Below are 57,671 nucleotides of genomic sequence, written 5' to 3' on the forward strand. Positions count from 1 at the left end.
CAAATTCTTTCTGCTTCTATCAGGCATACCATGCACGTGGTTAATTGTGCAAAAGTTGGATCAGATGTAATGACAGGACCTTTATCATCTATCAAAGGCTTATTAAAACATCCTTTGACTGATATTGGATTGAAACAATTTGTAGAAGACGCAAAAAAAATGAATTTGTAATATGACAATTCATTAAGTTTATTTACCCACAATCTAAATTTAAAAATTATTTAAACTCCTTTCTAATCATTTTGAAAGGAGTTTTTGTTTTTAATAACAACCGATTGTATTCTATTTTTATATAATATTAATATTAAATAAGCAATCAGTTGTTTTTTTATGTCAAATATCTATTTTAACAATCTTTTTACTTTAAAAAAATTACTTACAGGGTCAATAAAAATACTGTTTACCATAGATTTTATCTTATTGTCATTTTTATAATGAATTATCTGGAATTGCATAAAATCAATAAGATTGAAGCTAAAACGAATTAACAAAATGTATATTATTTATTTATTTTGTATTTAAATTATATAGAATGTTTTTTATTATTCATTTTCTATTGATTATTTAAAAAAAAATACAAACAACCGATTGTGTATTAATTGTTTTTTTTTACATTTGTTAAATACTATTAACTAAACCAAAATCAAATTTTAATTATTTAAATCAATTTTTATGACTAACTATTTTGTTACAAGTAAATCGAAGCATTTAAAATGCTTTTGTTTTTTGATCATAATGTTTGCTTTATCACTCCATGCGGGTGCGCAAACGAAAGTCAAAGGAACAGTATCTGATGCAAATGGTCCTATTCCTGGAGCTAATGTAAACTTAAAAGGTACAAAGAATGGTGTAAGTACCGGTTTTGATGGTACCTATACTATTGATGTCCCTTCAAACGGAGTACTTGTTTTTAGCTTTATAGGCTTAAAAAGCAAAGAAGTAGCGGTGAATGGACAAAGCCAAATCAATGTGAACCTTGAAGAAGATTCAGCAGTTTTAAAAGAAGTTGTTGTTATTGGATACGGAACGCAAAGGAAAGAAGCGGTAACGGGATCTGTAGCTTCTATAGGAGGAAAAGAACTAAATGAAGTGCAGTCTGCCAACATAACACAAGCATTGCAGGGTAGATTGGCCGGGGTCGAACTGACGCAGACTTCGTCAAAACCAGGAGCGGCTATGCAGATTCGTATACGTGGAACCAGATCACTTACGGGGGATAATGAGCCTTTAGTAGTGCTTGACGGGGTTCCGTTTGCGGGTCAGATAGGCGATATTAACCCGGTTGATATTAAATCTGTTGATATTTTGAAAGATGCTTCTGCAACTGCCATTTATGGTTCACGTGGAGCTAATGGAGTAATATTGATCACTAGTAATAAAGGACGTAAAAACCAAAAAGCTACATTTACTTATAACGGTTTTACTGGGATCAAGCAAGTTTTTGGCAAATATGACATGATGGATGGTGCTAAATTTGCAGCTCTTCGTGATCGGGCAAATTTGTACCCGGATGGACCTGATGAATCAAGGGATACTAATACAGACTGGCAGGATTCGCTTTATGGAGCTGGTGAAATGATTAGTCATGATGTGAGCGTTTCCGGAGGTACAGAGCGTGGTGCCTATAATGCAGGTTTAGGATATTATAAAGAAGAGTCAGTCCTGCCTGGTCAAAAATATGAACGCTTCACTCTCAGAGCTGGTTTAGATCAGCAGATCGGAAATATTTTTCGTATGGGATTCAATACTAATAGTAATTATGCTGTTACTAATGGCGATAATATTGGTACAGGAACTATATTAGGAACTTCTCCATTGGCCAATCCATATAATCCAGACGGATCTTTAAAAAGAACAGTTAGAATGGGAGCTGATGAAAATTGGGTATATACAAGAAATACGATTAAAGGATTAGGAGATTCGTATGTTAATCAAACCAGAGCTTTTAGTTCTTATAACAATATTTTTGCAGAGGTAAAAATACCAGGAGTAGAGGGGCTAAAATATCGTATGAATACCGGATTGAACCTGCGTACATCCAATAGCGGGTATTATGAAGGATTTGGAGTATTTGATGTAAATCCAACAACGACTTCAAATGCAGCTATCAGTAACACATTGTCTACACAATGGCTTATTGAGAACCTGTTGACTTATGATAAAACTTTTGCAGACAAACACACTATCAATTTTGTAGGGTTGTATTCTAATGAGCAGTTTACAGGAAATACTTCCCGTATAACAAGAAACGGAATCACTTCTGATGCATTTCAGTTTTACAACTTAGGGCAGAGTGAAGAAGAAGCAGTTATTAGGCCTAATGAGCAGGATTATACACAATGGGGACTAAGTTCTTATATGGCAAGGGCTATGTATTCTTATGATAATAAATATTTTATTTCAGCAACTGTCCGTTCAGATGGTTCATCAAGACTGGCTGAAGGAAATAAATGGTTTACTTATCCGGCTGTCTCTGCAGGATGGACAGTTTCAAATGAATCTTTTATGAAAAAACTTTCATGGGTTAATTTATTGAAACTTCGCGCAGGATACGGTAAAACTTCTAATCAGGCAATAACCCCGTATTCTACTTTAGGGGCTTTAAGTACAAGACCATACAATTTTGGAGACACAAACTCAACAGGAGTATATGTTACAGAATTGCCTAATCCGAATTTAGGATGGGAGTTTTCTACAACCTGGAATTATGGACTGGATTTTGGATTCTTTAATAATCGTTTATCAGGTACAATCGAATATTACACAACACATACAAACGATGTCCTGCAAAGAGTAGGCTTGCCAGCAACATCTGGTGTGAGCAGTTATGTTGCCAACATTGGGGAAACTGAAAATAAAGGTTACGAAATATCATTAAACGGAGTTATTCTGGATAATCCAAACGGATTGAGCTGGTCAGTTGGTTTTAACCTGTATGCTAACAAAAATAAGTTAGTAGCACTTGCTTCAGGAGCTCAAAGGGATGAAGGGAACTCTTGGTTTGTAGGTCGTAATATCAATTCTATTTATGATTATGAAAAAGTAGGAATCTGGCAGGAAGGTGATCCTTATATGTCAATATATGAACCTGGACCAACCGGAATCAATGATCCAGGGACAGTTGTTGGTTCTATTAAGGTTAAATACACTGGAGATTATAATCCAGATGGTTCACCAACACGTGCAATCAATGCAAGTGACAGACAAATCATAGAGACTGATCCGGATTTCCAGGGAGGTTTCAATACAAATTTGACCTATAAAGGTTTTGATTTTTCTGCAGTTGGAGCATTTAAAAGTGGAGGTGTATTAATCAGTACACTTTATGGAGGAGCAAGTTACCTTAATTTACTTAACGGCCGAAGAAGTAATGTTGACGTAGATTACTGGACACCGGATAACAGAGATGCCGAGTTCCCTAATCCAGCAGGTATCAGAAGTGGTGATAACCCGAAATATATGTCAACAATGGGATATTTTGATGCCTCTTATGTAAAAATCAGGGCATTAACATTAGGATATACATTAGATCAGCAGTTTATGAGAGATTTAGGAATTGAAAAATTAAGACTTTATTTTACAGCTCAAAATCCTTTTGTGCTTTTCTCTCCTTACCACAAAAAGTCTGGAATGGATCCGGAAACAAATTCATTTGGAGATGAAAATCAGGCAGTAAATTCATACCAACGCAGGTTTTTGGTTATTGGAACAAATACACCTTCAACCAGAAATTATTTATTCGGACTTAATTTAACATTTTAATCAGGAACAACCATGAAACGATATATTTTTAAAAAATTAATTATAGGATCAGTAGTTTTGTTCTCCTTTGCAGGCTGCTCTGACATTTTAGAAGAAAAGCCACATGACTTTTATGAACCGGGCTATTTTAAAACAGAACAGGGAGTAATACAGGGACTAACTTCACATTATGCTCATTTACGCTGGATATACGGGCAGGCCTATTATTACAATTCTGTTCAAACCGGTACAGATGAAAATACCTATGCACAAAGTGCTGACGGAAATTTCAAAGATCATGACTTATCCGGGGTGGGAATTATTAATCCTAACTCTAGCAGAGCTGACGTAGTTTGGAATAATTCATATAATGATATAAACACTGCCAGCGGAATTATTGAAAATGGAGCAGCAGTTGGTGTTGCAAACAGCTTAATTGCTGAGTCCAGGTTTTTTAGGGCTTTTGATTATTTTTTATTAGTTCAGAATTTTGGCGGTGTACCTTTGGATTTGGGTGCAGGCGAACTGAAATTCAACAATAGACCGTCGAGATCTTCTAAGCGAAATACAGTTACAGAGGTTTATACCAGAGCGATTTTTCCGGATTTGGTAATAGCTGTAAATGAATTACCTGATGTGCCTAGATTAACAGGTACGGCAACTAAAACGTTAGCCCGTTTGTATTTAGCAAAAGCATATTTGACATATGCCTGGTGGTTAGAAAATCCAAATAATATTCCAACCTATCCTGATACGCCAAGAACAGATCCTGATGGACATAATGCACAATGGTATTTTCAACAAGCTTACGATATTGCTTTAGAAGGAATTAACAACGCGGGAACAACATATGGATTGTTGGATTATTATTATGATGTTAACTTAGGTTCTAATGACCGCAACAAAGAAGTAATGCTTTATGCAGACCATACTGAAAAAAGTGAATATTACAATGGCGCAAGTCTTACTTTTGGCAGCGGAGGTTCACCTGATAATTTTGCAGGATGGATGGGTACATGGAATTATACAGCAATAAGAAGTAAAAATGCAGCAGGTGGATCAGTTTCTACTGTACAACGTGAAGCTGATCAGTTTTTAGGGCGTCCGTGGACAAGGATGGCACCACCTATCGAAGTTTTCACCAATACTTTTGCAGATAAAACAAATGATTCAAGATATGATGGAACATTTACTGCTGTTTACCGGGGAAACTGGAACTTAAAAGGTACCGGACTAACTGATGTGGCTACACTTTACAATGCGAATTCATTACCGGTAAGTCCGGGTGATGCAATTTTAAGTTTTCTTAATAACGAGCCTGCTACACCAATTACATATCCTGCCGGAGCAGGTGACAGCGGTGTAGGTGCCGGAACTTTACAAGGAAGAGCTGATTATGTAATTTCTCCACAAGGAATAAGCAGAATTGTATATCCGGGCTTATGGAAATTGGGGCCATACCGTACTGATAATGCCGGAGGATTAGGACAGCCGAATGCTGGTAGCACAAGGCCATACACGGTTGCTAAATTTTCAGAATTTTATTTTGTGGCTGCAGAGGCTGCAGTAAAAGGAGCAACTGGTTCTATGACTGCCAGAAGCCTTATAAATGTAATTCGTGGCCGTGCCGGAAAATGGCGTTGGGATAATAACGGTAAAGTAGCAAAGAATGTAGACAATAGTGCTTTGTTGACAAGTACAACACCTGCAGTAATTGACATTAATTATATTCTTGCTGAGCGTTCAAGAGAATATTATGGTGAAGGGTACCGTTGGTATGACTTAGTAAGAACTCAAAAATGGAATGAGCTTGCGGGTAAATATTCAATTGGCGGATCAAATTACGGTGATCATACACCACAAGTTGTTACCAGAACTATTCAACCTTATCACTATCTGCGTCCAATACCTCAGGGGCAGATAGATTTAATGGAAATGAGTGCTGCTGAAAAAGCAGAATATCAGAATCCGGGATATAACTAATTGATGGATTATGAGCAAATTTAACCGTAATTATAAGTGTTAATTTTACAGAATAGCTTATAAGTTGGTTGTGTAAGTTTGCTTAAGTTTGAAGCCGGGGGATGATTCCCTCGGCTTTTAAATTCTGAATTAACCTAAGAAAATTTGAATTCATTTATAGTTTAAATTTTGAAAACATTTTATGATAAATATGGATGCTAATGTATAATTATCATAAAATTTTAGAAAGTACTTCGGGATTGAAAATCAATTTTTAAAACTAATGACATTTTTTAAATAGATGTTATAAAAACAATTACAATGAAGAAGCAACAACTATTTTTCTTGTTATCAATAATTTTTCTTTTTTCTTTTAAAGGGATAGAAGTTAGGGATAGCATTCCAGGAAAACCAAATAAAAAGCCTCCTTTTTTTTCTAATGTTATTTATCAGGGGGATGATAACATCTATAAAAATAATCCATTAAAACCAGATGAGTTTTATTCTCCCGTTTTACAGGGATGTTATCCGGATCCGGCAATTACCAGAAAGGGAGATGATTATTATATGGTTTGTTCGTCATTTGCCATGTTTCCGGGAGTACCAATTTTTCATTCTAAAGATTTAGTAAATTGGACAGACCTTGGAGGTGTATTGAATAAAGTTTCAGAATTTAACCCCCATGATACAGGTATCAGTCAGGGTGTATATGCTCCGGGAATAACCTATAATCCTCATAATGATACTTTCTATATGATTGTGACTGCATTTTCAGGAGGTCTGGGCAATATTATAGTCAAAACAAAAGATCCTATGAAAGGCTGGGGCAGTCCGATAAAATTAGCTTTTGACGGAATAGATCCTTGTATATTTTTTGATGATAACGGAAAAGGCTATGTAGTTCACAACGACGCTCCCGATAAGGGAAAGGAATTATATGAAGGCCATCGTGTCATTAAAGTCTGGGAATACGATCTGGAAAAAGATCAGGTAATTCCGGGAACGGATAAAATTATTGTAGATGGCGGTGTAGATCTTTCTAAAAAGCCAATCTGGATTGAAGCGCCTCATTTATATAAAAAAGACGGTCATTATTATTTAATGTGTGCCGAAGGTGGCACGGGAGGAAATCACAGTGAAGTTATTTTTATTAGTGACAGTCCAAAAGGACCTTTTAAACCAGCATCAAATAACCCGATTCTTACCCAAAGATATTTTCCGCAAAACAGAAAAGATAAAGTAGACTGGGCGGGACATGCCGATTTAGTCCTTGGACCTGATAATAAATATTACGGTGTGTTTCTAGGCGTTCGCCCAAATGATAAAGACAGGGTAAATACAGGGCGTGAAACTTTTATGCTTCCGGTAGACTGGTCAGGAACTTTTCCGGTTTTTGAAAACGGGTTAGTGCCTTTAGAACCAAAAATTAAAATGCCAAAAGGCGTTACTGAAAACAAAACAGGTAAAGACGGATTTTTCCCAAATGGCAATTTTACGTTTACCGAAAATTTTACTTCGGATAGATTAGATTACAGATGGATAGGACTGAGAGGTCCGCGTGAAAAATTTATTTCGGTAACTAAAAAAGGACTCCAGATTAATCCGTTTGAAGTGAATATTAAAGAATTAAAACCTACTTCGACACTTTTTTACAGACAAATGCACAATACCTTTTCTTTTGCCACAACAATAGATTATAAACCCGAATCTGAAAAGGATCTTGCAGGAATTGTGTGTTTACAAAACGAGCGTTTTAATTATGTTTTTGGAGTGACAAAGAAGGGAAAGGATACCTATATATTGTTAGAAAGAACAGAAAAAGGACAATCGAAAATAATCGCAAGCACTAAAATTGAAATCAAAAAGCCAATTCGTCTGCAGGTAAAAGCAACTGGAGACAGTTATGAATTTAGTTATGCTCTAAATGGTACTGATTTTAAAAACTTAGGAGGTAGCGTTTCAGGAGATATACTTTCAACAAATTTGGCTGGAGGTTTTACAGGTGCATTGGTAGGTCTATATGCTACAGCTGCAAATGATGCTCGAACAGAATAAAAATATTTTTTAGGATTATGAAATGTAATTTTAGTGCAGAAGCAACTGGCTTTAATTCTTACTAATCAATAAATAATTTCCCAATGATTCGATTTAAATTGAAAATTTATACACTGCAGGTACTGCTTTTTGTAGCAGGAAATGTGTTTGGTCAGTCAATTAAAACGCCTGAACAGCAGACACCACCCCAGTATGTTGTAAATAAAATGGAGACCGGGGCTTTTAATATAGCTGCTAATGGTATCCGTGCCTCCATTTACATTGATCCAAATGACTGGAAAGGTGTTATTCGTGCAGGAAAAGATTTAGGTGAAGATATTCGGAAAGTAACAGGTATAGCTTCACCAGTTTTTGAAAATACTAAGCCTTCAAAAAATGCTATCGTAATCGGAACTATAGGTAAAAGCCGTATCATTGATAAATTAATTGCAGCAAAAAAAATAGATGTTTCAACAATAAAAGGACATTGGGAATCCTTTTTAATCCAGACAGTTGATGGGCAGTTAATAGTAGCAGGAAGTGACAAACGAGGAACCATTTACGGAATATATGACATTTCAGAAAAAATAGGCGTTTCTCCCTGGTACTTTTGGGCTGATGTTCCCATTAAAAAAGCAAGAGAGGTTTATGTAAAACAAGGCAGATATATTCAGGATTCGCCAAAAGTAAAATACCGCGGCATATTTATCAACGATGAAGAACCTTCATTCGGGCAATGGGCAAGAGCTGCTTATGGTGGAATCAATTCGAAAATGTACGCGAATATTTTCGAATTGCTATTACGCTTAAAAGCCAACTATTTATGGCCTGCAATGTGGGGAAAATCGTTTAATGAAGACGACCCTCTTAACCCTGTAATTGCCGATGAATATGGAATAGTGATGGGAACTTCTCATCATGAGCCCATGATGCGTTCACAAAAGGAATATACGGAAAGAAAAAAGGAAATTGGGGAATGGAATTATGCAACCAATAAAGAAAATATTAATCAATTTTTTTTAGAAGGACTGCAGCGCAATAAAAATTTTGACAATCTCATTTCAATCGGCATGCGGGGAGAAGGAGATGTGGCAATGGGGGAAGGTAATGATTTAGAAAACATCAAAACATTGCAGGATGTTATTAAAGGACAGCGTGAAATTATTCAAAAAGTATATAAAGATAGTCCTGAAAACCACCCTCAGGTCTGGGCAATCTTTACAGAAGTACAGCGCTATTATGATGCAGGATTAACAGTGCCTGATGATGTAACGCTTTTGTTTTGTGATAATAATTGGGGATATATCCGCCGTACCCTGCCGGAAAAAGAAAAGAATAGAAAAGGAGGAGCTGGAATGTATTATCATATCGATATGAACGGAGGTCCCTGGAATGACCGTTGGATCAACACTACCACCATACCAAAATTACACCAACAGTTTAATTTAGCCTATAAGTCGGGTATAGATAAAATATGGATTGTTAATGTAGGGGATCTTAAACCTAAAGAGCTTCCTATAGATTTTATTATGCGTTTTGCATGGAATCCCGATGCAATTCATGCTGATAAAGTATGGAATTATACGGTGGATTGGGCCGAAAGAATATTCGGAAAAGAACATGCTGATGAAATAGCTGATATAGTTTCAAAATATTCAAAATACAATCTTTGGCGCAAACCCGAAGCACAGGTTTCCAATATTTTTAGTATTGTAAATCACCACGAATCTGATCGGGTATTGCTGTTATGGAAAGAGGTTGTTGAAAAAGCTCAACAACTGCAATCTAAAATACCGCCAGAATATCAGGATGCTTATTACCAATTAGTATTATACCCTGTAAAAGCGTCTGCTGGTGTAGCTGAAATTTATCTTGCAGCCGATAAAAATAATCTATATGCAAAACAAGGCAGAGTAAGTGCAAATGATTATTATAAACGTGCTCATGAGCTCTTTGAAGAAGATAAGAAATGGAGTGCATATTATAATGATGTAATGGCAGAAGGAAAGTGGAAAAATATGATGAGTGATGTTCATATAGGTTATAAAATGTGGTCAATGCCCAAAGAAAACACACTGCCTGAGATGAAAGAAATCAAACCATTCCCAAAAGCTACTATGGGAGTGGCAATTGAAGGCAGTGAATTGTCCTGGCCTGACTCAGCAGAAAAAGCAACATTGCCATTGTTTGATGGATTGGCTAAATCAAGTTATTACATTGATGTGTTTAACCGCGGTATCGGAACTTTTGAATTTGAAGCTAAAGCAGATAAGCCATGGGTTAAATTGAGCAAGTATAAAGATGTTGTTAAAAAAGAAAGTCGTATTGATGTAAGCATAGATTGGGACGCTTTGACAGAGGGGACCTTTGAGGCAAAAATTGAAATAAGGCAAGGAAAAAAAACAGTGCCGGTACATATTACTGCTGTGAAAACAGCATTACCAAAAATTAATGAGCCATATTTTGGAAGTTTAACAGGAGAGTTTTCCATACCTTCAGATAAATACAATGCAAATATACCGGGAGATTCTGCCAAGTGGGTTGCTTTGCCAGATCTAGGCAGGTCAGATGCCGGCATGGGAATTGATCCGGTAAACGCCCCAAGTGCGGGTATCGAATCAGCTCCTCAATTAGAATATAAAATTTTTCTTTCCAAAAAAGGGAAGGTAAAATTTTGTTTGGGTATTCTCCCTGTTCAGGATATTAACCCTCAGAGAGGACTGAGAATTGCAGTGGCACTGGATAATCAGACACCAAAAATTATTGATGCGCGCAAAGGGCTGGTAGATACCTTTGGTGAATACACCGCTGTAAATCTTGCACATTCAAAAGTATTAAAACCACTACCTGAATTAAGTAAGGACATTGATTTTATCGGTAATGGTAAGTTACGCCGAAATGAGGTTTTTGATAATTTGCGATGGCTGGATGTTGATCTGGAAACAAACGAATCTGGAATACATACCTTAAAGGTTTTTATGATTGATCCGGAAATCGTACTTGAAAAAATTGTGGTCAATCCCAATAATAAATACCCGAGTTATTTTGGAGCTGTTCCAATTCAGTTTAATGGAAAATAATTGATTAAACTAGTTTTCAATCTTAAAAAAATAAATATGCAAAAGCAAGATTTCAAATGGTTATTGTTCTTCATACCTCTCATCTTATTGGTTGTGGGCTGTAAGTCCAATCAGACATCTATAAAAGAAGCAGACAGATCAAATACAGAGAGCTGGGCAGGAACCTGGGCTACGGCACAAATGTTAGTAGAACCTCATAATATGCCTCCGGATCCAGGCCTTACAGATAATACGCTTAGGCAAATTATCAGGGTTTCAATAGGAGGTAAGCAACTAAGACTGCGTTTTTCTAATATATTCAGTGACCAGCCAACAGTTTTGAAATCGGTAAGTGTAGCAAATGTAGTTGCTGCTCCGGGTATTGATGCAGGAACTCAAAAAACAGTAAGTTTTAATGGAAACCCGGGAATAACTATGAATCCGGAGCAGGAAGTATTTTCAGATGCCTTTGATTTTGATTTAAAGCCAGGCCAGCTTGTAGCCATTACAATTCATTATGGTGCTACTTCTCAAAAAACATCAGGACATCCCGGTTCACGAACCACTTCTTATATTCTTCAGGGTGATCAGCTTCAAAATGCAGACTTTGATGGTGCCATAAAAACAGATCACTGGTATTCGATTATGGGATTGGATGTAGTTGCTGATAAAACTTCTGCGAATATAGTTTGTTTGGGAAATTCCATTACAGACGGCCGAGGATCAGGAACTAACAAGCAAAATCGATGGACAGATATTTTATCGGCACGATTATTAGCCAATAAAAAAACCGAAAAAATAGGTGTTTTAAATTTAGGAATTGGAGGGAACTGTGTCATTAAAGGCGGATTAGGGCCAACGGCATTGGATCGTTTTGACAGGGATGTGTTATCTCAAAAAGGTACAAAATGGCTCGTAATCCTGGAAGGCATCAACGATATTGGCGGAATTAAAAATCCTGAAGATGCGCCTATCAGGGCACAAGAACTTATTGAAGCGTATAAAATTATGATAGATAAAGCACATGCAAAAGGAATTAAAGTGTACGGCTGTACCATTTTGCCTTTTCAAAAATCATTTTACGATGCTCCTCACAAACAAGAAGCCCGGGATATTGTAAATGCGTGGATTAGAAATAGTAAAGCTTTTGATGCTGTAATTGATTTTGACAAAGCCATGGTTGCAGAAGAAGGTTCAAAAACAATTTTATCCAACCTGCATGACGGTGATTTTTTGCATCCAAACGAAGCGGGTTATCTTAAAATGGGAGAAATAATAGATCTTAATTTATTTGAATAATTGCTTTTCTTTCAATTGCTTACCAATTTAAATTCCAGATTTAAATGATTTTTTGATAATAAAAATATAGCTACAATGAAATCAATACTTAGGTTTTTCGCATTTACGGTTCTTTTTTCAATAGCACAAAAAGGGTATTCCCAAGATCCCAATTTTCATGTTTATCTGAGTTTTGGACAGTCAAATATGGAAGGATATGCCAAAATAGAACCGCAGGACAAAGAGGGGGTTGATGATCGGTTTCAGGTTTTACAGGCAGTCAATTGTCCTGACCTCAAACGTGAAAAGGGAAATTGGTATACCGCCATTCCGCCATTGTGCCGTTGTAATACCGGACTAACACCGGTTGATTATTTTGGAAGAAACCTTGTAGCCAATCTGCCTAAAAATGTAAAAGTAGGCGTAATCAATATAGCCGTTGGAGGATGCAAAATTGAACTTTTTGACAAAGACAAAACAGCAGAATATGTCGCCACAGCGCCAGACTGGATGAAAGGCATGCTAAAGGAATACGACGGAAATCCGTATGCGAGATTGGTAGAACTAGCAAAAATAGCACAGAAAAAAGGTGTCATTAAAGGTATTTTACTACATCAGGGCGAATCGAATACCGGAGATACACTTTGGCCAAAAAAAGTAAAAATCGTTTATGATAATTTAATAAAAGATTTAAATCTGGATCCGAAAAAAGTACCGTTGCTTTCGGGAGAAACCGTAAACGAAGACCAGAACGGTAAATGTGGCAGCATGAATAAAATTATTGCAACATTACCTAAAACGATTCCGAATTCCTATGTTATTTCATCTAAAGGATGTACAGCAGAACCTGACTTTTTACATTTTAACGCTGCAGGCTACAGAGACTTAGGAAGACGGTATGCCGATAAAATGCTTTCGTTACTGGGGTATAAATTTTCTGACGGAAAATCACCTTTTATAGTGCAGGCGCCTCTTGGTTTTGATGTATTAAATACCAGTATTTCGACAGGAAAAATAGAAACGATTCCTTATGAATCTAAAACGGTTGGTGCTGTAAGAAAAGCAACCATTTATACGCCTCCGGGATTCAATAAAAAGAAAAAATATCCTGTACTGTATCTTTTACACGGAATAGGCGGTGATGAAAAAGAATGGCTCAACGGAGCAAATCCGCAAATTATATTAGACAATTTATATGCCGAAGGAAAATTAGAACCAATGATTGTGGTAATGCCAAACGGCAGAGCAATGAAAGACGATAGTGCGACCGGCAATATAATGGCTCCTGATAAAGTTCAGGCCTTTGCTACTTTCGAAAAAGACTTATTAAACGATCTGATTCCGTTTATCGAAAAAAAATATCCAACTTTTAAGGACAGAGAACACCGTGCAATCGCCGGATTATCGATGGGTGGCGGACAATCGTTGAATTTCGGATTAGGGAATTTAGATAAATTTGCCTGGGTTGGTGCTTTTTCAGCAGCTCCCAATACTAAAGCACCGGAAGAATTGCTTCCGAATCCGGAAACAGCAAAAAAGAAATTAAAACTACTCTGGATTTCCTGCGGAGATAATGACTGGCTTATCGAAAACAGTAAGCGAACGCACGATTATTTATATAAAAATGATGTGGCTCATATCTATTATATCGAGCCGGGAGTCCATGATTTTAAAGTTTGGAAAAACGGATTATATATGTTTTCTCAGTTTTTATTTAAACCTGTCGATCAGTCCAATTTTGCGGCTTATACGATTTTAGGCAATCCTGCACCAACCAATATTCGTAATGCAAAATACCCTCAAATATTACCTGATAACAAGGTGATTTTTAAAGTCAACGCTCCCGAAGCTTCAAAAGTACAAATCGACTTAGGCAAAAAATACGATATGACAAGAGATGCAGAAGGATTATGGACAGTAACTACTGATGTTGTCAATAAAGGGTTTAATTATTATTCCCTGCTTATTGATGGCGTTGCAGTTGCAGATCCGTCAAGTCAGACATTTTACGGTATGGGACGAATGGCAAGCGGTATTGAAATTCCGAATAAAGAAGGCGATTTCTATGATTTAAAAGACGTTCCGCATGGCGATATCAGAATCAAAAAATACTTATCAAAAGCAACCAATTCATGGCGTGAAATGTACGTGTATACGCCATCAGGTTATGAAAATTCAACAGAGAAATATCCGGTTTTATATCTCCTGCATGGCGGAGGTGAAGACCAGACCGGCTGGACAACTCAGGGAAAAGCAAATCTAATTTTAGACAATTTAATAGCCGAAAACAAAGCAAAACCAATGGTAATCGCAATGCTTGACGGCAATATGGGCAATACAGGCGGAGTGGCAGGTTTTAATGAAAATGCATTAAAAGCTTTTGAAAATGAATTAAAAACCGGGGTAATACCATTTGTAGAAAGCAATTTTAAAGTTTCAAAAGATGCGAAAAACAAAGCTTTGGCCGGATTATCAATGGGAGGTTTGCAAACCCTTTATGCAGGTGTTAAAAATTCTGATTTGTTTTCTTATATCGGCGTATTCAGTTCGGGCTGGTGGGCTAATAATACCACTTTGTCAGAGCCGCAATACGAGTTTATGAAAAATAATGCCGAGACGATTAATGCGAACATCAAGGAATTTTGGATTTCAATGGGAGGCAAAGAAGATATCGCTTATGAAAATTGCAAAATAATGATGAAAAAGTTCGACCAGCTCGGAATCAAATATAAATACAGCGAATACCCAGGCGGACATACATGGCCAGTCTGGAGACACGATTTATATAAGTTTGCGCCATTATTGTTTCAGCATAAATAAAGATTTAAAATAGTAATTGAATTGCATAATAATAAAGCTCATGAATAGATTCTCAAAATATATCCTAACACTTATTATTGTTTTTAGTTGTACTTTTTTAAAAGCGCAGTCGTTTATTGCAACTCAAAAAGGAGAAAATGTTATTGTACTGAAAGAGAAATCTACACACTTATCCTTTCTTGTAAGTAACGGAACTGATGCCGGTGTTTTGCGTGCTATTAGTAATTTACAGACTGACTTTGAAAAAGTTACGGGAGAGAAACCTGCCATTTTTAATCAAAAACCAAATGCTTCATCGCCACTGATTATCATTGGAACAATCGGAACCAATTCTGTAATTGATGATTTAGTAAAAGCAAATAAAATCGACGGTAAACAGCTCAAAGGCAAAAATGAAAAGTTTATTATTCAAAACATTAAAAATCCATTTAGCGGAGTAGGAGAAGCCATCGTAATTGCCGGAAGTGACAAACGCGGAACTATTTACGGAATTTACGAAGTATCGAAACAAATTGGAGTTTCTCCTTGGTATTACTGGGCTGATGTGCCTGTAGAGAAAAAAGAGAATTTGTATTTTGTGAAAGGAAATTATACAGATGGAGAACCTGCCGTGAAATACAGAGGAATTTTTATCAATGACGAAGCCCCGGCATTAAGCGGCTGGTCGAAAGCCACATTTGGCGGATTTAACAGTAAGTTTTACGAAAAAGTTTTTGAATTACTGCTTCGGCTAAAAGCCAATTACATCTGGCCGGCCATGTGGGGAAATGCTTTTTATGACGACGATTCCGCCAGCGGGCCACTTGCCAACGAAATGGGAATTGTCATCGGGACATCGCACCACGAACCAATGGCTTTGGCGCAAACCGACTGGCATCGGTATATTAAAAAAAACAATCTCCCGAATGTTTGGGATTATGCTAAAAATAAAACCGTTCTCGATGAATTCTGGAAAAGCGGATTAGAACGCAGCAAAAATTGGGAAAAGCTCGTTACTGTTGGAATGCGCGGAGACGGTGATGAGGCAATGAGCGAAGGAACCAATATAAGTCTGCTGGAAAATATCGTAAAAGAACAGCGCAAAATTATTGCAGATGTAACGCAAAAAAAACTTGAAAAAACACCTCAGGTTTGGGCGTTGTATAAAGAAGTTCAGGATTATTATGATCAGGGAATGCGTGTTCCGGATGATGTTATTTTGCTTTTCTGCGATGACAACTGGGGAAATGTGCGCAAACTTCCAGACCTTACAAAACCTTTGCACAAAGGCGGATATGGAATGTATTATCATTTTGATTACGTAGGAGGGCCAAGAAATTCAAAATGGATCAATATAAGTCCGATACAAAGAGTTTGGGAACAAATGAATTTGAGTTACGAACATGGCGTTGATAAAGTCTGGATTGTAAATGTTGGAGATTTAAAACCAATGGAATTTCCGATCAGTTTCTTTTTAGATATGGCATGGAATCCTAAAAAGTTCAATTCTCAAAACCTTTTTGAATTTACCGAAAAATGGGCAGCCGATCAATTCGGAACAAAACATGCCAAAGAAATCGCAAGATTATTAAATACCTATCCAAAATTTAATAGACGTGTCACTCCCGAAATGCTCGACAGCAAAACCTACAGCCTGGAGAATTACAATGAATTTGAAACCGTCGTGAATGACTATAAAAATCTGGCATTGGACGCGTATCGAATTTACAATGAGATTCCAAAAGAATATCAGGATGCTTATTTTCAATTGGTTTTATATCCAATAGATGCCTGCAGCAATCTTTACGAAATGTATTTTGCACAAGCCAATAACAGAAAACTGGCAGCAGAGAAAAACATTCTGGCTAATGCTTTTGCAGATCAGGTGAAAAGCAATTTCGCAAGGGATTCTGTTCTTCAACATAAGTACAATAATGAAATTTCTGGAGGAAAATGGACGCACATCATGGATCAGATGAGAATTGGATATAAAGCCTGGCACGATACTCCGAAAAATATCCTTCCTGAAGTTACTTATGTGTCAGAAAAAGATATGATAGTTTCGAATGTATTTGTAGAAAAGGATGGGTACGTTTCTATTGAGGCAGAACATTTTTCTAAAGTAAACAATTCAGACAATATTCACTGGGAAGTAATTCCTGATTTTGGAAAAACAAAAAGCGGTATCACCACTTTTCCACAAAATAAATACCCATCTCAAACAGAGAATGTTTTTGTTGAATATGAAATTGATTTTGCTTCAACAGGAGAGTTTAATGTAGAACTGCTTTTGGCTCCAACGCTTAATTTTAACAGCAACAAGGGGCTTCGTTATGAAGTTTCTTTCGATGGAGAAAAACCACAAACCATAAATTTCAACGGACATTATCGTGGCGAATTAGGAAGATGGCAGGCAGAACATTTGATACATTCTAATACAAAACATACTATTTCGAAAGCAGGGAAGCATGTTTTACGTTTTCGCGTTTTAGATGCTGGTATTGTGCTGCAGAAGATTGTAATCAATACCGGAGGATTAAAACCATCTTATCTCGGTCCGCCGGAAAGTGACAGGATTGCAGAGTAAATCCTGAATGTTATGTTTTTTTGATTTATTAAATTTTACTAACCAACAATAGGAAAGAATATGAAAAAATTATACCAATTAAGTTCAATATTATTTGCCGTTTTATTTGTGTCATCTGCTCAGTTAAATGCACAGAATGCAAAAGTACAAATCGATAAAAATAAAACATATCAAAAAGTTACAGGTTTTGGAGGTTTTGTATGCAGCCCCCAATTTGGCTACGATTACATGTCTCCTGACGAAATCAAAAAAATGTGGGGAACAAACAGTCAAGCCGGTTATAACATTATGCGCCTTTATATTCCGGGAGAGAGTAACTGGCCCTCAACGCTTGCAACCGCAAAATTGGCTAAAAATGACCTAGGATTAAAGATTTTTGCAAGCCCCTGGACAATGCCGGCAGAATGGAAAACGAACAACAGTGAAGTTGCAGTTTTTACCGATGAAAACGGAGTTAAGCAAATTGGCTACCTCAAAGAAGAGCATTATGAGGATTATGCTTTGTATCTTAATCGGTATGTCACCTATCTTCGTGATAATGGAGTAGAGCTCGATTATATTTCAATTCAAAATGAGCCTGATGAAATGGCAACCTATCAGGGCTGTATATGGACACCTGCACAAATTGCTGGCTTTGTTAAAAATTACGGGCATCTTATTAATTGTAAAGTTATTGCGCCGGAAAGTGTGGGTTATTCAGATGCTTTTTCAAATGCTTTTTTGGATGCAGATGTCATGCAGAATTTTGAAGTTTACGGCGTTCATCAGTATGGTGGAATTCAGTCCAAATACAAGGAATTTCAGAATTATAATAAGGAGATATGGATGACAGAATATCTTATTAACTGGAATTCCGGAGGTATTGTTCGTGATTTTAATTGGGGAATTGATGCATTTAGTTTTGCAAACAGTGTCAATGATGCGATGTTAGGAAATGTCAATGCTTGGATTCACTACGCCACAAAGCGATATTATGCTATGATGGGTGATGGATCAAACGGAACAGTAGCTGGAGAAATTACCAAAAGAGGACATATACTTTCGCAATATTCAAAATTCACTACAGGTACAACACGCATAGAATCAACATGGAGTGATGCTTCTGCACAGCTTAAAGGCTCTTCATACATAAATGATGCCGGTGATAAAATTGTTCTTACCGTAATTAATCCATCACAAAACACGTATAATCTGACTGTAGATTTGCCATTTTATACTGTAAAAGGAACTAAAACAATTACCAGTCAAAGTATTGATATGCAAACTACTGCGACAAGTTTCGCAGAAACATTTCGTCCGGTAGTAAGTATTGACCCTTCTAGTATTATTACTTTCATATTTGACAAGAACAAGGAAAGAGTACCCTCACAAATGACCAGCAAAGAAGTTCATTATGCTAAAATTGAAAATCAGGCCGTGACAAATCCTGCATTTGGAACAGCTTACCAAATTAGCGGCAAAACAGTAACATTTGCAAACGCAAATCCTTTGATAAGTACCAATATGGACGGTTCTAACGGATATTTGAAATTAGATAACCGTTACAATAAATTTGTAATGCATGTTAAAAGTTTTACTACTGCAAACCAGGCCAATACTGATAATACAACACTGTATTATATTAATGACAATGGCGAAGTAAAATCTAAAAATTATGGAAAATTTAATTTCCCTACCGGTGTTGAATTTGATTTGACATTTGATATTTCTAAATCCGTTCTTACAGATGGATGTACTGGAATTATTGGCTTGCGAAATTCTAATTACAGTTCCGTACTTACTTTAAATTTGGGTGATGTATATTTTAATATTGCTGACGAAAAAGCAGCAGAATTTGGAGGAATATATTCAGATGACGACAGCCTTTTGATGGATGCACTTGAAAGTCCCAACTATGTATCTTTAGATTTTAGAAACACCACTGGTATCAGTTCTTCTCCCGATTGGCACACTAAATCAGCAAATAAAAACAGTATTTTTTATGTAACTGGTAATAGCACTGCTGACAATGTAATATCCGGAACAACGTGTAGTAATTTAAAACTTGTTGATAAGGGAGGCGATTTTAATGTTCCTTTTGATTTTTCAGCTACAGCTGTAACTTTTACCAAAACTATCACAGATTATGACGTTTTAGTTCTTCCATTTGAAGCCAGTATTCCCCAAGGTGTAACTGCTAACACGATGCAGCCTTCATCAACTAAAATAACCTGTAATAAAATTGAAGATCTAATTCCGGCGAATACGCCTGTTTTATTGAGTGGTACAGGAACATTTGTTTTCAGTGGCAGCGGAACTGTTTCCACACCAAAAGCCTTAACAGTTGATCAAATGAATCCGGTTTATATTGGTGTTAAAGCGCCTGTGGGAAGCTACACATTGAAGACCGTAAATAATGTTACGGCATTTTATCCTGTAACGGTAGGAAGTGAAGCTGTAATTTCATCATTCCGTTTTTACTTAAGTGAAAAAAGCGGATACAATGCAGCTATGCTTCCGTTGGAATTTACGACATTAAGTACGGTTCAAAATGAATTAGATGAAGTTAGTTTCAAATTATACCCAAATCCTGCATTAGAGGAAATTTATGTTGATAATATGACTTCTGATTTTGATTATAAAATTTTTAATGTTCAGGGGACTTTAATGAATTCAGGGACCTTGAAAAACGGCAATACCAGAATAAGAATAGAATCACTGCCTGCAGGAGTTTATATTATTAATGGAACTAACGATAAATCTAAAGTTAGTAGAAAATTTGTAAAAAAATAAGATTAAATTTCAGTTAAATAAAGAGTTGCAAAGTCTTTTAAATTAATGAAATTTTTTAAAGCAGGACCACGAGAATATTTTACCCTGCGATATTAAATTATCGTAGGGTTTTATTATAAATTATACGAAGCTAAATACTATGAAAATATATTTAATTAACATACTGCTGTTTTTCGGATTTGCATTATCTGCACAGCAGACAGATGATTTAAAACTTTGGTATAAAAGTGGCGCGGGTACAGTTTGGGAAAATGCCCTTCCAATTGGGAATGGCTTTCAGGGCGCTATGGTGTATGGGAATGTAGAGAAAGAAATTTTTCAATTAAATGAAGCCACCGTCTGGAGCGGAAGTCCGAACCGAAATGACAATCCGAATGCAAAACAGTCCCTTGATGAAATTAGAAAACTTCTTTTCCAGAAAGAATACAAAAAAGCTGAAAAGTTAATCAATGAAAATATAATTACTAAAAAATCCCACGGGCAAATGTTTCAGCCCGTGGGAAATTTAGAGTTGAGCTTTTCAGATCAGCAGGCTTTCAAAGACTATTACCGCGAACTTGATATTGAAAAGGCCGTTACAAAAACCACTTATAAAGTAAATGGTATTACGTATACAAGAGAAGCATTTACGTCTTTTCCGGATCGTGTTTTAGCTATAAAAATTTCGGCCGATAAACCAGGGAAATTGTCATTTACAGCGGCTTTTACCTCGGAACATAAAAAGCAAGATATATCCGTTAACGGCAATAATGAACTTTCGCTCTCCGGTACTACAAGCGATCATGAAGGAGTAGAAGGAAAGGTAAAATTTAATGCACTTGCGAAATTTAAAGTTAAGGGCGGACGTATAAATGCTATTGGGAATTCAATAAAAATTGAAGGCGCAGATTCAGTGCTCATCTATGTTTCGATTGCCACTAATTTTATTAATTACAATGATATCAGCGGCAATGAAACTGTGCTTGCAAAATCTTTTCTGGATAATGCATTTGATAAAAGTTATGATCAAATGAAAAAGAATCATATTGCCTATTATCAAAAATATTTCAAAAGAGTTCAGCTTGATCTTGGTACGACAGCAGCCTCTAAATTACCAACAGACGAAAGACTGGCGAATTTCAGGAATGTGTCAGATCCTTCTTTTGTCTCTTTATATTATCAATACGGGCGGTATTTATTGATTTCTTCTTCACAGCCCGGAGGCCAGCCGGCGAATCTTCAGGGTATTTGGAATCACAGCATGTCACCCGCCTGGGATAGTAAATATACCATCAACATTAATACAGAAATGAATTATTGGCCTGCTGAAAAAACAAATTTATCAGAAATGCATCAGCCTCTTTTAAAAATGGTTCAGGAATTAGCCCAGACAGGAAAAGAAACAGCCAGTGTGATGTATGGTGCCCGTGGCTGGATGGCGCATCATAATACGGACATCTGGAGAATTAACGGAGCTGTTGACGGAGCAACCTGGGGAGTGTGGAACGCCGGAGGTGGCTGGTTGAGTCAGCATTTATGGGAACATTATCTCTATACCGGAGATAAGGAATATCTTGAATCTGTATATGAAGTGTTAAAAGGAGCAGCTGATTTTTATGCTGATTTTTTGGTAAAAGACCCGACAAATGGATGGCTGGTTGTAGCCCCTGGAAACTCTCCTGAAAATTCCCCGGCAGCACATCAGGGTTCAGCAATGACTGCTGGGTCTACTATGGATAACCAAATCGTTTTTGATGTTTTTAGCTCGGTTATAAAAGCATCAGAAGTATTAGGAAAAAATAAACAATATGCAGACAGCTTAAGGAACTTAAGAAATATGCTGCCTCCTATGCAGATTGGAAAACACAATCAGCTGCAGGAATGGCTGGACGATGTGGATGATCCAAAAGATAACCACAGACATATTTCACATTTATATGGATTGTATCCTTCCAATCAAATTTCAGCATACAGAACCCCGGAACTTTTTGCAGCAGCAAGAAATACTTTACTGCAAAGAGGTGACATATCTACTGGATGGAGTATGGGCTGGAAAGTGAATTGGTGGGCCAAAATGCAGGATGGAAACCATGCGTTTAAATTAATCAAAGACCAATTGACACCTGTGGGAGTAAATGAAGGAGGAGGAACGTATAACAATCTTTTTGATGCACATCCGCCATTTCAAATAGATGGTAATTTTGGATGTACTTCCGGAATTACAGAAATGTTTGTTCAAAGTTCTGACGAAGCAATACATATTCTTCCTGCTCTTCCCGATCAATGGACTTCAGGACGGGTTACGGGTTTAAAAACTCGTGGAGGTTTTGAAATTGTTGATTTAGTCTGGGAAAATTCCAAACTAAAAAAACTGGTTGTTAAATCTCAATTAGGAGGTAATTTAAGATTGAGAATAGCCAGTAATGCCAAATTAAATAGTAAAATTCAATTAGAAAGGGCAGTTGGCAAAAATTCAAACCCATTTTTTGCAACAGAGGAAGTTTCTCAACCTGTTATTTCAAATTTATCGTCCATAAAAGGATCTGATTTGATTCCAACGACACTTTATGATGTTCAAACAAGAACAGGGCAGGTAATAACAATCAGTGCCAATTAAAAATCAAAAATTGTTTGGTTTGATTTTTTATATACATGTCAGCAAAATTATGTTTGCTGGTGTTTGAGTTAAAATGTAATATTTGAATCAAATTTTTTGGTTTACAAACTGTTTTCTTAAAAATATACGATTTAAAAATATAAATGATAAAAAAACCAGCTTTTTTTAGAAGAATTATTTTTGTGTTTTAAAAAGTGTTATTTTTACACTTTTAACAAACGCCGATTTTACTTAACTCATTTGGTAGTTTTAAGATAATATTCTTTAGTCTTATTTTAAGTTTTAAGATACCTGTTAGGTGTAATTATTAAATACGTCAGTTCGAGTGTTTTTTGTGCAGAGAACGGAACAAAAAATATATCGAGAACCGTTTTTAATAATAATTTTTCTGTTCTCGATATAATCCCGATGAAAAATCGGGATCACTCGAACTAACGAAAAATTATTATTAAAATAAATTACGCCCATCTGGTTCTAAAAAATAAACATGGGTAGTCTGTTATTAAAAATAGAAAATATTAAATTAAGGATTTAAAAATAAATACAATGAAATACAGCTTTATATTTTGTTTTTGTACGCTGCTTCTGTGTCATGCGGCAGAAGCCCAAATGAAAACATTTGACTTGAATGAGGTAAGACTAACCAAGGGAGCATTTAAAAATGCTCAGGATGTTGATCTTAAGTATATTTTAGAACTCAATCCTGACAAGCTTTTGGCCCCATATCTCATAGCTTCCGGACTGCCTGTAAAAGCAGAGCGATATGGGAATTGGGAAAGTATAGGACTTGACGGCCACATTGCAGGGCATTATCTTTCTGCCTTGTCTATGATGTACGCATCTACTGGAAATGCTGAAGTTAAAAACCGATTGGATTATATGATTTCAGAATTGGAAATATGTCAGCAAAAAAATGGAAATGGATATGTGGGAGGAATACCGCAGGGAAAAGTTTTTTGGGACCGTATTCATAACGGAGATATTGACGGAAGCAATTTTGGATTAAACAATACCTGGGTTCCGCTGTACAATATCCATAAACTTTTTGCAGGTTTAAACGATGCTTACCAGTATACAGATAATGAAAAAGCAAAGGATATTTTAATAAAGTTGGGTGATTGGTTTATCGAATTAATTCGTCCGCTTTCTGATGAGCAGATTCAGAACATACTAAAAACAGAACATGGCGGCATAAATGAATCTTTTGCCGATTTGTATATCATTACCAAGGATAAAAAATATCTGGAAACGGCCGAAAAAGTTTCGCACTTAGCTATTCTGAATCCACTGATAAAAAAAGAAGACAAATTAACGGGGCTGCATGCCAATACCCAAATACCAAAAGTTATTGGTTTCGAGAAAATTGCTGGTCTTTCAGGCAATAAAGAATGGTCAGGTGCGGTAGAGTTTTTCTGGGAAAATGTCACCCAGGAACGTAGTGTAGCTTTTGGAGGGAACAGTTTTGCCGAACATTTTAACCCGACGGAAGATTTTAGCGGAATGGTAAAATCAAATCAGGGCCCGGAAACCTGTAACTCTTACAATATGGAGCGTTTAGGTAAAGCTTTGTTTTTGAACAAAAATGATATATCCTATCTTGATTTTTATGAGCGTACGCTTTACAATCATATTCTTTCGAGCCAGCATCCTGAAAAAGGCGGTTTTGTTTATTTTACTCCCATCAGACCCAATCATTACCGGGTGTATTCCCAGCCGGAAACAAGCATGTGGTGCTGTGTAGGTTCTGGGCTTGAAAACCATTCGAAATACGGTGAATTAATTTATAGCCACACAGCTAATGATGTTTTTGTAAATCTCTTTATTCCATCAACATTAGACTGGAAAGAGAAAGGTGTTTACATAGAACAGAGTACAGAATTCCCATATCAAAATACCACAGATCTTGTCTTAAAACTAAAGAAAAGCAAAAAATTCTCTATGAATATCCGCTATCCGAAATGGGCTGAAAATTTTGAAATTTTTGTAAACGGAAAAATTCAGAAAACAGAAGCTAAACCGGCAAGTTATGTAACACTTAACAGAAAATGGAAATCAGGAGATCGCATAACGGTTAAATTTAAAACATCGACACATTTAGAAAGTTTACCGGACGGTTCAAACTGGAGTGCTTTTGTCAACGGACCAATTGTTTTAGCTGCCAAAACATCAAACAAAGATTTAGATGGATTATTTGCTGATGACAGCCGAATGGGGCATGTCGCAGCCGGTAAATACTATCCTCTGGATGAGGCTTATGCATTGATAGGAGAAAAAACAGATTATGTTGCAAAACTTAAGGAATTGGGAAACCTGCGTTTTCGCTTAGACTCTTTAGAATTAGAGCCTTTTTTTGAAATTCATGATTCAAGATACCAAATGTATTTTCAAAATTATACTAAAGAACAATATCAGGAAAAACATGAATTACTAAAACAACTGGAAAAGGAAGCAATGGTCATGGAATCTAAAACCATCGATAAAATTAATTGTGGTGAACAGCAGTCAGAAGTTGATCATCGTTATAAAGGTGAAAAAAGCGATTCAGGTTACGACGATGGAAAGTACTGGAGAAGCACCCGTTCTTATATTTCATACCAATTAGTAAATAAAAATAAGTCGGGAAAATTTTTGGATATAAGTTGTATTGATGACTTTAAAATTGACAACATCACAATTCTTATCAATGAAAAACCTGCTCAGATAATTTCCTTAGAAAATAAAACCATCAGGTTAAATATTGAGAAGATTGAAATTGTAAATATCAAAATAAAGTCTAACGACGGAAACAATAGTCCAAAGTTTCATCAATTCAGAATTTTAAAAGATTAAAAAAAAATCTATGCTTATTTTAAAAGTTTTTCCTTTTTAAAGTAAGCTGGAAAAGCGTCATAGTATATTCCATTCAAATGCAAAAATTATGAAAACCAGCTACCTTTATATCATAAGTCTAGTATCCTTTTTTAGTGTAAGCGCACAGCAATATCCTTATAAAAACCCTTCCCTTAGTTCAACAGAGCGTGCAAAAGATTTAATTTCAAGATTAACCCTTGAAGAAAAGGCAGCCTTAATGTGTGATCAGAGTGATCCAATACCAAGACTTGGAATTAAAAAATTCAATTGGTGGAGTGAAGCCCTGCATGGTTATGCAAACAATGATAATGTTACTGTTTTTCCAGAACCTATTGGTATGGCAGCCTCGTTTGACGATCAGTTAGTTTATAATGTTTTTAATGCTGTTTCTGATGAAGCCCGTGCCAAATACAATCAATGGATTCAGAATGGTAATGAGAATAAACGGTTTTTGAGTCTTTCGGTCTGGACGCCAAATGTCAATATTTTCAGGGATCCACGCTGGGGAAGAGGTCAGGAAACCTACGGAGAAGACCCATATCTTACTTCGCAAATGGGAGTTTCAGTGGTTAAGGGACTGCAAGGTCCTGCTGATGCTAAATACCGCAAGCTTTTAGCCTGTGCCAAACATTTTGCCGTTCATTCGGGACCAGAATGGAGCAGGCACGAACTGAATTTAAATAATGTAAATCCACGGGAATTATACGAAACCTATCTTCCGGCCTTTAAATCACTGGTACAAGATGCTGATGTGCGTCAGGTAATGTGCGCCTATCAGCGTTTAGACGATGAACCTTGTTGCAGCAATACCCGTTTACTGCAGCGTATCCTTCGTGATGAATGGGGATTTAAATACCTGGTGGTTTCAGATTGTGGTGCCGTTACGGATTTTTATACCACCCATAAAGTGTCGTCAGATGCAACGCATGCTGCATCAAAAGCCGTACTTGCAGGAACAGACGTTGAATGTGTCTGGGAAAAATATCCTTTTAAGAATTTGCCGGAAGCGGTTGAGAAAGATTTAATAAAAGAAACCGATATTGATAAAAGCCTGCTTCGTGTGTTAGTTGGCCGTTTTGATTTGGGCGAAATGGATGATGATGCAATAGTGCCCTGGACCCAAATTCCTGCATCTGTGCTTAATAACAAGGAACATCAACAGTTGGCACTTGAAATGGCGCAAAAGTCAATGACGCTTTTGCAAAACAAAAACAACATTCTTCCTTTAAATAAAGCGACAGGCAAAATCGCAGTTATAGGCCCGAATGCCGATAATGAACCGATGTTATGGGGAAATTATAACGGAACGCCAGTCAAAACAATTACCATTAAGAGCGGAATAGAATCAAAAGTTACGGCAAATAAAATAGTGTATGATAAAGCCTGTGATTTAGTTGAAGACAAGGTAAATCAAACTTATTTTGACCAGATTTCATTTGAAGGAAAAAAAGGAATGAAAGCGACTTATTGGAACAATCCCAACAGAGAAGGAAAGAGTGTTATATCGCAACAAATCGTGAATCCTATAAAAATGACTACCGCTGGCCAGCATGAATTTGCTTCGGGGGTTAAATTAGAAGGGTTTTCGGCAAAATATGAAACAGAATTTTCAGCTAAAGCAAATGACACCCTTGTTTTTAAAACCGGAGCTACCGGAGCTTTTGAATTGTTAGTTGATGGTAAGTCCATAGCAAAATACACCAACTGGCGAACTGTTCCCGGAAATATTCCATTTCCTGTTGAAGCGGGTAAAAAATATAAAATCGAAATTCTTTATGCCCAGTCAAACAACTGGCAGGCTAATCTTGAATTCGATTTTGGAAAAGAGTTTGATATAGATTTTGGAGGATTAATTCAAAAGCTAAAAGGTATCGATACCGTAATTTTTGTAGGCGGGCTTTCGACTTTGCTTGAAGGCGAAGAAATGCCGGTTTCTTATCCCGGTTTTAAAGGAGGAGACCGAACCAATATTGAGCTTCCTGCTGTTCAGAGAAAATGTTTGCAAGAGCTTAAAGCTGCAGGAAAAAAAGTAGTTTTTGTAAACTGCTCCGGATCTGCAATAGCTTTTGCACCAGAAACTGCAAGCTGCGATGCTATTTTACAGGCATGGTATCCGGGTGAATCCGGGGGACAGGCTGTTGCGGATGTTCTTTTTGGAGATTATAATCCAGCGGGTAAGCTGCCAGTTTCATTTTATAAAAACTCCGATAAATTAGGGGATTTTGAAGATTATTCAATGAAAGGACGTACTTACAGATACACAACAGATGTTTTGTTCCCGTTTGGTTTTGGCCTGAGCTATTCTAAATTCAGTATTGGTGCAGCAAACCTAAGTAAGAACAAGATAAAACCAAATGAAAATGCGCAATTAAGCTTCCCAATAAAAAACATTAGCAAACGTAACGGAACAGAGATTGTTCAGGTTTATGTTCGAAAAGTAAAGGATACAGACGGACCTTTGAAAACATTAAAAGGTTTTAAACGAATCGATTTAAAAGCAGGCGAAAAGCAAAATGTAACAATCGATTTACCAGCTTCTTCATTCGAATTTTATGATTCTAATAGTAGAGGAATGAATGTAACTCCTGGTGAATATGAGGTGTATTATGGTACCAGTTCTGATGCTAAAGATTTAAAAATGACTAATGTATTTGTTCAATAAACTAGGATTGTTTTGTTAAATGACGGTCGTTTTAAATTATAAAATTAATTCAGGATGAATATCTTTCTTCTGTTGCAAATAAAAAATAAAGTAATTAATCAATAGTGTGTTATGAGTTTTAAATATGTTTTATGTATCTGTCTGCTTAGTTTTTTTTTAAAATTAAGTGCACAGTCAGTTGTAAAAAGCCCTGACGGAAAGCTTAAAGTTTCTGTTTTTATCTCGAATGGAATGCCTTCGTATAGTATTTCTTATAATGAAAAAACTTTCTTAGAAAATTCTCCGCTGGGATTGAAAACCAATGTTGGCGATTTTACAACAGGATTAAGTTTAAAGGCTGATCCGGCACAAAATAAAATTGATGAAACTTATAACCTGCCTAACATAAAGCAGAGTAATGTTCATTATGAGGCGTATGAGGCCGTGTTTTCTTTTGATAAAGAAAGTAAAGCTGCTATTGATGTAATATTTAGGGTGAGCAATAATAATGTAGCTTTTAAATATAAGGTATATCCGCAAAAAGAGGCCCACTCTTGTGTGGTGCAGGAAGAAGCTTCCGGTTTTATGCTGCCTGAAGGAACAACTACTTTTCTTTGTCCGCAAAGCAAGCCAATGACAGGTTTTGCCAGAACTGCCCCAAGTTATGAAACATCGTATACATTAGATGCTCCAATGGGAAAAAACGGAATGGGGGAAGGGTATACCTTTCCATCCCTTTTTAAAGTAAATAATAATGGATGGGTTTTAATATCCGAGACAGGCGTTGACAGCGGTTATTGCGCAAGCAGGCTAATTGGACATGATAAAGGATTATATACTATCGGATTTCCAATGGCAGGAGAGAATAATGGAAACGGAACAACCGCTCCGGGAATACCGCTTATTGGTGAAACTCCATGGCGTACTATTACAATCGGAGAAACGCTGGCACCTATTGTAGAAACCACCATTCCTTTTGATTTGGTTAAGCCAAAGTACCAGGCTTCAAAAGAATATAAATATACCAAAGGATCCTGGAGCTGGATCATGAAAATGGATAGCAATACTACTTTTCTGGTGCAGAAACAATACATCGATTTTAGTGCCGCAATGGGATATGAAACCATCTTAATTGATGCACTTTGGGACACTCAGATAGGAAAGGATAAAATTGCTGAACTGGCTAAATATGGTGCAGGAAAAGGCGTTGGTCTGTATTTGTGGTACAACTCGAATGGCTATTGGAATGATGCTCCTCAGGGACCGAGAGGGATGATGGACAATATGACCATTCGTCGTCAGGAAATGGCCTGGATGAAAAGTATTGGCGTAAAAGGAATTAAAGTAGATTTTTTTGGTGGAGACAAACAAGTAACCATGAAATTGTATGAAGATATCCTGACAGATGCTAATGATTTTGGTATCATGGTTATTTTTCATGGCTGTACTTTGCCAAGAGGCTGGGAGCGCATGTACCCAAATTTCGCAGCTAGTGAAGCTGTTTTAGCCAGCGAAAATTTACATTTTGGACAAGGAAGCTGTGATAATGAAGCAATGAATGCCTCAATACATACTTTTATTCGAAATACAGTAGGAAGCATGGATTTTGGAGGAAGCGCCCTGAATAAATTTTATAACAGTGATAATATTCCCAATAAAGGTTCAAAACGAATCACTTCTGATGTGTTTGCGCTTGCCACTGCAGTACTTTTTCAAAGCGGTGTCCAGCATTTTGCGTTAGCACCAAACAATTTGACTGATGCTCCCGACTGGGCAATAAATTTCATGAAAGAAGTACCCACAACCTGGGATGAGGTTCGTTTTTTAGATGGATATCCTGGCAAATATGTTGTACTTGCCCGCCGAAAAGGAACCAACTGGTATATAGCGGGTGTGAATGCCCAAAAGGAAACGCTAAAACTTAAAATTAAACTACCAATGATTGCTTTCGGATCATCGTTAAATTACTATTATGATGATGAACAATTAAATGGAAAAGTAAAAACAATAAAACTTAAAAACAATGAGGTTGAAGTACTAATTTCTGGTAATGGCGGTATGCTTCTTTTGAATTAAAATTATGTCTTACATTATGGGTTTATATAATAAAAGAGTTGCCATTTCGGCAACTTTTTTTATCGTAAGAAGTTTTTATTGGTCTCAGAAATAGTTTAAAACTATGCACTTTAGTGCATTTAGCTTTAGCTTCTAAAAATATTTTAACCACAAATTACACAAATTAGCACTAATTAATTTGTGAAAATTTGTGTAATTTGTGGCTAATAAATAAGTATTGCAACCTTGCAGACTTTCAGTCTGCCAACCAAACCTCTGCACTTTCAGTGCAGAGTGGTTTAGTTCACAGTAATAGCCAGACTGCTCACAATATTCTCGGCTGATGTAGCGGTGTAAAGCACAAATTCCCCCGGTTCAATTTTCCAGTCGGAAGTTTTCTCATCATAAAAAGCCAGGTCTCTTACTTTTACTTTTAAATCAACTGTTTTTTGCTTTCCTGCTTTTAGGAATATTTTATCAAATGCTTTTAATTCTTTTTTAGGTCTTAAAACAGAAGGATTTGTTTGGCCTGCATACAATTGAACTACTTCTGCACCATCCGTTTTTCCTGTGTTTTTGATATTGAATTTTACTGTTATTTCATCATTTACACCATAGCTTTTTTTATCAGAAACAACATTTGAGATTTCAAAAGAAGTATAAGACATCCCGTAACCAAAAGGATATTGAGTTGCAATTCCTTTAGTGTCAAACCAGCGATAGCCGACCAAAATATCTTCATCATAATTTACTTTTAAATCATGTCCGGGATATGCCCCTAAAGCATGTGCGGGAGACTGGCTTAAAGTAACCGGAATAGTAAAAGGCAGTTTTCCCGATGGAAATTCTTTACCACTCAATACATCAACCACTGCGTTGCCAGCTTCCATTCCGCCGTACCAACCCCAAACTAACGCAGGCACACGAGATGCAATCCCAGCCAGTTCAAGTGGAGAACCTGCAATAATCACGACAATCGTTTTAGGATTCGCTTTGGCTACTTCCTGAATTAAAGTTTCCTGCCCGTAAGGCAAACGCATGTGAAGCCTGTCAAATGATTCCGAATCAAAATCATGGTTTAAACCGGCAAAGACAATTGCCACATCCGATTTTTTGGCTTGAGCCACGGCTTCCTCGATTAATTTCCAATCTACTTTGTCAGTGTTCAATTGGCCATCGCTGCTTCGTTCCACAACATGGGATTGCTTTTCATACCCTTGTGCAAAATTTATCTGCATAGACTTTCCGTATTTTGTGGTCATAGCCTCAAGTGGCGTTACCTCATACAAAGCTTTTATTTCTGAGCTGAAACCACCGCCACAATGAGTGCGCGTTGCATTATCCCCAATAATAGCAACTGATTTAATGGCACTCATGTTTAGCGGTAAAATTTGTTTTTCGTTTTTCAGTAAAACAACCGCTTCTACAGCAGAGCGATAGGCCGCCTGTTGGTGTTCTTTTGTATTTATAGAGCCTTTTATCCTTGTTTTTGGATCTAAAACTTTCGTTTTAATCATGACTCTTAATATGTTGGCCACTTTTTCATCGACTATGCTTTCCTTGATACGACCTTCTTTTACAGCTTTAATTAATGGATCTGCGAAATACCAGTCGTTATAATTCTCTTTTTCAGTCCCCATTTCCAAGTCCAAACCAGCCAAAGCGGCTTTTTCAGTACTATGTACGGCATCCCAATCCGACATATAAACGCCTTTGAATTTAAATTCTTCCCGCAAAAGCTTTCTTCCCAAATAATCATTTTCTGTACAATATTCACCTCTGAATTTATTATAAGCGCCCATAACCCCTAATATTCCGGCATCAACAATGGAAGCTTTAAAACCCGGCAGATAAATTTCGCGTAAAGCGCGTTCACTCATCGTCACATCAACCACAAAACGATTTTCTTCCTGATTATTGGCTACGAAATGTTTCACACAAGCCGCAACATCCTGAGTTTGTAGAGCCTTAATATAATTGATGGAAAGCTGCGAAATAAGAAACGGATCTTCGCTCAAATATTCAAAATTTCTTCCGCAAAGCGGAGAGCGAATGATATTGATTCCTGGTCCAAGCAAAACATCTTTTTTACGAAAACGTGCTTCTTCTCCCAAAACGACACCGCGCTGTGTGGCCAGTTCCAGATTCCAGCTTGCAGCCATTGCGGTTCCCGGCGGAAAAGAGGTTGAAGCGTCATCTGTTAGTCCCGCATATTGCCAATTATGACGATTCATTTCTGCCCTTACACCGTGTGGACCATCAGACAAAGCCCATTCCGGAATCCCGAGATGTTTTACTTCTGAAGTGTAAAATTTTGAATTTCCATGCAGCATTCCGACTTTTTCTTTCAAAGTCATTTTCTTAATTAACTGCTGAATTCTTTTTTCGGTCACAGCAGCTGTTTGTGAAAAAGAACTTTGAAAAAATACTGAAAACAAAACAATAGCCATAAATCGTAATCTCATTTTATATGTTTTAGAAAACCTTTTGGTTAAATTAAATAATGTGTTTTTATGATAAACCAGGAATAAGCCCAATTAAAAGTTTTCAAAAGTAGCCGAATAGGGGATAACAGGAGTGATACAAATCGAGCATTTTATATAATAATTGAAGCAGACTTGAATAAAAAAAGATATATTTTCAGGTCTTAATAAAAAATGCATCACAGCTATAATTTGGTTATAACGTTTTGACTTGCTTTGAATGGTTTTTTGTTACTTTTTAAGGATTTGGTTCCATTAATTTATTTGTCGATATTTCCCCGCTTGGTATTGGCCAGATATAGTTGCTACTTGTTGGCAACACCAAAGGAGCTGTACCGATTGACCCTTTTTTGGCAGGCAATGTTTGTACTTTTCTTTGTAAATCCAGCAATCTGAAGCCTTCGCCCAGAAACTCAATATCCCTTTCTTTTTGTATGGTTGCAATCAGTGCTTCTTTTGTTGCAATGTCATTTTCAGGAAAAACATAAGTTGGGTCTGAACGGTTTCTAACAGCTTTCAATAATTCGGTTGATGTTGTTAAATCGTCAGTATTAGCAGCAGCTTCGGCATAGTTCAATAGTACTTCGGTATAGCGAATTACAGGTACAAAATCCCTGAAAGGAGCTGTTGTTATACTGAATTTTTTCAATACTTTTTGATTGGCTGCACTCGTGCCGATAAGACCTGAACGTGCATCAGTACCTGAACTGAAAACAGGATCAGCCACGACTCCTTCCGCGGCTAAAAAAATAATAGGCTGTGCCAGATAATTATAAGCCAGGGCATATTGTGCAGAAGAGGTTTCGGTAGTTGAATTGGCAAAAGGAATAGAAAAAACAGCTTCAGTTCCGGTATAACTTCCTCCAAAAATGCTAGTATAATTAGGTTCTAATTTTTGGGTCAAAGTTCCTTCGGTATATTGAAATGGTGGAGTAGCGGAAACAATTTTTTTAGCTTCAGGAATTACTTTTTCAAAATTGTTCTGAACTAATAATACCCTTGTTTTTAATGCAATTGCTGTACACTTTTTAGCTCTGGAAGTATTCAACAGTGGAGTAGGGTAGCTAACCGGCAAATCGACTTCGGCTTCATCTAAATCTTTTAAAATTTGAGCGTACACCATTTCTACAGAACTTCTTGCCAAATCATTATTTCCTGAAGTCGTAATGGGTGTTAATCGCAAAGGCAGTCCTAAAGAACTTTTGTCCTGATTGTAAGGCTTGGCATAGGTTTGAACCAGACTAAAATAACAAAAGGCACGAACAAATTTGGCTTCTGCAATGTAATTTTTAGCCAGTTCTTTTGAAATTACCGTAGTTTCGTTCATTTTACTAATTAGAATATTTGAAGCATTAATCGCAGTATATCCGACTGCCCAAACATTATTTACAAAATCATTTGTCGAGGCCACATTTTGATTCCATACTGCAGAACCTGTTGCGGCATTTCCGTCATTTTGCCCAAATTGATCGGCCCGCTGTTCGTTAAAAACAACAAATCTGCCGCCATAAAAACTTTGGTTTTGCAATTGTTTGTAGAGGTTATTGGTCTGCGCCAAAATTTTATCCGGAGTACTAAAAGCTATGGATTCCGGAATACTGGTTTCGGGCTGTGTCTCTAATAAATCGTCATTGCAGGCTGTCGTAAACAGGAGAATAAAACAGCTCATTAAAATATATTTTTTCATTGTCTTTGCTTTTAATTAAAATCCAATATTTAAACCGACAGTATACACTTGGGCGTTGGGCGGCACATTTTGATCTTTTCCTGAATTAATAGAGTTTCCGTTGATGGAAACTTCGGGATCTGAACCTCTGTATTTGGTAAATGTGTGCAAATTATTTCCTTGTAAATACACATAAATAGAGCTGAAAGTGTTTTTCAGGAAAGAAAGTTCCATTGGCACATTATAACCTAATGACACATTTTTGAATTTCAGATAAGAACCGTCTTCGACTTTTGAAGTACTGGAAAAAGAAAAACCTGCCGAAACATTATCGCCATAATACAGCTTCTGAATATCGGTAATTTGTCCCGGTGTTGTCCATCTGTTTTTTATAAATTCCCCATTGTTGAAATAACGCTGATCTGAATTGGTGGCACGTGTTCCATTATAGAGTTTATTTCCTTGTGCGAAAGTTAGATTTACAGCTAAAACAAAATTTTTGTAATTGAAACTGTTGTTTAAACCTCCAAAGAGTTTTGGTAATGAAGGTCCCTGCATCACACCATCTTTGTAATTGTCTATTGCCGGAGCGGCTGTTCCGTCCAGATACGTCCATTTTGGAGAACCAATATGGTTGTATTGTACTTCTTTGCCTTCGCTGTTTATAAAAACCATTTGTCCGTTGTCCGGATTTACGCCTTTGTTAGGCACCGCAAAAACAGATCCGATAGAATAACCTACTCTGGTCATATTTTGTACACCAAATACACTTGGCACAAATACATCGCTCGCTAATGAAGTCACTTTATTTTTAAGAGTGGAAAGATTCAGGCTAACATTCCAGTTGAAATCACGGGTTGCAACAGCAAGTGCGTTAATGCCAATTTCATAACCGGTATTGTACATGCCACCCACATTTTCGTTGATATAATTATTCGGAATTCCCGCTGAAAGTGATTGAGGTGTTTTCAGGATTAAATCCCTGATTTTATTGTTGAAATAATCAAACTCTACAGAAATACGATTGTTCAGCATAGCGAAATTCAGTCCTAAATCGAGTTTTGAACTTGTTTCCCATTTTAAATTTGGATTGGCAGTTTGTGAATAGCCTAAGGTTGGCGCACCGCCATAAGTAGATGAATTATAGGTTCCGATAGCAGGATAATTTCCTATTTCGCTATTTCCTACAATACCGTAACTGGCTCTCAGTTTTAGATTATCCAGAAAACGGCTCATTTTTGAATCTTTAAAAAAAGACTCTTCCAACAGGTTCCAGCTTACCGAACCTCCTCCAAAATTACCGTATTTGTTCCCTTCGGATAAAGCCGATAAACCGTCAATTCTATAATTTAACGTCAGGAAATACCTGTTTTTGAAATTGTAGTTTAAGTTGCTAAAATAGGATAGTAAAGCATTTTCAGAAAGATCATTGCCTATAGGCGAAATATTCGCATAACTTCCCTGATAATTTTTATAATACGGATCTGTGACATTGCTTTGCGAAGCTCCCCAACTGTCCAGTGATGTTTTGATTCGCTCATAACCCAACAGGAAGGTAAAATTATGGTTTTCGTTAAAAGAATCTTTGTAAGTAAGGGTATTTGCCCAGTCGGTTCTGGATAAGTCGGTTGCTATATTCGTTGCTACACCATTGTATGCAGCGCCTCCTCCGTGAATTGGATTTAAAAACAGTTTGTTTTCCAAATCAATCGTGTTCAGCCCAAAACTGGTTCTAAAAATTAGTTTTTTGGTAATATCAAACTCGCCGTACACATTTCCTAAAAGAGTTTTACTGATAGAAGTCGTGAGGTCCAATTCCTGTACCATCGCCAGATTGTAGGCATTAATAGTACCGATGATCGATGGAATATTGGCACCATAACCTACACTTATTCCGTTTTGAATGCTGTAAGATCCATCCGGATTGTAAACCGGTACATTGGGAGGTAAAACATACGTCATCCTTCCTAAAGGCTCATTCGTAATGTATTCGGTATTATAAGTGGAAGATGATAAAGTGTTTCCTGCCACAGCACCTGTATTCGGACCAACGTTTTTTGCCCTGCTGTACGAAACATTAACACCAGCCCTAATAAAATTATTGACTTCATGACTCAGGTTTAAACGTGTCATGTAATTTTGAAATGTGTTGTTTTTTATAAAGCTATTTTGATTGGAATAATCTGCTGAAAAGTAATATTGGGTCGTTTCATTCGCCCCGGAAATATTAATATTCTGATTACTTGAAATTCCGGGTTCATAGGCCACATCATACCAATTTGTATCCACTGTACTACCATCCGGATTTTTTGATAAGAAAAAACCGGGTGCTTTGCCTGCATTGACAAGTGCTTCATTTTTTATCATCGTATAATCTTCTGCATTTAATAATTTAGGCAGATTATAAGGGGTACTTCGACTGATCCAGGTATTGTAATTGAATCTTGTTTTGCCTGCTTTTCCTTTTTTGGTGGTAATGACCATAACACCATTTGCTGCTCTGGATCCATAAATTGCAGCAGCAGACGCATCTTTCAATACATCGACCGTTGCAATATCATTTGGGTTAATTCCAGAAAGTGGATTGTTGCCGACAAATCCGCCCAAAGAACCTGTAAAAACTGCCACACCATCTACTACAATTAAAGGAAAGAGCCCGGATGTAATGGTATTTAAACCACGAATCCTGATTACGGGTGTATTGTTTAATACACTTGTCGACTGGATTACATCGATTCCGGTTCCCTGACCGCCTAACAGCTGGTCAAAACTCGTAGTAGGGCGATTTTGTAATTGCTTTGCAGAAACTGTAGCAACAGAACCTGAAAACTCCGATTTTTTCTGGGACAAATACCCACTGGAAATCAGGATTTCATCTAATTGATTGGAATCATCCTGTAATATAATGGAGATGCTTTTATTGGATCTTACAATCAGGTTTTGCGTCACATAACCCAGCATACTAACTTTTATGGCAATAGGAAACTGCGTTTGTGCCGGAAGAGAAAAATATCCGTTTTCGTCTGTTAGTACAATTTCATTAGTTTCAGTTATTTCAACTGCTGCCCCTGCAACCGCTTTATTTGCAGTGTCTGTAATTTGTCCCTCAATACCATTTTTTTGTCCAGAAACCGAAAGCGTAACCAGTAGAAAAAACAGCATTGAAAGCCGGTTTCCATTTGTAAGCAATGCGAACAAACGGATTCTATATTTTTGTTTCATAGAGATGAGTTTAAAGCATAACCCAAACCAGAACAAATAAATGTTCTGGTTTAAGCTACTATATTTAAATTGATTAGTCTTTTGAAATGTTTTACCACAAATTCAAAAACGAAATTTTTTTAGTTAATCCTCACGCTTTGTAAAAACGAATTATTCTTTGTTACCAGCAGATAGTTTTTTCCTTTTACCTGAATTTTTTCCATGTTTTTAACATCGCCCGGAGTAAAAAATCCGCTTTCGATTGCCGAAATTGATTTGAATTTTCCTTTGCCGTCGCCTTTTAAAAATAACCCGTGACCGGCATCGTTTCGAGGGGTTTCTACTTCTGAGCTATACATATTTCCACTTATTAAAGCATCAAGTTTGCCATCTTTATCGTAGTCATCAACCATTATTTGATTAATACAGGTAAGCTGTGCTTCGACTGGAAGTTCGTGCATGATAAACGTACCATTTTTATTTTCTAAATAAATACTGGCAAATGATTTTACTTTATAATGCAGGGCTTCTTTTAGTGATTTCTTTGTATAAACATCGACCAGGGTGGCTTGTGAAAAACTTTCGTAGTCTTTGAATTTCTTCTTGATATTAGGAATCTGTTGAGACGAACAGCCGCGACCACGTACTGGATATTGCTTGCCATCATTGTAGTAGCTCAGTACGATATCGTTGTGTTTGTCATTATCAAAATCTTTTACATAAATATCAAAAGTTTCATTGGGAGTAGCTTTGTATTTGTAATTCTGTCCATTGTTTCCAATAATATAATCCATGTCACCATCATGGTCAAAATCGCCTTCCTGAATGCTCCACCACCAACCTGTAGTATCATCATTAAGACCCATATCTTTGGTAACTTCTTTGAAACCTGATTTCGTATTCTGAAAAATACGTATCGGCATCCATTCGCCCACCACAATAATATCGGCTAATTTGTCATTATTAAAGTCGGTAATTACAGCACTTGTTGCCATTCCTAAATTGGTAAATTCTTTAGGGGATTTTTTAGAAATTTCAAATTTTGGCTGCGTTGACGAACTTATATTATGCAGTAAATAAGTCGTTGCCGGTGACGGATATTGCCCCGGAACCTGTCTTCCTAATACCAAAAGATCTTGTTTGCCATCTTTATCATAGTCAATAGGATATACTTTTGAACCACTTGTCAGCATGGTCGGCAAAACTCCTTTCGGTGCTTTTGTAAACTCACCTTTTCCGTTATTGAGGTATAATCTGTCTTGTAATTTGGGGTCGTTGACTAAAAATTCGTAACTACCGCTCACTACATATAAGTCATTATCACCGTCATTATCGGCATCAAAAATTAATACACCTGTATCTTCACTGGCTTTATCGTCTTCGAGTGCCTGAATATTTTTTTCTGCAAAACCAGTTGCAGTCTGCATAAATATTTTTCCTGAATAGCCCGCAGAACCTCCAATGAAATAATCATCCAAACCATCGTTATTTAAATCCCCTACAGCAATGGCCGGACCAAAAGCCGACATTTTATGAGGCAGTAAAACCTGATCCTTAAAATCATCGTATGTGTTTTCTTCGTGTTTGAAAACCGGAAAGACGGTGTTTTCAGTTGCAAACAAATGGGGTTTAGGAGCTGTTTTTACAGCAGCTTCTTCTTTGGCATCCTGTTCTTTAAAGGTTAGTGTTTGATTTGCCTTAACATTCGATAATTTTTGCACCTTGCCATTTACCCAGACTACTCTTACTTCATCTATAGTTTTGTCTTTGCCTACACCAAAATGCAGTTCAGGAGCTACTGACGATTGAAATCCTCTGCTTAAGGTAAGCTCTTGCATCTGGTTTCCTTTTGTGGTTTTTATGTAAACACGATTTCCTAAACCAGAGGTGTTTTTTGAATTTCCTTTAAAATTTACCTTGATGTAATTATTGATTGTAGAACTTGAATTTTCAAAAACAGAGGCGTAGTCATCGATATTGTTTATTATCAAATCTAAATCGCCATCGTTATCTAAATCGGCGTAAGCCACACCATTTGAAAAACCTTTATATTCAATTCCCCATTTTTTATTTACTTGTTCAAAATTTAAATTTCCTTTATTTTGAAACATGAAATTATCAATTTTCTCTGATGGAATTTCCTGTGATTTTTTAAGTAAATCTTTTGGTTTTAAATGTAAGGCTTCTAAACTATTAAAGAAATCGTTATTATTAATTTCTCTTCGGGTGCCATTACTTACAAATAAATCTTTGTTTCCATCATTGTCAAAATCAGCAAATAAAGGTCCCCAGCTCCAGTCGGTAGAGGAGGTTCCTGTGATGCGGGATACATTCCCAAAATGCGGAATCCCGTTTTCGCTAATTCCCGTATTAAGCTGCATGCAATTATGCATATACTGGTAATTAAAACCGGCATTTACAACATCCCAAAAAAGCTGCGGATTCATACTGGACATATTCGCTTTTTTACGACGATTGTCCTTGGCATCCATATCAACCTGAAAGATATCTAAGTTTCCATCATTGTTAAAATCAGAAATATCTACGCCCATTCCGTAGAAAGAATTATGGTCTGTAGCCTGTTTTACCACTTCTTTAAAGGTTCCGTCCTGATTATTGATGTACATGAAATCAGGTGCGTTAAAATCATTTGAAACATAAATATCTGGCCAGCCATCATTATTTAAATCACCAATTGTAGCACTTAATGATAGTCCATAAGCTTTTACGCCTGCCTCTTCACTAACATTGGTAAAATGATTGCCGTCATTTCGATATAAATGCCCCGATTCATGGTCTTTGACATGGAGCATCATTTGTACATAGTCACCGGTTGCCGAATTGAATCTCGTTGGTGGATAATTCGCAACAAACAAATCTAGGTCGCCATCTTTATCATAATCAAAAAAAGTACCCTGAACACTGTTTCCTATATCATCAATGCCATATTCTTTAGCTTTTTCGGTAAAGGTACCGTTGCCATTATTAATGTACAATTGATTGTTTTTTGGTCCAAATTTCCCGCTTACACTACAATAGATATCCAGAAAACCATCTCCGTTTACATCCGCCATAGTAACTCCGTTATACCAACGAGTATCACCTCCAACACCTGCTTTTTCGGTAATATCTTCAAATTTCAGATTCCCTTTGTTCAGATATAATTTATTTGATACCTGGTTTCCTGTAAAAAAGATATCGATGAGACCATCATTATTAATATCTCCTGTTGCGACTCCTCCGCCCAAATAAATATAATTGTAGGTGAAGTAGTTTAGAGAATCATTTTCTTTGAGATTATTGCTAAAATCAATCCCTGTATTGGAGCGGTCTAAGGTAGAAAAGATTTTCTCATCTGAATCTTTAGTCGAGCAGCTGGTTAGCAATAAGAAACCCACAAGGTTAAAAAAAGCTGCTTTTATTTTAATATTTTTCATATGTATGTTTCTAATTAATTTTTCAGATGCAAAGAGGAGAATGTGCTCCGGCAGTTGAAAAAAGGGTTCTTTTGATATCTATTTTTGAAAAGTCATTTTCGCCTTCAATAATTTTAATGTATTGATTTGGTTGTATGTTTTTAAAGATTTTTTTCTTCTGAGTCTTTGGCCAGATAATCTCAATCTGATCAATCATTGTGGCTTGTCCAATTCCGATTTCCATTCTTAAAGCCGATGCTCCAAAACTTCCGCCTGAGTTTAAAACTCTGTACACCGATCTGGAAACACCATTTTCTTTAAAAGTGACTTTTACTTTTGTTCCAATGGCAGAACGATTGCTTGCTGTGCCTTCCAACTGCAATTTTATCCAGCGGTTGCTGTTTTGCCCAGGATTTAGGTATAAAGAATTACTAAAAGAATCTCCTAAATAAGCACCGCCAACTTCTATAAAAATATCGCTATCGCCATCATTATCTAAGTCATTAAAAGCCACTGCATGTCCTTTTTGCAAGTTTCCTACGCGGGCAGAAACAGTTACATCAGCAAATTTTCCATTACCCATATTCCTAAATAATTTATTAGGTGTTAGTGATTTGTAGTCCGGATTTCCTGTGCCTAAATACATATCCAGGAAACCATCATTATCAATGTCTCCAAAATTAGAACCCATTGCAAATACCGTCTTATTTAATCCTGATTCTTTAGAAACATCAGAGAAAGTGCCATCATGATTATTACGATATAAATACATTTTACTGCTTTCATTTGGGATATTCAATGCTTCCATTGCCATTTCGCCTGCAATAGAACCCGTATATTGATAACCACAGACAAAAATATCCTGCCAGCCGTCATTGTCATAATCCCAAAACCATGTGGGAAAGGTCATGACATTGATTCCTGCCAAGCCTGCCTGCTCTGTAACATCTATAAATTGTGGAATACCATTTTTAAGTCCGGTGTTTTTTAATAATATTTTCCTTTTATTCATTCCCGAAAGAAACAAGTCAATATTCCCATCATTATCATAATCAGCTGATGTGACACCTTTTATAAAACTAACGATGTCGCATTTTGCATCTTTGGCTACATTTGTAAATGTGCCGTTCTGATTATTCAGATACAATTCAGAAGGGTAGGACTCATTGTCGGCTGACTCGTTGCCAATAAATAAATCCAGATAGCCATCATTATTAAAGTCATTCCACGTGCCTGCCTGTGTAGGGAATTCAGAATACAAGCCACTTTTTATGGTTACATCCGTAAAAGTACCATCGCCATTGTTGCGTAACAATGAGTTGGGTTGTCTTCCGTATTTACGCATCCAGGCTCCTCTTAAAACAAAGATGTCTATATCGCCATCATTGTCATAATCTGCTTGTATCATACTTAATCCCCCTTTAAAACGGCCTATTTCTGAGCTTTTAGAAACATCGATGTAGTTTCCTTTTTTATCGTTTTGATAATAGTGCATAACGCCATCCAGACTCCAGTCAGAAGTTATAATGTCGAGATAGTTGTCGTTATTGAAATCATCTACAATAACGCCACCTGACATATTTCTGCCTTTTATGCCTGCGTTTGCGGCAACATCCAGAAAAGGTTTTATATTGTATTCTGAATCCTTATTCAGATTAGGTATCAGCCATTGTTCAGGAACGGCTAAAGGATAATCTCCCAACGTCATGTAAGCAATGTTTAGCAGCCATCGTGATTCATAATCATTTGGGTTTATCGCTAATAATATCTTATAAATTTCGATTGCTTTTTGAGACCCTCGTCTTATGGTATGGATTCCATTTTTTTGGATGGGCATAATACAAGACTCGGGATTGTGGTGATTGACACAATTTTGTTTTTCACCCAGTCTCATATAGGCAATTGCCAGAAATTTTAGTGATTGAGGATTGTCTCTTCCATCCAGTGCTTTCATCTTGTTGATTGCATCTTCCAGAATTGTAACAGATTCAGCTTCTTTTCCAAGTTTCAGTAATGCATTTCCTTTATTCAATTGGTTGGTGAATTTAAAAAAACCTTCATCCGAACTTTTAATTATAGAATCGTAATAGGCGATTTCAGCTTTCGACGCAAATGAGTTGTTTTTTACATTATACATTTTATTCCTGGCTTCCAAAATTCTAACCATTTTATCATTTGGATTAGAAAAATAATCGCACGACTGTAATAAAACAGATAGTATAAATAGCAATGTTAACTGTTTAATTTTCATAATTAAAACATTTTAGATTGGGTTAAGCGTGCTATTATTTATCGAATTTTTTGTTTCCTATATGAAAATTATAAAATTTCCAGACTTCATGGGCCACATTTCTGCCTAGCCTGAGTCCTTCAAGATTATCTGCCTGAATATGATAACCTCCCATTACCCTGGAAATTCCGGCCATATTTGCTGTTTCTGTGAAAGTTGGGAATTTTAGAACAACAGGTTTCCCTATGTTATTTGGTTCTGTCATTGATCCTGGAGTGCTGCAGGTTGCAGATTCTCCAAATGTATCACTACCTGTCCATAATTTTAATGCTTCACCGCAGCCGCCACTAATTGTACTATGTCCGGAAACATAACCAGGAAAAGCAGGGCATAAAAAAACATCCGGCGAATAAGGTCTCCAATCCTGTCCTTTCATCTCTATATTTCCAAAACCAGGGCCGCCCCAGGCATTTATATTCTGATCTTTATAATAATGATGAACCAAAGCATAAGGACGGGCAAAATCGTAGAACATTTTTGTATCCCAACATGCTATAAAGCAATCCATAGCAGTCACCTGATTATAGAAAAACATTTTTACATCCTGATCTAAAGTATGGTTATCCCGTCTGGAAACATCCTGGGCAAATTTTAACCAGTGCCCGGCTTGCTGTACTGATTGTGGCCCATCGCGCATAAACTCAACCAATGCTTTTTGTTCGTTGGTAAGATTATATTGTAAATCAATGACTTCTTTAACCTCATTTTTAAGTTGTTCTGAATCCAATGCGGGTGGGGGTACAGGACGAAACTGATCACCCGATTTTAATCCTACAGGTTTTACTTTGTTCCAAAATGGAGTTGCACAGCCTGGCGCAAACTTACCGCCTTTTCCGTCAGAAAAATATTTTGGCTGCCAATGGATTACATCAATCATTTCATCCGGGGAATTGACCGGATTGTAATTTACATAGTTAAAATACGGAGTTCCATTTGAACCATCTTCTTCTCCATATTGATTTGCCCCGTCATGTTTTCTCGCTTCAATTACTGCTTTTGCGGCCAAATTCCCTATTCCTACTGGTGTTTTGGGATCTAATGATTTATCATTTGGATCCAGGCCCAGTTTAACCATAAAAGCTACAAACAAATCTTTGTCTGAAAAATAATATTCACATAATGCATTATAGGCAGCATAACTGATGGCAATCTCTTTATTTTTTAGTGTCTGTTCTTTATTAGGTCTTCTTTCTGTATTTTTTAAATATACCGGAATTGCCTTTTGATCATAACGGCTCCAGGCATCAAAAACAGCAACAAAGGTTAGTCCTAAAAAACGGGAAGTGACTGTTGGTCTTGGCTTAAATCTTTCAGTATCATTACCTGTGGCAAGAACTGCAATTTCCGACCATTTATAGGCGATATTATTTTCTCCTGTTGGTTCTTTTATTTTAGTTGTGCTCTCTTTGGTCTGAGCAAATAGGGTAGTGGTTAAAGTACCAAATAGTAGTACTTTAAATAGTATTTTATGAATTTTCATTTTGGTGGTTTTTATATGGTTTTTTGATAGCTTTCTTTCAATTATAAGTAATTGAGTGTTGTGTCAAATTATAAATAAGCAAATTAAGTCTTAGGTAAAAACCAAAGATTTAAAGCGAAGAACATGATTTCAAAATCATGTCTGTTTATATTTTAACATCAGGGAAAAACTATACCATATCAGGAGGAGGATAATGGGTAGTAAAATATCCGGAAAGAATGTTTCCTTTTGGATTGTAAGAATTTAAAGCAGCAGGAAAAACTAATTTAGGAGTCGTGATCACTAAATTAATTGTATCATTAGGAATGTAATCCTGAATAAAGGATTTCATTAATTTTTTACTTGGATTTTCTTTATTTGAATCGATATCAAATATTTGACTGTCGACGATTTTTTTCAGATCATTATTAAAAACCTCTTGACGAGAGTTCTTTAGGCAATATAATTTTAAAACATTGTTTATAATTCTTTTCTTAAAAACATGATAAGTCTTGTTCTCGATTATGAAATCTTCATTAGCTTCTTCAAAGCCTGAATCTACAACATACGCATAGGGATTAATTTTAATTTCAATCACTTCAAAATTGGAGTTATCCGTTTTCTCCATAGCATTCACCCACACTTGCTTTTGTTGTTCAGCAAACATGATATAAAATCCTAAAACATTGTAAAACAATGTTACGATTAAAAAAAGTGATGCGATTCTTTTCATAAAAATTCATAGTAAATAAACAGCGCATTTAACATGCGCTGTTTTCAAATACTAACTCAAACCTAACTAACTTTATCGTTTAATAACCAGGATTATTATCACTTGGTTTTATATTCGGATTAGAAGATGTTTCTCTGTTTGGTATTGGCCATAGCTCACTTTTTCCAGCCTGAAAACCAGTTCCTGCCAGTTCAGTACTTGCAATACCCCATCTTATAATATCATCAAAACGTACTTGTTCACCTGCCAGTTCTACTTTGCGTTCATGCACTAGAGCAGTAAAGACCTGGTCTTTTGTAAGTGTTGTTGCCAACAGAGGTACATTTGCTCTGGATCGAACCTGATTAATGTAACCAATAGCAGTTGCCTGAACGCCACCTGCTCTCATGCTTTCGCATTCTGCCATCATAAGCAATACATCAGAATAACGCATTACTTTAAAATTGATACTTGAATCCAGATTTTCATCAGTACGTTTATAATAGTTTTGGTATTTTTTCCAGCCTGCTCTTCTAATCCCTGCTGAAGAAGTGAAATTAGCTGCTACCATTGTATTTGCACCATTGTTATAAACTGATCCAGGTACATAAAAAGTTTCTCCAAAACGTTTATCTCCGGGTTCATATTCATCCAATAAATTATCTGATGGATATACATTAAACCATCCCAAATTACCGTATTCCTGACCTCTAAGAGTTGATTCCGCAACACCGTCTCCAGCTGTATCACTACCCCATTTATCACCTACTCCCAGAGTTTCATCGTATTCAATCTCAAAAATAGATTCAGGACCATGTTCTGTTTCATCCATGAAGTTGTTGTAAAAATTAGTTTCTAAACTAAATCCTGTAACTTTATTAAAAGCAACTAAAGCTTCATCATATTTTTTTTGATATAATAGTACTTTTCCTAAATACGCAAAACCAGCTTCTTTGGTTGCTCTCCCTTTATCTTCTACGGTTTTGCTTAACAGGTTTTTAGAAGCAAAATCAAAATCAGCTTCAATCAATTTATAAACCTCTTCCTTTGAACTTCTTGCAACACCTTCGGTAGTCTGTGTGGTATAAATAGGTAAATCACCAAAACGAGGCAATAAAAGAAAATAATAATAGGCTCTTAGAAAATGAGCTTCTCCTAAATATTTATTTTTTTGCTCTTGTGTTAAAATTGAACTTGGCAAAGCCTGGATTTTTTCTTCATTATCCAATACAAAATTAGCTTTTGATATTCCTAAAAAGCATGATTCCCAATAGTATTGAACAATATCGCTACTGGCATCGAAAGTAAAATTGCTAAACGGAACTTTATTACCTTCTAATTGCGGATTTCCTTTGGCCTCCTGGGACATAAGGTCTAATGCAAAGAAAAGATGTCTTGCATAAAGTCCTCTTGTCTGCAGGTTGGCATAACACGCATTTACAGCCGACTGCACCTGATTTTTCGTTTTAAAGAAAGTTTCCGGAGACAAGGCATTTGGATTAGTTAATTCTAAATCCTTAGTGTCACATGAATTTATTGCCAAAATTCCTGACAATACTATAACTATATATTTTATTTTTTTCATCATCTTTTATATATTAAAATGTAACTTCAAGACCAAAAATTACTGATTTTGGTTGTGGATATCTTCCTATATCAATACCTGCCGAATTTGAATTTGCATCTACACGCGCAATTTCAGGATCCAGACCAGAATAATTGGTAATAGTTACAAGATTTTGTCCACTTAGATAAAATCTAATATTTGAAAAATACGTACCGAATGTGTCTCCTGATAATGTATATCCTATAGTAACATTTTTTAATCTTGTATAGGAACCATCTTCAACATATCGCTGACTAGCTGAAGACCAGTTTTGACTTGCGCCAAGGGCTCTTGGTAATGTAGCTGATGGGTTCGTAACTACTCCTCCTGTAACCATAGATCGATCTAAAACTTCTGTACCAGAATTAAATAAACGTTGCATTGCTTCTAAATCGAATTTATTTGCATTAAATACATCGTTTCCGGATACTCCTGTTATAAAGCAGTTAAAATCAAATTTTTTATAGGCTGCAGTAAGGTTTAATCCATAAGTGAAATCCGGGTATGGATTCCCGATGTTTGTTTTATCTTCTGAATTAATGACTTTGTCTCCATTACGATCCACAAATCGGATATCACCAGGTTGAAAAGTAGTTTGACCCGGCGCAAGAACAGCATCTATTTCTGCCTGATTTTGATAGATTCCGTTGGTTTCATAACCCCAAAAGTAAAATAATGGCTGACCTACTTCTAATCTTGAGAAGCTTTCTAAGCCAGCTCTTCCTGATGGACCTCCTAAAACACTAGTTACGCCTGGTGCTAAATTTGTAACTTCGTTTTTGCTTGTACCAAAATTAGCTGTTGCAGACCAGGTAAAATCGCCTTTTCTGTCATTGTAACCTAATGTTAATTCGTATCCGCTTACTTTTACATCGGCAATATTTCGTATTTGTGTCCCTCCCGGAGAACCAGTAGAAGCTGCAAGTGGTACTGCAAAAAGGATATCACTACTTTTATTGTTAAAATATTCAATAGATCCTGTAAATTTTTCATCAAATAAACCAAAATCTAAACCTATGTTTCTGTCAAGTTTAGATTCCCATTGTAAATCTGGATTAGCAGCACTTCCTGAGGTTGTACCTATTCCTGCCTCTCCATTAAATGGATATGTATAATTGGTAGCTAAATTAGAGCTGTAACGATAATCCTCAATTCTGTCATTTCCTGTTGTTCCGGTAGAGCCCCTAAGTTTTAAGGTACTAAAAATAGAATTTTCCATAAAACTTTCTTTGGCAATATTCCAACCTAAAGCAAGAGAATAGAAATTACCAAAACGTTTATTAGCTCCAAATCGGGAAGAACCATCTCTACGTCCAGAAATTGCAAAGAGATACTTATCATCGTAATCGTAATTAATACGGGCTATGTAACCTAAATTATTTGTTTCAAAATTGTTTGAACTTAAATTAGCATTCTGAAGACTTAACTGATCAATTTCATCAGAAATTAAGTTACGGCTGCCTGCAGTTACATTTCGGCTTTTATTCTCTATTTTAGTTATAACCCCTAATGCTTCAATATTGTGTTTATCGGCAATAGTCGTTTTATAGGTTAAACCATTATCAAAAACAATAGTCTGTCCTTGAGAATTTATTTCAGCAGTTGATGAATAGTCCTGAAAATGAGCTGAACCATCACGGTAACTAGGTACAAACGTATGATCTCTGCTTGTATAATAATCTAAAGATACCTGGGATCTAAATTTTAAGCCTTTATAAATTTCCAGTTCTGCGAAGATGTTACCGATTATAGATACTCCGTTAATTTGTTGGTATCCATGGTTGGCCACACGTACAGGATTTTCGGCGTCTTGCCCATCAGCTGCTGAGGGGCCTTGGTATCCTCCTAAATTATTTGCGTTGTAAACCGGTAAATATGGTGCCATTTTAATAGCATGCTCTAATAAAGTTCTTCCACCGGCAGCGCGCTCTGGATTTGTGTTATTAAAAGAGACTCCTATATTACTACCAACATTTAGTTTACCAAATGTTTGTGTATTATTAGCTCTGAAAGAATAACGTTCGAAACCTGTTTTAATAATAGCCCCTTCTTGTTTTAAATATCCGGCAGAATAACGGCTGGTAGAATTCTCTGTTCCACTCGAGAAACTTAAATTATATTCCTGCATCAGGCCAGTCTGAAAGATTTCGTCTTGCCAATCAGTAGTTATATTACCAAACTCTGCAGCTCTTGCGGTTAAATTACTTCCTAAATCGTTAGCATACTGTAAATATTGCTGTGTATTTAAAACATCATATCTTTTAGTAACGGTTTGAGAACCTACATAAGAACTAAACGTTATTTGACCAGGACCTTTCTTTCCTTTTTTCGTTGTTACCATAATCACCCCATTAAAAGCCTTAGAACCATATAAAGCCGTTGTTGAGGCATCTTTTAAAACAGACATGGATTCAATGTCATTAGGGTTTAATCCTGATAAGTTACCTACCAAAACGCCATCAACTACATATAGAGGGTCACTATTATTCATTGTAGCTAATCCACGAATTTTAACTGATGGGCTTGAACCTGGCGCACCATTGACAACTGTAACACCTGCTGCTCTACCTTGCAATGCCGATTCAGCATTCGTAATAGGTACTGCTACGATATCTTTTGAACTTACTACTGAAATTGCCCCGGTTACCTTAGCTCTTTTTTGAGTACCATAAGCGATAACAACTTCATTTAAGGTTTGTGTAGACTCGGCTAATTTAACATTGATGACAGTCTGACTCCCAACAGAAATCGTTTGTGAAATTAAGCCTACGTAAGAATATGTTATTTGGTCTGTAGCATTTACACCCTGTAAAGAGTATTTACCATCAAAATCTGTTGATGCACTGTTTTTTGATCCTTGTACATTAATACTGGCACCTGGCAAAGGAACCCCTGATGCATCTGTAACCGTACCCTGTATGGTCTTTGATTGTGCCATCACATTTTGAGTGCTGACTATTAGCAATGCGACTATTGCAAATTTTATTTTTAACATCATAGTTAATTGGTTTTTTGTTTAGTTAAATAATTATCTGGTTGTAAAGTGTTTTATTTATATTGATTTTAGTTTGTAAACTACTTTTACTCTTAAATTTCGAAATCACTTCTAATAAGTTATTCTCAATTAGATTTCTTAATCACATTTTTATTGTTTAATTTTTGATTAAAAAAAGAGAAACTTCAATAAATAAATTGTTTCATTTCATGCTGATATTGTTTTAAGGTTGTTAATATTTTTTTTAGTTAATTTGATATTATTAACCCAAAAATAGAGCCTTAACATAAATTTCACATAAGACAAATGATGCAAAAACTATCAAATTTGTAGCATAAAAGATGTAAAAGTGTTATATTTCAGTGTTTTAGGTATTTTGAAGCAGAATGGTAATTGGAAATTGATAATAATGGCTCATTTTTTTTCCATTACTAAAAAAATAAAAGGATATTTTTTTTATATCTAATAATTATGAAAATACAACAGCTGATAAAAAGCAAGAAATTACCTTGATTTCAGATTTTGATTTAATAATTCAAAACGCATTTTTTAAGTTTATGCTAGACTGAATTTTTTGTAATAAAATAAAAAAACCAGAACAAAAAAAAGACGGCTTATACCGTCTTGATTCATAGTTTAAAAAACTATTGCTTGTTATTATGGGTAGGCAGGTGTCCGTATTTTTCTTTATAACATTTTGTAAAATAAGAAGGAGAGCTAAAACCAACCTTATAGCTAATTTCTGTTATGTTATCATTTCCAAGTTCTATTAATTCTTTTGCCTTTTCTAAACGAACGTTCCGTATAAATTCGTTGACAGATACACCTGTCAGTGTTTTAATTTTTCGATACAACTGGCTTCTGCTCAAAAAGACTTTGGAAGCTAAAACCTCTACACTTAACTCTGTCTCACTAATGTTTTCATTAATATAATTCAGGGTGTTTTTTATAAATTCATTATCTAAAGTGGTTGTTTTTTCTTTCGCTTTTGGCGTAATTCCGTTATAGAATTTATTAAACATAATTTGCCTGCTGTTAATCAATTGTATTAAGCTGGACCTTAAAATATCCATATCAAAAGGTTTGCTCAAATACATGTCAGCCCCGGAGTCAATCCCTTCTAGTCTGTCCTTAACTAACGCCTTTGCAGACAGCATCATTAACGGAATATGGCTGGTTTTTAAATCGGCTTTAATGCTTTTGCATAATTCTAAACCACTCATAACAGGCATAATTACATCTGTTAAAATCAAATCGGGCAATTTTTGCAAGGCTAATTCCAAACCAACCTGACCGTTTTCAGCTACAAGGACTTTATACTCTTTTTTGAGTTCATTTTTTAAATAATTTCGTAATTCAACATTATCCTCTACAATCAGGATGGTATAAATTCGATCTTGTTTTTCGTCATTATCCGTTGATTCACTGTCTGTTTTTTCAACTATTGGTGTAAAACTTATTTTTTTCTCTTTTTTAAATTCCTCAAGCAGTATTTCGCTTTCATCAAAAAAATCTTTTCCAATAGGAAATAGCAGTTTAAAACTGGTACCCACTCCCAATTCACTTTCTACTTCGATAATTCCTTTGTGTAATTCTACAAGCCCACGAACAACTTCTAATCCTATCCCGGTACTTCCGTAATAGGCTTTATTTAAATTGTTTACCTGGTAGAAACGGTCAAATATTCTCTTAATATCTTTTTTATCCAGCCCTGCTCCAGTGTCTTCAACAATGACTTCAAAAGATGGGTAAGTATTGGTCGGACTTATCAGCGGAAATTTTGCAAATTCTTCATCCACCACTATTTTTACCTTTATTTCACCATTGTCTGGAGTAACCTTAAAAGCATTTGAAACTACATTAAAAATAATTTTTTCGAACATTTTAGGATCTATCCAATCTTTTAATGAGGCTTTATTTGACTCGAAATGCAACAGAATTCCACGACTGGATGCTTCTTCATCAAAATAACTGACAATTTCTTTTGTAAAACCAACAACTTCAATTAATTGTAATTGCAGGGTCATTTTATTAAACTGCAGTTGATTAAAATCCATTAGCTCATTGATTAATCTTGAAAGCCTGTCTGAACTTTTTTGAATAGTTTTTAATTTATTTAATACACTCTCAGATAATTCCTGGCTATTGTTCTTAATTATATCTCCTAATGGATTTAAAATTAAAGTAAGCGGAGTCCTGAACTCATGCGAAATATTGGTAAAGAATTGTAATTTTTTATTATTTAATTTTTCAATCTGTAAGGCTTTTTTCTGTTCAAATTCTATCATTTGTTTTTGTTTAAAACGATTTTGATAGTATTGATTGGCAAAGTGAACTGCTGCAAATAATAATAAGGAATAGAATAGATAAGCAAAAGAGGTTTTCCACCAGGGCGGTAAAATTTCAATTTTCAATTCTAATGGTCTTTGGCTCCAGGCTCCATTTTTTTCTGCTGCCTTAACCTTGAAAACATAGTTGCCTGGTGCTAAGTTCGTATAAGTTGCAGAGCGTTTACTGCCAACATAATTCCAGGAATCCTCAAAACCTTCTAAATAATAAGCAAATTCATTTCTGGCAGGAAAAGAATAGTTAACAGCAATAAAGTCAATTGTAAATACGGACTGATCATGTTTAAGGATTATTTTTTTTGTTTCAGATATTACTTTTATTAATGGGGAGTTTTTTTCTAATGGGCCTACTGATTTATTAAAAAGTTTGAGGTCAGTTAAGTAAATCGGAAGCTGTTTTTTACTTTTAACTAAATTAGTGGGGTTAAAATAATTTAGACCTTCGTAGCTTCCAAAATAAAGCAGTCCGCTTTCATCTTTTAGAACAGAATTATTATTAAAATCATTTCCCAACAGTCCATCATATGTAGAATAATTGACGGTAGTTTTATTTTTTAAATTAAGTCTTGTAATACCTTTCTTTCCGCTTAGCCAAACACATTCATCATTAGATTCTACAATCGATGAAATTGATTTTTCATAAAGACCGGGAAAATTTATATACCATTTTATGGAATTACTTTTTTTATTGTAGCTGAATAATCCGGCACCATCAGTACCAATCCAAATTTCTTTGTTTTTAGCCTCATATAAAGTGTTAATTGTATGTGTGCTTTTATGGTTTTTAAGCTTTTCAGACATTTTATTCCGAAAAGATGTTACTGAAAAAGAGACAAAATCATTTGTATTAACCCTGTATAAACCCGTTGTTGAACCGACCCAAACGGAATCATCAGAATCTACAATTATCTTTCGGATGTCTAAATTTATTAATCCATTCGTATAAAATGGTTCAGAGTTGCAATGGTGAAACTGGCCATCTGAAGGAGTATAATAATGCAAACCTTTTGCAAAAGTCCCTATCCAGATTACGCCTCTGGAATCCTGGGCAATGCTCATAATATTGTCTGAGATCAGATTAGGCGTATTTTTTGTGCTGTAATTAATAAAGTTTTTGCTTCCTTTCTTTAAAACAAAAATCCCCTCGTTCCAGCTGGATAACCAGATATTTTGCTTTTTATCAATAAATATATTTGTAATATTATCATTGGTTAGCCCGGAGTAAAAGCCATTGTCAGATTTGGTAATATGTTTAAAATTTTTAGTTTCAGTATTATAGACATCAACTCCTCCGCCTTCCATAGAAATCCATAATTGGCCTTCATTATCTTTGGCAATACCGGTAACACAATTGGTTTGTAATGATTGGGAATTACCCGGTAAACTTTCAATAATATTTACCTTGCTGTTTATTTTATCAAAAATACCTAAGCCCTTGTTGTAATAACCCAGCCAAATTCTTTTTTCCTTATCTAAAAATAAAGACCAGACAGAATTTGAACTTAAACTGCGAATATTGAATTTGCTGTTTACATATTTTTTTTGAACGGCTCCTTGGTCATTTACAATAATTAAACCATCATTTTCTGTTGCACAAAGAATTGTTTTAGGATCTGTTGCCAGTATTGACATAATTCTTTTTTTTGTAATAGGGTAGGAAACAGCCTGTTTAACTTTAGAATTTAGATCAATCTTAACCAAACCTTTATAACCATCACCAATCCATAAATTTTGGTTGCTATCAATAAACATAGATACAATATTTCCGGAGAAAGTTTGATTCTTATTACCAATGTTTACTTTCTTAACTTCATTTTTTATTGGATCGATTACTTTTAATCCAAGATTAGTGCCTAAATAAATAATCCCTTTTTTATCTTTTGCCAAGCAGTTGATAAGATAATTTGTTGCATGTGGGATATCGAGTTTAAGTTTAGTAATTTCTCTGGACTTGACATCTAATTTTAAGAGGCCACTATTAAACGTTCCTAAAAAAAGATTGCCCTGATTGTCTTCAATAATACTTTTAACAGAGATTACTGTTTCTTTATTTATTTTCTTTTGAATATCAATACTTTCAAAAGTATTTAAATTTCTATTATAAAGGCATAATCCTTCATCTGTCCCTGTCCACAACCGGTTGCGGGTATCTACATAAGTTACATAAATCAGATTGCTGTTGATAGAATTATTTACGTTGGAGTTTTGCTCATAAGCGACATAATTTACTCCATCGAATTTATATAAACCTGCACCATTTGTTCCAATCCACATAATACCAGATTGATCCTGTGCAATGGTATAAATGCCACTTTTTGAAGTCTCATTACTTACTAACCTAAATTGATAGCTCTCAAATGTATTTTGAGAAAACAAGTTATTTATTGTAAAGAGTAACAGGGCAATAAATCTAAAACATTTTTTTTGGGACATTATAAAATGATTTGTAAATTAAAATTAAATATATACTATTTAATTGAAAACCAATTATTTTTTAAAATTAATATGACATTAACTACATTTAAAGTATGAAAGCATTGTGAATTTTTGAATAATGAGCTTGTGTACTTCAAAAATAGCCGGATTTTCCAAATTTAATCATGCTAATTAATTCCTGTAGCCATGTGTTTTCGTTTCTCTTCTTTCCTTTAAATCTTTTTCAATCTGAATTTCCATTTCTTTATCTATCAGGTAACAGAACAACAGCACGGCACTTATAATAAATATAAAACCGGGATATATACTTACAGAAAGTTTAATTCCTTCAACTGTAGCGGGTACCTGGTTGACTTCTTCAGCGACATAACCATATTTGGATAAAAAAGCAGCCCCTAATGCACCACCAATACTTATTCCTATTTTTAATCCGAAAATCATAGCCGAAAAAACAGTAGCAGTCGCTCTCCGATTGTTTTTCCATTCGCTGTAATCCGCTACATCCGCAATCATGGCCCAAAGCAAAGGAATTGTAACTCCATAAATAAATCCATGTGCTAATTGGGTCAGAAAAACCAGTGCAATAGCTGTTCTGCTATAAAAATTAAAAAACAATAAACTTACAGCAGACAAAAAAATGAAAGTAATGTAAACATTTCTTTTGCCAAAAGAATCTGCGAGCGGCTTTGAAATCATAATTCCAAAGATCATAAATAAGATTCCCCCGGCATTAAAAAGGCTAAATGCAGAAGTAGGAACATCTTGCGGCCATTGAAAATCTACTAATCCCATTTCTGTCAATGAATTATTCAGTTTATCAATAAATGCAGTAAAACCAATATCATTCAAAAAAACGGTTTGTGCACCCGGATCTAAATAATATTTAAAGTAGAAAACATACATTCCGCCTTTTAAGGACAAAGTTATAAATACCAAAATTGTAACCAGCAACATAACCAGCCAGGGACCATTTTTAGACAAATCGATAAAATCCTGCTTAATTGAAGACTCCTGATTTTTTGCGGGTACGATTCTTTCTTTGGTAGTAAAAAAAGTAATAAGCAGACAAATTATTCCTATAGCAGCAAATAATATCATTGTGTTTTTAAAGCCAACTGCCTTATCACCATGTCCTAAAATTAAAACTAATGGCAACAGAAGCGATTGAATTATAAATTGGGCAATCATTACAGCCACAAAACGATAGGAGGAAAGGCTGTTTCTTTCTTTCATGTCACCAGTTAGAACACCACTTAAAGCAACGTAAGGCAAATTATTTGCGGCATAAATTAATACCAAAAAAAAGTAAGTCAGCAATGTGTAGATTATCTTGCCGTTTTCACTAAAATCAGGAGTTAAAAAAGAAAGAACTGAGGCAATTCCAAAAGGCAAAGCGGTCCATAATATCCAGGGTCTGAATTTTCCCCATCGGGTTTTAGTACGATCAGCAATAACACCCATAATAATATTAAAAAAAGCACCGATAAAACCACCAACAAAAATAATAACACTTGCCGTTCCTGCAGGAATTTTATAGACATCGGTGTAAAAAAAAGCCAAAAAGGTAAGCAAAGCCTGAAAGATCAGATTCGCTGCAAAATCACCTAAACCGTAACCTATTTTTTCCAGTACAGAAAGCTTTTGTGATGTGTTACTCATAAATAGACGGGTTATTTTTTTCTTCCATTAGTCATCGTGCTGATTTGAAATTATTTTAGAGCAAATTTTTTATCGGGCAATGAACGCTTTCTTCCATTCGATTTTATAAAATGCCAAACGTAAAAATAGCCTGAAAGTTGAAATAAGATTGTCACTTTTGAAGCGTTTAATAGCATATTTGAAGCATAATTTCGTTGCAGTAAATCTATTAAATATAAATTGCTATTTTAGCTTTTGATTAAAAAAACATGCTGATAATCAATATCATTATTCACACTTTTCATTTCATTTATATGCGCATTCTACCTCTTTTATTAATTATTTCCTGTTTTTTTATAAGCTGTAACAGAAAACAGAATAAAGAAGAAAACCACAAATATACCAATGATTTAATCAACGAAAGCAGTCCGTATCTTTTACAGCATGCACATAATCCTGTAGACTGGAAAGCATGGAACAAAGAAACTTTGGATAAGGCAAAGGCAGAAAATAAACTGATTATTATTTCTGTAGGCTATTCTGCTTGCCATTGGTGCCACGTTATGGAAGAAGAAAGTTTTGAAAACGAGGCGGTTGCCAAATTAATGAATGATAATTTTATCAGCATAAAAGTAGACAGGGAAGAGCGTCCGGATATTGACAAGATTTATATGAATGCAGTGCAATTAATGACCGGTAGAGGCGGATGGCCTTTAAACTGCATTGCACTTCCTGATGGTCGTCCAATTTTTGGAGGTACCTATTTTACCAAAGAAGAGTGGACAAAAGCCTTAACGGAACTTTCTAATTTGTATAAAAACAACCCCAAAAAGGCCAATGAATATGCAGATAAACTCATCAAAGGAGTTCAGGAATCACAATTAATTACAGTTAATAATGATGAAGCGAATTTTAAAAAATCAGACGTTTTTACTAGCGTAGAATTATGGCAAAAAGATTTAGATTATAAAGAAGGAGGTTTGGCAGGTGATACCAAATTTCCAATGCCAGCCTCATTGAGTTTTCTACTTCGTTACAGTATCCAGA

24 protein-coding genes and 1 pseudogene (1 of these 25 running past the window's edge) are annotated in these 57,671 nt (G+C 35.8%); 14 read left to right on the plus strand and 11 right to left on the minus strand.

All coding sequences use genetic code 11. The features are described 5' to 3' along the window. From J2W48_RS17980 to J2W48_RS18040, 13 genes and pseudogenes are all read left to right on the plus strand, one after another. Window positions 1-171, plus strand: a pseudogene (locus J2W48_RS17980) (fructose-6-phosphate aldolase); the annotation flags it as partial. A 501-nt stretch (window positions 172-672) separates the two neighbouring features. Beyond that, window positions 673-3,762 carry a SusC/RagA family TonB-linked outer membrane protein gene (locus J2W48_RS17985; protein WP_310283084.1) on the plus strand — a complete coding sequence of 1,030 codons (3,090 nt, stop codon included), beginning with the start codon at window positions 673-675 and terminating at the stop codon, window positions 3,760-3,762. A 12-nt stretch (window positions 3,763-3,774) separates the two neighbouring features. Then, window positions 3,775-5,724 carry a RagB/SusD family nutrient uptake outer membrane protein gene (locus tag J2W48_RS17990; RefSeq protein ID WP_310283085.1) on the plus strand — a complete coding sequence of 650 codons (1,950 nt, stop codon included), beginning with the start codon at window positions 3,775-3,777 and terminating at the stop codon, window positions 5,722-5,724. 300 nt (window positions 5,725-6,024) lie between these two features. Further along, window positions 6,025-7,758, plus strand: a complete 1,734-nt coding sequence (locus J2W48_RS17995) for a glycoside hydrolase family 43 protein (protein ID WP_310283086.1) — start codon at window positions 6,025-6,027, stop codon at window positions 7,756-7,758. A gap of 98 nt (window positions 7,759-7,856) precedes the next feature. After that, complete coding sequence (locus J2W48_RS18000) at window positions 7,857-10,817, plus strand: glycosyl hydrolase 115 family protein (protein ID WP_310283087.1); 2,961 nt, start codon at window positions 7,857-7,859, stop codon at window positions 10,815-10,817. Between the two features lie 36 nt (window positions 10,818-10,853). Beyond that, window positions 10,854-12,095, plus strand: coding sequence for an SGNH/GDSL hydrolase family protein (locus J2W48_RS18005; protein WP_310283088.1), 1,242 nt, complete (start codon window positions 10,854-10,856; stop codon window positions 12,093-12,095). A gap of 75 nt (window positions 12,096-12,170) precedes the next feature. Beyond that, on the plus strand, window positions 12,171-14,894 hold the full coding sequence (locus tag J2W48_RS18010) for an alpha/beta hydrolase-fold protein (RefSeq protein WP_310283089.1): 2,724 nt from the start codon (window positions 12,171-12,173) through the stop codon (window positions 14,892-14,894). A 40-nt stretch (window positions 14,895-14,934) separates the two neighbouring features. Continuing rightward, window positions 14,935-17,460: a glycosyl hydrolase 115 family protein gene (locus J2W48_RS18015; protein WP_310283090.1), complete on the plus strand. Its 2,526-nt coding sequence runs from the start codon at window positions 14,935-14,937 to the stop codon at window positions 17,458-17,460. Window positions 17,461-17,520: 60 nt separating this feature from the next. Further along, window positions 17,521-20,232 (plus strand): T9SS type A sorting domain-containing protein, encoded by a 2,712-nt coding sequence (locus J2W48_RS18020; protein ID WP_310283091.1) that lies wholly within the window; start codon window positions 17,521-17,523, stop codon window positions 20,230-20,232. 139 nt (window positions 20,233-20,371) lie between these two features. After that, window positions 20,372-22,828 (plus strand): glycoside hydrolase family 95 protein, encoded by a 2,457-nt coding sequence (locus J2W48_RS18025; RefSeq protein WP_310283092.1) that lies wholly within the window; start codon window positions 20,372-20,374, stop codon window positions 22,826-22,828. 546 nt (window positions 22,829-23,374) lie between these two features. Then, entirely contained in the window at window positions 23,375-25,657 is a 2,283-nt protein-coding gene (locus J2W48_RS18030) for a glycoside hydrolase family 127 protein (protein ID WP_310283093.1), read from the plus strand. Between the two features lie 88 nt (window positions 25,658-25,745). Next, window positions 25,746-28,340: a xylan 1,4-beta-xylosidase gene (gene xyl3A / locus J2W48_RS18035; RefSeq protein ID WP_310283094.1), complete on the plus strand. Its 2,595-nt coding sequence runs from the start codon at window positions 25,746-25,748 to the stop codon at window positions 28,338-28,340. A 111-nt stretch (window positions 28,341-28,451) separates the two neighbouring features. Beyond that, a complete protein-coding gene (locus tag J2W48_RS18040) occupies window positions 28,452-30,395 on the plus strand; it encodes a glycoside hydrolase family 97 protein (protein WP_310283095.1) in 1,944 nt (647 codons plus the stop codon). A 278-nt stretch (window positions 30,396-30,673) separates the two neighbouring features. On the opposite strand, the gene J2W48_RS18045 is transcribed toward J2W48_RS18040, so the two are convergent. From J2W48_RS18045 to J2W48_RS18095, 11 genes are all read right to left on the minus strand, one after another. Further along, the gene (locus J2W48_RS18045) at window positions 30,674-32,839 is read right to left on the minus strand and encodes a beta-glucosidase family protein (protein ID WP_310283096.1); all 2,166 of its coding nucleotides are present in this window, start codon (window positions 32,837-32,839) and stop codon (window positions 30,674-30,676) included. Between the two features lie 256 nt (window positions 32,840-33,095). Then, window positions 33,096-34,544 (minus strand): RagB/SusD family nutrient uptake outer membrane protein, encoded by a 1,449-nt coding sequence (locus J2W48_RS18050; protein ID WP_310283097.1) that lies wholly within the window; start codon window positions 34,542-34,544, stop codon window positions 33,096-33,098. A 15-nt stretch (window positions 34,545-34,559) separates the two neighbouring features. Beyond that, the gene (locus tag J2W48_RS18055) at window positions 34,560-37,745 is read right to left on the minus strand and encodes a SusC/RagA family TonB-linked outer membrane protein (RefSeq protein WP_310283098.1); all 3,186 of its coding nucleotides are present in this window, start codon (window positions 37,743-37,745) and stop codon (window positions 34,560-34,562) included. Window positions 37,746-37,864: 119 nt separating this feature from the next. Further along, window positions 37,865-41,161 carry a VCBS repeat-containing protein gene (locus tag J2W48_RS18060; protein ID WP_310283099.1) on the minus strand — a complete coding sequence of 1,099 codons (3,297 nt, stop codon included), beginning with the start codon at window positions 41,159-41,161 and terminating at the stop codon, window positions 37,865-37,867. Window positions 41,162-41,183: 22 nt separating this feature from the next. Then, window positions 41,184-43,391, minus strand: coding sequence for an FG-GAP-like repeat-containing protein (locus tag J2W48_RS18065; RefSeq protein ID WP_310283100.1), 2,208 nt, complete (start codon window positions 43,389-43,391; stop codon window positions 41,184-41,186). 34 nt (window positions 43,392-43,425) lie between these two features. Then, the gene (locus tag J2W48_RS18070; protein ID WP_310283101.1) at window positions 43,426-44,910 is read right to left on the minus strand and encodes a vanadium-dependent haloperoxidase; all 1,485 of its coding nucleotides are present in this window, start codon (window positions 44,908-44,910) and stop codon (window positions 43,426-43,428) included. A 169-nt stretch (window positions 44,911-45,079) separates the two neighbouring features. Next, window positions 45,080-45,622, minus strand: a complete 543-nt coding sequence (locus J2W48_RS18075) for a hypothetical protein (protein WP_310283102.1) — start codon at window positions 45,620-45,622, stop codon at window positions 45,080-45,082. 79 nt (window positions 45,623-45,701) lie between these two features. After that, window positions 45,702-47,189, minus strand: a complete 1,488-nt coding sequence (locus tag J2W48_RS18080) for a RagB/SusD family nutrient uptake outer membrane protein (RefSeq protein WP_310283103.1) — start codon at window positions 47,187-47,189, stop codon at window positions 45,702-45,704. Between the two features lie 10 nt (window positions 47,190-47,199). Next, the gene (locus tag J2W48_RS18085; RefSeq protein ID WP_310283104.1) at window positions 47,200-50,205 is read right to left on the minus strand and encodes a SusC/RagA family TonB-linked outer membrane protein; all 3,006 of its coding nucleotides are present in this window, start codon (window positions 50,203-50,205) and stop codon (window positions 47,200-47,202) included. Window positions 50,206-50,846: 641 nt separating this feature from the next. Continuing rightward, window positions 50,847-54,983, minus strand: coding sequence for a hybrid sensor histidine kinase/response regulator transcription factor (locus tag J2W48_RS18090; RefSeq protein ID WP_310283105.1), 4,137 nt, complete (start codon window positions 54,981-54,983; stop codon window positions 50,847-50,849). A 174-nt stretch (window positions 54,984-55,157) separates the two neighbouring features. Continuing rightward, window positions 55,158-56,645, minus strand: coding sequence for an MFS transporter (locus J2W48_RS18095; protein ID WP_310283106.1), 1,488 nt, complete (start codon window positions 56,643-56,645; stop codon window positions 55,158-55,160). A gap of 248 nt (window positions 56,646-56,893) precedes the next feature. Here J2W48_RS18095 and J2W48_RS18100 point away from each other — a divergent pair, with 248 nt between their 5' ends. Further along, window positions 56,894-57,671, plus strand: partial view of a thioredoxin domain-containing protein gene (locus J2W48_RS18100; RefSeq protein WP_310283107.1) — the 5' portion only. The gene runs 1,382 nt beyond the window's last position; 778 of the gene's 2,160 nt are visible here — the first part of the coding sequence; its start codon is at window positions 56,894-56,896; the stop codon falls past the right edge of the window.

Origin of the sequence: Flavobacterium piscis, assembly GCF_031457575.1 — a bacterium.
Taxonomy (GTDB): domain Bacteria; phylum Bacteroidota; class Bacteroidia; order Flavobacteriales; family Flavobacteriaceae; genus Flavobacterium; species Flavobacterium piscis_A.

Coding starts and splice junctions, on each gene's coding strand:
- J2W48_RS18080 (WP_310283103.1), bottom strand. CDS start 47,189: ATGATGAAAAAAATAAAATATATAGTTATAGTATTGTCAGGAATTTTG.
- J2W48_RS17985 (WP_310283084.1), top strand. CDS start 673: ATGACTAACTATTTTGTTACAAGTAAATCGAAGCATTTAAAATGCTTT.
- J2W48_RS18010 (WP_310283089.1), top strand. CDS start 12,171: ATGAAATCAATACTTAGGTTTTTCGCATTTACGGTTCTTTTTTCAATA.
- J2W48_RS18015 (WP_310283090.1), top strand. CDS start 14,935: ATGAATAGATTCTCAAAATATATCCTAACACTTATTATTGTTTTTAGT.
- J2W48_RS18085 (WP_310283104.1), bottom strand. CDS start 50,205: ATGATGTTAAAAATAAAATTTGCAATAGTCGCATTGCTAATAGTCAGC.
- J2W48_RS18020 (WP_310283091.1), top strand. CDS start 17,521: ATGAAAAAATTATACCAATTAAGTTCAATATTATTTGCCGTTTTATTT.
- J2W48_RS18070 (WP_310283101.1), bottom strand. CDS start 44,910: ATGAAAATTCATAAAATACTATTTAAAGTACTACTATTTGGTACTTTA.
- J2W48_RS18005 (WP_310283088.1), top strand. CDS start 10,854: ATGCAAAAGCAAGATTTCAAATGGTTATTGTTCTTCATACCTCTCATC.
- J2W48_RS18095 (WP_310283106.1), bottom strand. CDS start 56,645: ATGAGTAACACATCACAAAAGCTTTCTGTACTGGAAAAAATAGGTTAC.
- J2W48_RS18055 (WP_310283098.1), bottom strand. CDS start 37,745: ATGAAACAAAAATATAGAATCCGTTTGTTCGCATTGCTTACAAATGGA.
- J2W48_RS18030 (WP_310283093.1), top strand. CDS start 23,375: ATGAAATACAGCTTTATATTTTGTTTTTGTACGCTGCTTCTGTGTCAT.
- xyl3A (WP_310283094.1), top strand. CDS start 25,746: ATGAAAACCAGCTACCTTTATATCATAAGTCTAGTATCCTTTTTTAGT.
- J2W48_RS18040 (WP_310283095.1), top strand. CDS start 28,452: ATGAGTTTTAAATATGTTTTATGTATCTGTCTGCTTAGTTTTTTTTTA.
- J2W48_RS18065 (WP_310283100.1), bottom strand. CDS start 43,391: ATGAAAATTAAACAGTTAACATTGCTATTTATACTATCTGTTTTATTA.
- J2W48_RS17990 (WP_310283085.1), top strand. CDS start 3,775: ATGAAACGATATATTTTTAAAAAATTAATTATAGGATCAGTAGTTTTG.
- J2W48_RS18025 (WP_310283092.1), top strand. CDS start 20,372: ATGAAAATATATTTAATTAACATACTGCTGTTTTTCGGATTTGCATTA.
- J2W48_RS18050 (WP_310283097.1), bottom strand. CDS start 34,544: ATGAAAAAATATATTTTAATGAGCTGTTTTATTCTCCTGTTTACGACA.
- J2W48_RS18045 (WP_310283096.1), bottom strand. CDS start 32,839: ATGAGATTACGATTTATGGCTATTGTTTTGTTTTCAGTATTTTTTCAA.
- J2W48_RS18060 (WP_310283099.1), bottom strand. CDS start 41,161: ATGAAAAATATTAAAATAAAAGCAGCTTTTTTTAACCTTGTGGGTTTC.
- J2W48_RS17995 (WP_310283086.1), top strand. CDS start 6,025: ATGAAGAAGCAACAACTATTTTTCTTGTTATCAATAATTTTTCTTTTT.
- J2W48_RS18075 (WP_310283102.1), bottom strand. CDS start 45,622: ATGAAAAGAATCGCATCACTTTTTTTAATCGTAACATTGTTTTACAAT.
- J2W48_RS18090 (WP_310283105.1), bottom strand. CDS start 54,983: ATGTCCCAAAAAAAATGTTTTAGATTTATTGCCCTGTTACTCTTTACA.